Origin of the sequence: Corynebacterium sp. MSK074, assembly GCF_030229735.1 — a bacterium.
GTDB lineage: Bacteria > Actinomycetota > Actinomycetes > Mycobacteriales > Mycobacteriaceae > Corynebacterium.
The window spans coordinates 1-56,822 of record NZ_JASPIX010000006.1; the positions used below are offsets into that span (position 1 = coordinate 1).

Genomic DNA, 56,822 nt, shown 5'->3' on the forward strand with positions numbered 1-56,822 from the left:
GGAAACCAAAAAGTTGAACACAATCACATGCCAACCAATCCATCTCAATGCAGCCGAAACACCAAACAGCATTCAAAAGAGTACGTGTTCCACATACCCAACCGGCACACACCAACCAACAAACCACCTAGGCCTGCTGGCAGACAAACCAATCAACACACAACCATGCACACAAAAAATAAAAAGTACATTGGCACACTATTGAGTTCTCAAACATCATCACCACACAACAACCACATACCTTCGCATGTAGCTCGTTGTGAGCAAAAAATTTATTTCGTCAGGGCCTGTTTTCCTATCGCCGCTTCAGCCAGGAACTTTCTTGTTCCTGTGGGGCGCTGTCGGTCGCGCTGACTCGTATTAAGTTACACAGCCACTCAAACAAACACAAATCCCCAGGCCAATTACTATTTTGAGGGCTTTAAGTTATGCCCAACCAGCCGCTGATTCCGCCACCGTGGACATTTGCTCTGCGAATGTAGCTGGGGAGGGTCAATGCCCATACTGCATAGAAGGCCACCGCCAAGAAGAACTTGGCAATTACGGAGATGGGGGTTTGGGCGTAAATGACGACTATTCCGGCTATGAGGACCGCATACAGGATGAATAGGTGCCAGTTCTTCTTTCCCAGAAATTCCAGAGTGACCAAAACCGGGGCGCAGGTGGCGCTAAGCAATGCGATGGCCGTAACGAGTTCACTGTCATTCGTCAGTGCGGCGCTGATACTGATGGCCGCGAAGACCGGTATCAGCCCGAGCACTGCAGTATGCCGGGCCCAATTTCTACGACTTCCTCCCATAACCGTGTATTCGCGGAGGGATTTTCTTAAGCTGCCTGAAACCGCCGCGAGTAGCAGAAAAGTCAGTACCCAGATGAAGGTGCCGAGGAATTCGAGCACTGAAGCCGCGTCCCTATACTGGTGGAGAACTAAGCCGATCATCTGCGCCAAGCACGCCCCACACCATGCTTTGGCTTGTGGGTGGTATATCGCTTGCCCGGCCAGGGTGCGCGGGAACCAGCCAAATCCGCTTGAGGGTTGGGTGCCGGTGGTGGTGTACCCGGAGCGTTTCGGAGTAGCGCTGCGATACATGACCCATACCGCCGCGACTGCATAGACAGGCAATGCCCACCACAGCTGCACGGTGAGGGCGCCAATAGCTGCCGCTAGTGCGAATAGCGCGACGAGAATGCGACGATGTTCGTTCCAGATTCTCGAACCCAGGCCCACTAGTTGATATTTCTGAAAATCAGGCTTTAGGGAGAGCACGAGCCCCAAGGAAGCGATTACGGGGAGCGCGCTCCACGTTCCCTCTGCCATGACTGGCATGACCAATAATGCGAACAGGAAAAAGGTCCAGAGCCACCAATCTCCTAGGTACCACAGTAGTTTCATGACCTCTCCTCCAATGCCAGTACCGCACGCTCCAAAGAGACCTCATTGACACGCAGGCCGTGGGCCTGGGCAATGCGGAAAATGGGATCAGTGGAAGCGGAACGGGCGTCGATAAGCACGCGTTCCCCTAAGGGTGTGGTTTGCCTACTCAGTGCAGGAAGGCCAAGCTCTTCGACCGCTGCGGTGAGGGACTCGGATGGTCCGGTGAGCTCCAGAATTCCCTCGATGAAGTCATCGATGGGACCGGAAATGGGGTTATCGCCCATCAGCGAGACGGTATCGAGGAGGCCCGCCACCTCATTGAGGTGATGGGTGGAGATGACGATGGTACGGCCGTGTTCCTCACGAAGGACCTGATAGAAAAGCTCGCGGCGCTGTGTGTCGAGGCCGAGATAGGGCTCATCAAGAAGCATGACTTCACAGCCAGAAGCAACGGCGAAGATGAAGCCCACCGCAGACTTTTGCCCGCGGGAAAGGGCAGAGTAGGCCTTGGCCGGCACGTCAAAGCGAACCAGCAGCTCATTGAACCGCTCCTCATCCCAGCGCGGCCAGCGCGCCTTACCAATAACGCCCAGCTTTCCGATGCCCCAGGAATCCGGCAGCGGGTTATCAATCCCCATCAAAATGACTCGGTTAAGGACCGATTGCTTGTCAAAGGGTTCCTCGCCGAAAACCGTAATACCGCCAGCTTGGATTTGTCCGGCAATCTTGCGCAGGAGCGTGGTTTTGCCAATGCCGTTGGGGCCAACTAAGCCGTGCGTGAGGCCATCAGCAAAAGTGAATTCTCGTGTTTTAATCATGAGTACATTCCTCGGCTTTCTGCAACGCGATCAAATAGGTCATGGAGCTGGGCGCGGTCGTAACCTAGACGAACGGCTTCGTCGACAAGCGGTGCCATATACTCCGCCGCGAAATCAGCGCGGCGGCGCTCGCGGATCGTGTTCAGGGCCCCTTCTGCCACAAACATGCCAATGCCGCGGCGCTTATCCAGCACCCCGATATCCACAAGGAGGTTTATCCCCTTCCGGGCAGTGGCCGGGTTGATGTTGTGAAAATCAGCAAGCTCGTTAGTGGAAGGAGCCCTATCCCCCTCGCCCAAGGTGCCATCCACGATGGCGTCCTCCACCAGAGAAGCAATCTGGCGGAAGAGTGGTTGCGTGGAATTATCCATTGACTCTCAGTTCGTTGGTTAGTTACTTGTGTAACCAACCATATCGGCAACACCCCACCCCTGCAATACTTCCAAAGAGAAAACTTTTTTGCTGCCACTGCGCTGGGATTTTGTCCAAGGTTATCGACGTTTTGTGACTAATGGGGCACACTGGAAACCACAAAGAATTTTATTTATAACAATTAGAACGGAACTTAGGAGCCATGCTTGAACGCACACTCGTCTTTGTCGATACCTCATACTTGCTCGCAAGCTTCTACAACTCGTGGGAAACGGGTGCCCGCGCACAGCTAGAAATCGATCTGCCCGAGGTGGTCAGCACCATGGGCGGGATGATCGAGAACCAACTGGGAACCCCAATCCAGCGCCAATATTGGTATGACGGCATTCCCGATACCGGCCCACACCGCTACCAGCGCGCCCTGCGCACCTGCGAAGGTGTGCAACTGCGCACCGGTCAGCTCATCGAATGGGGCGAGCGCCGCACCCAAAAGGCCGTAGATACCCGCCTCGTAGCGGACATGGTCATCGCCGCCATGAAGGGACAATTCACCGACTTCGTCCTCGTCAGCGGCGATGCCGACATGATTCCCGGCGCTCAAGCCGCCGTGGATAATGGCATCCGCGTACATCTTTATGGGTTTGGCTGGGACTCCATGTCCTCCGCACTGCGCCATGCCTGCGATTCCACCACCATCTTGGACCCTCGCGAGGACTTCGCAGACGCTATGGAATTGCAGGTCCTAGAAGGCCCGCTTCCTCCAGTGGTGCGCGAAAATGCGCATAAAGAGGGCGAGGAAATGCCCGAACCGGATGAATGCGGCGAGCCCTCAGAGGTGGAGGCAGCCTTCGGCGCCACAGAAAAGCCCACCCCGGCCCCGACACCCAAGCCGGCTCCGCCCAAGGTGGAACCAGCAGAGGATTCCTCCGCCGAGGAGGGCTCCCCGGCGGAGAAGCCGGCGCCCAAGCCATCCATGATGGCACCGCGCCGCAAGCTGCGGTCCAAATATGTACCGCTACCGGAAGAAGTATGGAGCTCGGCCGGCTTCCAATCCCCATTCGACGTGGGCCAGCAATACGCCTCGTGGTGGTTCGATAACGCTGCTAGCACCGAGCAGCGAGATCAGGCACATCTACTTTCAGGCGGCGGGCTCCCCCCGGAGATCGACCGTCCGCTGTTGCAGTTTGCCTGCGAGACCCTGCACGAATACACCCTGACCGAAACCCAACGCGTGAACCTGCGCGATGGATTCCACTCAGGGATTCGTGGGGTTCTGATTAATGTTCGCCGGCAGAATTAATCGCCAGACTCGAGCTCTTTCTTCTTTTTAAGATCCGCCCGGATGGCATCGAGGCGAGCAGTCGCCTTCATGTCATTGCCGGCGGCTTGGATCTCATTAATGCGATCGCCGCCGGTGGCGTGCTGCAATTCTTGCGCGCCAAGGGCATCGGCGTAGCGCTTTTCAATCTTGGCACGCACAGAATCAAGAGTAGGTACAGAATCGTCCGGGTTGAGCTGATTCATGGAATCAATAGCCTGGGCGTTCTTTTCCTGCATAGCCGCCTGGTCCGCCTGAGCCTCCAGCTGGCTAACCTGGGCCAGCTGTTCCTTCAAGCGCACCTCAGACTGCTGCTGCTGGCTCTTGGCCTGAGCGGCAGCCTGCTCCGCGGCGGCGTACTGCTGCTTAACGTCTTCCAGCTCCTGCTCCACTGCTACCAGCTGGGAGGCAACCACTTCCGCAGCCTGGTTATATTCGGAAGCTTTTTGCGGATCCTCCGCAGAATCCGCCAGCTCCAACGCACGCTGGGTTTGAGACTGGTAATCCTGCTGGGACTTGACCAGGCGGTTCATCTGCATCTCCAGCTGGGACTTATGGCCGATGATTTCTGCGGCGTGATCAGAAATCTGCTGGTGCTGCTCCTTAGCGGCCTGGACGGCCTGCTGGATCTGCACCTTCGGATCAGCGTTCTCATCAATCTTCTGATCGAAGGAACTCATCATGTACTTCCAGCCCTTGCTGAAGGGGTTAGCCATTATCTTCTCCTTTTGGACATAAAAAGACGCTTTCTAGCGAGTTTAGCGATACTCACCAGAAAGCGCCTAGGAAGCTAGCGGGGATTAACCCTGCGCGTTCTGCTCTTCTACCTGGCGGCGAACCTCCGCCATATCGAGCTCCTTGACCTGCTTCAGCAGGTCTTCCAATGCTGCAGGTGGCAGCGCGCCAGCCTCGCGGAAGACCAAGATGCCATCGCGGAAGATCATCAGCGTAGGAATAGACTGAATCTCCAGCGCGGATGCGAGGCCTTGGTTAGCCTCGGTATCGAGCTTGGCAAAGGTAGCATCCGTGTGCTCTTCGGAGGCCTTTTCAAAAACCGGCGCAAAGCGCTTGCAGGGGCCGCACCAATCAGCCCAAGCGTCTACGAGCGTAATGCCCTCGCCGGTAACGGTTTCTTCAAAGTTTTCTTCGGTGACATCGATAGTAGCCATGGTTGTTCTAACTCCTTTGCGGATTGCTTTATTCCCCAACGTACATGAAATATCCTTGTCATATACCCCTGGGGGGCATAAAATGGGCCAGGAAATCAACCCCAAGAAAGGATCATCATGAGCACCAAGAACTACACCGTAGAGGGCATGACCTGCGGACATTGCGAAATGTCGGTAAAAGAAGAGGTCGGCGAAATTTCCGGCGTTAGCGAGGTCACTGCTGACCACACCACCGGCGCCGTCACGGTTACTGGCACCGATTTCACCGATGAACAGGTAGCGGCCGCCGTGGCAGAGGCCGGCTACACGCTGAAGTAGGAACCACCATGTCCCACTTGGACCTTGGCGTAACGGGGATGACGTGCACCTCCTGCTCCTCCCGCGTCGAGCGCAAGCTAAACAAGCTCGAGGGAGTAAGCGCCAGCGTCAATTTCGCTACCGAGGCGGCGGCCATCGAGTATGACTCCCAGACGGTAAGTCCACAGGAGCTCATTTCGGTGGTGGAGGGCGCAGGTTACGGCGCCTTCGATATGGCGGGGGCGAAAGCGGAGGAGCCCCAAGCCGAGAAGAGCAGTGACGGGGGCCTGCTGCGCCGCACCATTATCTCGGGCGCCCTATCGCTGCCGCTCATGGTGGTCTCGATGTGGCCGGCACTGCAATTTCCCAATTGGCAGTGGGCCTGCGCCATCGTGGCCACCATCGTTTATATCTTTGGTGGCGCGCCTTTCCACACCGCTACGTGGACAAACCTCAAGCACGGTTCTTTCACCATGGACACGCTTATCACCATGGGAACCTCGGCGGCTTATTTTTGGTCGCTGTGGGCGCTGTTTTTTGGCAACGCGGGCGAACCGGGCATGAAGATGCACATGACGTTGGATGCGAACGCGGCGCAGATGGATCACATCTATTTCGAGTCCGTGGGCATGGTCATTACCTTCCTCCTACTCGGCCGGTGGTTCGAGGCACGGGCCAAAGGCCAGTCCTCCGAGGCGCTGCGGGAGCTGCTCTCCTTAGGTGCTAAGGAAGCTTCGGTGCTGAGGGAGGGAGGCGAGCAACGCATTCCCATTGCTCAGTTGCAGGTAGGCGATGTCTTCGTAGTACGCCCGGGCGAAAAGATCGCCACCGATGGCATCGTTGTTGCCGGTAGCTCGGCGGTCGACGCCTCCATGATTACCGGCGAGCCCGTGCCCGTTGAGGTCGGCTCCGGCGATGCGGTGACCGGCGCGACCATTAATACGTCTGGCAAGCTCGAGGTTCGAGCGACCAAGGTGGGCGAGGATACGGTACTGGCCCAAATGGCCCAGTTGGTCACGGATGCACAAACGTCCAAGGCGCCGGTACAGCGCCTCGTGGACCGCATTGCGCAAGTCTTCGTCCCCGCGGTCATTGCCATAGCAGTGCTGACACTCCTTGCCCATCTCTTCTTCGGCGGGGTGGCCCCGGCCTTTATCGCCGCGGTCTCCGTCCTCATTGTGGCCTGCCCCTGCGCTATGGGCTTGGCGACGCCCACAGCGATCCTCGTCGGCACCGGCCGCGGCGCGCAGCTAGGGCTTGTCATTAAAGGCCCGGAGATCCTGGAATCTACGCGGCAAATCGATACCATCGTCATGGATAAGACCGGCACGGTCACGGCCGGAGAGATGTCCGTCACCGCCGTACACGGCGACGTCCTCGACTTGGCCGCGGCCGTGGAACACAACTCCGAACACCCCATCGCTCGCGCCATCGCAAGAGAGCGCAGCGTTCAGCCGGCTACCGACTTCGCAGTGGTTCCGGGTGGCGTGGAAGGAACTGTGGAGAGGGTCCGGGTGGGCGTCGGCAAGCGCCAAGGCCCGTTGGGCGACCTGGAAGCGCCGTTCCGCGCCGCACAGGACGCTGGTGCCACGCCGGTGGTCGTCACCGTCAACGGACAGCCCGCAGGCGTCATTGAGGTGCGCGATACCATCAAACCCAGCTCGGCCGCCGCTGTGGCACAGATGAAGGAGCTTGGGCTCACCCCTTACCTGCTGACCGGTGATAATGCCGGGGCCGCGCAAGCCGTGGCCGCCGAGGTAGGGATCGACCGCATCAGCGCCGAGGTCCTACCAGAGGACAAGGTGAACCACATCAAGGAGTTGCAGGCCGCTGGGCACACCGTGGCGATGGTGGGCGATGGCATTAATGACGCCGCCGCACTGGCCCAAGCCGACCTCGGTCTTGCCATGGGCGCGGGTACCGACGTGGCAATCGAAGCCTCTGATATCACCCTCATGAATGGCGATCTGCGTTGCGCCGCTGATGCTATTCGGCTCTCGCGCCGCACCCTTGCGATCATTAAGGGCAATCTCTTTTGGGCCTTCGCCTATAACGTCGTACTCATTCCTGTCGCAGCGATTGGCCTGCTTAACCCATTATTTTCCGGCCTCGCGATGGCACTGAGCTCGGTTTTTGTAGTTACCAACTCACTACGCCTGAAAGGTTTTTCTGTTCAGCGATAGTATTATCGCATGCTCAGCCGCACCGAACGTCTCGATCGCCTTCCCGTCACCTCTAAGCACAAGCGCCTACTCCTAGGTTCCGGCCTTGGATGGGCGCTTGATGCCATGGATGTAGGGCTAATCTCCTTCATCATGGCCGCCCTTGCTGTTCACTGGGATCTTGGTCCTAGCCAGACCTCTTGGTTAGCCTCGGCGGGCTTCCTTGGCATGGCGCTCGGTGCAACCTTTGGCGGATTGCTGGCAGATAAATTCGGCCGCCGCAATGTCTTTTCTCTCACCTTGCTTATCTACGGCTTGGCAACAGGGGCTTCCGCGCTAGCTGGGGGACTTACGGTTCTCATCATCTTCCGATTCATAGTCGGGCTGGGCCTCGGAGCCGAGCTACCAGTTGCCTCCACGCTCATATCCGAATTTGCTCCTCGACGGGTCCGCGGAAGGATGGTAGTCATTCTCGAGGCATTCTGGGCATTGGGATGGATCCTTGCGGCCATCATCGGCACTTTCGTAGTGAGCACGGGTGAATCCGGATGGCGCTGGGCCCTGGCCCTTGGCATGCTGCCAGCCGCGTATTCAATCTATGTTCGCCGCGGTCTACCAGAATCTGTGCGCTTTCTTGAATCCAAGGGCCGCCATGATGAGGCCGAAGCTATCGTTGCCAGCTTCGAAACCGCGGCGGAAGATCGGCCGCTGGACGATGCCCTCCCAGACCCCACGCCTTCCCCCGCAGCATCTATTTGGAGTCCGCAGCTACGAAGGCGGACCGCAGCGTTGTGGACCATTTGGTTCTGTGTAAACCTCTCCTACTATGGTGCCTTCATCTGGATTCCCTCTCTGCTAGTAGCCGACGGGTTCTCCCTAGTGAAGTCCTTTAGTTTTACCCTCATCATCACCCTTGCCCAGCTGCCTGGCTACGCGGTGGCAGCTTGGCTTATCGAGCTCTGGGGCAGGCGGGTAACCCTCGCGGTATTCCTGCTTGGCTCCGCAGCAGCGGCCGGCTTATATGGAGCAGCAGCTACGGAAGCGTTGATCATCCTGGCTGGTTGTCTGCTCTCCTTCTTCAACCTCGGCGCTTGGGGAGCCCTCTATGCCATCGGCCCAGAGCTATATCCCACTTCATTGCGAGGACGTGGTACCGGAGCGGCGGCAGGCTTCGGTAGGCTAGCCTCTATTGTGGCGCCACTCATCGTTCCACCACTGCTTGCTGCGGGTGGGACTGCCTGGCTATTCGTCGTATTCGCCGCAGCGTTTGCCATTGCAGCTGCCGCCGCCTTTAGCCTGCCCGAGCAGAAAGGAATAGCGCTTGCTCAATAGGCTCTCCCTCGCCGCGTGGACGGCCGTTATGGTCGCATTGACCACGCTCAAGCCTTTCTACCAGATTGGCTACTTATGGAAACCGGAAAATCAGCGCGCCCGGGATTTGCGCTGGGTTCCTTTCGATGAATTTTCCGGCGACAGCTGGTTTGGCCCGCTATTTGAGTACGCGGGCAATACCGCATTCTTCATCCCTTTTGGCATGCTGGTATTCGGCCTCTGCCGCTCTGTTAAGAAGACAGCTGCGTGGGGATTTGGCCTCAGCCTTGTACTAGAGGTGTGCCAGTATGTTTTCGCCCTAGGGCGCACCGATATTGATGATCTTCTCTTCAATACCCTGGGCGCTCTCGTTGGCGCGGCATTCGCCCGCCTCTGCGGCGAACGCCTTTTCCCCGTATGGCGGTGGCTGGCGCTTGCCGCAGCTGCGGTTTTCTTGGTATTGGTCATCCTTGGCCCACGATTGGGAGACCCCAACGCGGTGGTAGACCTGTAATTTAACCGTGCGCCATATTGACGAACTTGGAGTAGTGCAGCTGGTGGGCCACCTGCACGGTATCAATCGGGCCACCACGGTGCTTGGCTAGGATAATATCCGCCTCGCCAGCGCGCTCATTATCGCGGTCCTGGGAGTCGGGGCGGTAGAGCAGCATGACCATATCGGCGTCCTGCTCCAGCGAGCCGGACTCACGAAGGTCCGCAAGCTGCGGCTTTTTATCCGTACGCGCCTCGGGTCCACGGTTCAGCTGCGAGATCGCGATAAGAGGAACCTCCAGCTCCTTGGCCAGAAGCTTCAGCTGACGGGAAAACTCAGAGACCTCTTGCTGGCGGGACTCTACCTTTTTACCCGAAGACATCAGCTGCAGGTAGTCCAAGACGATGAGATCCAGACCGTGCTGCTGCTTGAGGCGGCGGGCCTTGGACCGAATTTCCATCATCGTGAGGTTTGGTGAGTCATCAATGAAGAGTGGGGCGTCTTGCACTCGGTTGAGGGTCTCATCGATCTTTGCCCAGTCCTCGGTGGAAACTCGGCCACCACGCATATCGGCCAGCTTGACCTCTGACTCCGCCGAAAGCAGGCGCATGACGATTTCAGAAGCTGACATCTCGAGGGAGAAAATCACAGAAGACTTACCGTGCTGCAAGGAGCAGGAGCGCATAAAGTCCATGGCCAGGGTCGACTTACCCACACCAGGACGAGCAGCAACGATGACCATCTGGCCCGCGTGAAGGCCATTGGTCAACTTATCGAGGTCGATGAAGCCAGTAGGCACGCCTAGCTCCACACCGCCGGCTTGCTGCAGGGCGGCGAGCTCATCAATGGTGGGGTCAATAAGGTCCCCCAGGACTCGGTAATCTTCTGCTGTCTTGCGCTGGGCGACGGCGAAAACTTCCTGCTGCGCACGGTCCAGCACGGACTCGATCTCTGCATCTTCGGTGCCGGAAAATCCGAGCTGTACTACGCGAGTACCGGCATCAACAAGCTTGCGCAGCACTGCCTTTTCCGCGACGATTTCGGCGTAGTAGCGTGCGTTCGCAGCCGTGGGCACCGTGGCGAGCAGCGTGTGGAGATAGGGGGCGCCGCCAACGCGCTCGAGGTTATTAAAGCGGTCGAGCTGGGAGGCCAAAATGACGGCGTCGACGTCCTTGCCCTCGGAGTATAGATCCAGCATGGCGCGGTAAATCAACGTATGCGCCGGATAGTAGAAATCCTCCGGCTCCAGCTCCTCAATGACTTCCATCACCGTATGGGGACTGAGCAACATTGCGCCCAGAACACCCTGCTCCGCTTCGCGGTCCGCGGGGGGTTGGCGGAATTCGCCATAGCGCTTTGGCTCTTCCTGCTGATAGCGGCGGCGTGGGGCCGGTTCCTCCTCCGGCGGCGGCTCCGGCGGCAGGTGTTCATCATCAAAGCTGGCGTTGGTCATAACTTCTCCCCCTTGTGGCTATTTGAGCATCCGAGCGTATCGGAATCTCAGTGTAGTCTAGTGCCCGGACACCACCCCCTGGGCATAACTTCCACAGTTATCCACAGGGTGCTGGGAAAATCGCAGGTCGCGGTAGCCTTCGCCCATATTTGCCCTGCATAAGCCTGTGGATAACTCCAAAAGCCCATGACCTGCATAAATCAAACTCCCAGCTCAGAGCATGTTTTTATCGGTGTGAAAATAGGCACACCCTTCGTGGATAAGCGGCCTGACCTGCGGGTTAATAAAGAGGCCTCCGCGTAAACATAGAGTTAAATCGCCAAAGAGTTATCCACAGAATTCCACAGTTATCCACAGCCCGATGAAAACGCGCTAAAGGCCCCAAGTTTCTGCCACCTCACATAGCAGGAACTTGAGGCCTAAAGCGTTGCTGTTGTCTTTGGGTCTTATTTGGACCGTCGTGCGCCTAGTTAGGCAGCAACGACCGAGAAGTTCACCTTGCCGATAACATCAGCGTGCAGCTTCAGCTCGACCTGGTAGTTGCCGGTCTTCTTGACCAGGCCCTTAGGAAGCACAACGATGCGCTTATCCAGCTTAGGGCCACCAGCCTTGGAGACGGCGTTGACAATGTCTTCTGCTTGAACGGAACCGAAGAGCTTACCGGATTCGGAGGTCTTAACCTCTACCTTGACATCCGTCAGCTGCTCGAGCTGGTTGCGGACCTCACGTGCGTGATCCAGGTCGCGAATCTCGCGAGCTTCCTGGGCGCGCTTGATGCCCTCAATCTGCTTCTCTGCGCCGCGGGTAGCCACGATGGCCAGGCCGCGAGGAAGCAGGTAGTTACGTCCGTAGCCGTCCTTAACCTCAACAATTTCGCCAGCGGCGCCGAGGTTCTCAACGGCAGCGGTGAGGATCAGCTTCATGATCCCTGCCTTTCAATTGAGTTAGTTGAATAGTTGCGGGTGACAGACTTAGAACGGAGGTTCAGAATCAGCGCCTCCGAAACCACCTGCAGGTGGTGCGGAGTTCCACGGATCCTCAGAAGGAGCCTGGTTCTGCTGCGGCTGCTGTTGCTGGCCGCCTCCAAAACCGCCCTGATTATTGTTATTCGAGCGCTGCTGGCCGCCGCCAAAGTTATTGCCGCCCTCACGCGGATTGCGGTTTACCTGAGCGGTGGCGTAGCGCAGAGACGGACCGACTTCGTCGACGTCAATCTCGAATACGGTGCGGTTATCGCCCTCACGGGTCTGGAAGGAACGCTGCTTCAAGCGGCCGGTAACGATGACGCGCATGCCCTTGGACATGGTCTCGGCAACGTTTTCCGCTGCCTGACGCCATACGTTGCAGGTCAGGAACATAGCTTCGCCGTCTTCCCACTGGTTCGTCTGCGAGTTATAGCGACGAGGGGTGGAGGCGACGCGGAAGTTAGCTACTGCCGCACCCGCCGGGGTGAAGCGCAGCTCGGGGTCAGCAACGATGTTGCCTACCACCGTGATATTGGTATCTCCCTGTGCCATGTCTTTACTCCTTATCGGTTACGTGGATTGTGCTTGATCCCAGTATCCGTTACTTGCTGTCGGTGCGCAGAACCTTGGTACGCAGGATGGTGTCGTTCAGGTTCAGACGGCGGTCGAGCTCGGCAACCGAAGTGTGCTCGCACTCCAGGTTGACGACGGCATAAATGCCCTCTTCCTTCTTGTTGATGGGGTATGCAAGACGACGCTTGCCCCATACATCAAGGTTCTCAACCTTGCCGCCTTCCTGGCGGACGATTTCGAGGAACTTATCCAGGGACGGGGTTACGGTGCGCTCATCCTGATTAGGATCCAGAATGATCATGACTTCGTAGTGACGCACGGACCTCATCACCTCCTATGGTCTAGTAGTTTTCGGCTGCATCACCTTTGCGGATGCAGCAGGAGGGTACGTTGCGTCAAGCAACCCCACTACAGTACCGCAAATGACCGGCGAAAAGAAATCTAACCAGTGGTCGTTGCGGCGAAAAACACAGCTGCCGTCGCCGGAATGATGGTGAGGAAAAGAATGGCCAAAAGCCCCAGCACGATGGGTCCGCGGCGATCCTCACGATTGTGGAAGAGCCAGAAGGCTCCCATCACGCAGAGGAATCCCAAGAAGATGGATGCCATTCCGATATAGGTAACGATCATGCGAATGCTCCTGCCAAAGGATCGCGGCCGGCGTGCGCATCGCGCACCTTATCCGGGGTCTTTCCGCACATCTGGCGAATAACGAGGACAGCCATGGCGATAATGAGGGCGTCGCGGGAGACAATCGCAACGTCAAGCAGCTCGTGCGGAATGCCCTTATTGTCTGTGCCCAGCATGTGCCACATGAGTAGGGGCCACACGAGGGCGTCGACAAGCGCCCAGCTAAAGACCAAGCGCCAGCGTGGCAGGGCTAGGGCCGCGGGCACTACCAGCCACAGCGAATACTGGGGTGACCATACCTTGTTGAACAATAAGAAGGCTGCCACGATGAGGTAAACCAGCTCGGCCATGCGCGGCGTCCGCGCGCTGCGCAGGCCCAGCACCGCAATCGCCGCACAGAGAGCCAAAAACGCCACCAGGCTGAAGGTATTGAGGAACTCAGGGCTAAAGCTAATCACAGTATTGCGGCTAAGCACCGAGTAAATGGTGGTCCACTCCGCACCGCGCTCTTGGTTGAGGCGGAAGAATTCGCGCCATGCCTCCGGGTACTTCAGGGCCACCGGAGCGTTGACCACGATCCAGGTCACGGCCGCGGCGAGCAAGGCGTAGAAAAATTGCGGCCAGCGACGATTGCGCACCGCCAAGACCAGGAATGCCCCCAAGAGAAAGAGCGGCCACAGCTTAAAGGAAGTGCCAAGGCCGATGAGGACACCCGCTACGGCAGGGTGCTTGCGCGCGGCGGCCAGGAGCGCACCTACGGCAAAGGCGATGGAGGGAATATCCCAGTTGCTGAAGGCGTGGATGATGACAAGGGGGCTGGCGGCGACAAGGATGGTATCCCAAGTGCGGTTGCCCACCAGCAGGTAGACCATGTAGAGCACGCCTACCCAGATGCACGCCATGACCAAGGCGGTCAGGCCGAAGTACCATCCGGCCTCCGGGATGCCGGCCCACTCAACCAGAGAGTACGTATTGCGGGCAATCCAGCCCATCAACCCCTGGAAAAGGCCCGCGAGGACTGGGTACTCCATATAGCGGGTCAGGTCACCCTCTTGCCAAGAATAGGCATAGGGGAAGCCGCCTTCATCGAGGCCGCGGCCACCGTAAAGCGGGATGATGTCGTTATAGCAAAAAGAGGTGTACTGGCGGTTGCCCGCCCAATTCAGGCTAATGACCCCGTCATCACCGCGGGTGCCGCCGGCGCAATTAGCCTTCGAGAGGAATCCGCACGCCAGGAAAACCCAGCCGACGGCGATTATGGCGCGCAGAGGGGTCCACCACTGGGTGCGGCGTACACCGGCAAAACGGCCCCTTGGCCCGCCGAGGAATTCAATTACCCCGCGGGCCAAGGGTTCTGAGGAGGCGGGAATGCGCTGGTGCGGATTCGCTGTCACTGCCGCCTACCCTAGAAGGTCTGCCAAGTCGCTATCGGGGCCGATGAGGTCATCCAAAGACGGCGCCTCTGGCTGGGCCGGTGCCTGGTTGTTATCACCACTATTGCCGCTATTGCCATTGCCGCGTTGCGGTTTCGGGGCAGGCTTCGGGCTCTCCGGCTTGTTCTCCGGCTGAGCCGGCTTGGTTTCCTCTTCCGGAGCTGCTTGCTCGGCAGGGGCCTCGTAGTCCTGGGTATCGCCAGCGCCGCTATCCCAGCTCGGGTCATAGGCCGGAGCGGCCGTTCCGGCGCCCATGTTGCCGAATCCCAGCGGATAGGCAGCCGGGAAGTTTTGGAATTCGGAGTTGGCCAGGGAGTTATCCAGCACGGCCTTCCAAATCTTGGTTGGCGCGCCGGCGCCGTACATGATGCCGCCGTACTGATCGAAGATAGCGGAGGTGTTATCCGCGGTACCTACCCACACGGCGGTAGCCAGCTGCGGGGTGGCACCGACCATCCAGGCATCCTTGTTATTGCCGGTATCGCCCATCTGAGTGGTACCGGTCTTGGAGGCGGAAACACGGCCACCGGCAAGAGCGCCATTAGACCATGCGGCCACCGGCTCCATGGCTTCGATGACGTTATTAGCCACGTTGGACGATACGCGGCGCTCGCCCTCGTCTTCGGGGTGCTCGTACAGCACTTCGCCGGCAGCGTTTTCTACGCGCTGCACAAAGTGCGGGTTATGCCACACGCCCTGGTTAGCCAGGGTGGACATTGCGGTGGCCATATCGAGCGGGCGGGACTGGTACTGGCCCAGAACAATGCCTTCGAATGGCTGCTTGCCGTTTTCCGTCAGCGTCTTTTCAATGCCCGGCAGGGATTTAGCCACGCCAAGGGCGTGCGCCATATCTGCGGTGTCCTGCGTGCCGTTCTTGAGGTCCTCCTGCAGGCGAAGGAAGGAGGTATTCAGGGATTGCTTGGTAGCCTCGCGCAGGTTGCATACGCCGCAGCCGCCGCCCACGTTGGTGACAACATCCGAGCCAGGCAGCTGGTACGGAGCGGACGAGTAATTGGTATCTAGGCTGATGCCCTGCTGCAGGGCGGCCGCAAGGGTCATGATCTTGAAAGTAGAACCGGTCTGCAGCGGGGAGTTGGCGTAGTCCCAACCATTGGAATCGTGGCCGCCAAAGTATCCACGGACCGCACCGGTCTTCGGATCGATGGTCACGGAAGCCGCACGCGCATCCTCTTGCAGCGGAGCCATCTGGTCATCGACTGCCTGGATGGTGTTGTTCTGCACATTCATATCGATGGTGGTGGTGATGCGCAGGCCGCCGGTGGACACCTCGTTTTCGGTGATGCCTACCTCTTCCAGTTCGCGGATGACCTGATCCTTGATGTGGCCATTAGCGCCTGGGGCTTCGGTGTAGGCGGAGTACTCAGCTGGGTCGCGGGTCTCTGGGAAGACCATGCCATCACGCTGTTCCTGGGTGAGGTCACCCATGTCTACCAAGCCATCAAGGACGTAGTTCCAGCGGTCCTCGGAGCCCTCCTGGTTCACGCGCGGGTCGAGGCCGGACGGGGACTGAATGAGGCCAGCGAGCATGGCGCCTTCCTCCGGAGTGAGGTCCTTGGCGTCCTTATCAAAGTAGGCGTTGGATGCCGCCTGGATGCCGTAGGCATTGCGGCCGAAGTACACGGTGTTGAGGTAGGCGTTGAGAATATCCTCCTTATCCCACTCATTGGTCATCTTCACCGAGTAGATGAGCTCGCGAATCTTGCGCACGTAGGAGTATTCGTTGCCCACCAGCGTGTTTTTCACATACTGCTGGGTAATGGTGGAACCGCCGCCAGCATCTTCATTGCCGGTTAGCTTACCCACCACGGCGCGGCCGAGGCCGGTGAAGGAGAAGCCGGAGTTATCCCAGAAGTCACGGTCCTCCGCGGCCAGCACGGAGTCCTGCACGTATTCCGGGATTTCATCCAGCTTCACGTGGGTGCGGTTGCCTTCCGGCGGCACCAGGCGGGCGAGCTGGGTCTGATTATCACCCGCGTAGATGGTAGAGACCTGGTTATTGGCCAGGTCCTTGGGCTCCGGAACGGAGTATTGCGAGTATGCGTAGGCAAAAAGTCCTGCGGGCAGTGCTACAAAGACCAGTAGGAACGCCAAAACGACCCACGGCCAGATGCGGCGCTTCTTTGTCGCCTGCTTTTTGCTGGGGCGAGCCACCTTAGTGGACTTGCCGGTAGATTCCTTCTCGGTCACTGATTCGTGTCCTCATTCATCCCTGATCACAAAACTAAATAATTGCAGCTTACTGCCTAAGGCGGTGCGCTGGAAACTAACACGCGTTAAATGCAGTAGCAGAACGCAACAAGTGGTTCCACCGGCACTGGCGGCATACCTCCACCTCGTGCACCGTAAACTCCAAGCCCTCGGCTACAAACTCCGCTATTTCTTTCTCACTGCGGGCACTCCCGGCGCGGCGGCCGAGGTTCTCGCCATAGACCCAGCGCGTGAGCCGCAGAGGTTCGCCACACACGGGGCATTCCTTATCCATGGCGCGCCCGTGGTGCTCTGCTGCGGCGCGCAGCAAAAAATCAGCATCGCACACGTCCTCCCGCGTGAGCTGCCCGGCGCGAAATTCGCGCAGGTGGTGGGCGCGCTCCCATTCATGGGAGAGCACGTGCTTATAGGCAACGGAATTCACCCGGATCATCCTAATTACCTCTTCTTGATCGATCCACATGGCGTTATGCCACCATAGGGCATAATTTTCGGCTTACTCTTGCGCAGTCACTGACAGCCACAACTCATGGAGTAAAAGGAGTAGACCGTGTCCGAAAAAGTAAAGGTCGCCATCGTGGGCGTCGGCAACTGCGCCACGTCCCTCATTGAAGGCGTGGAGTTTTATCGCAACGCCGCGGCAGATGCAGATATTCCCGGCTTGATGCACGCCCAGTTTGGCCCGTACCACGTAGGCGATGTGGAATTTGTTGCCGCCTTCGACGTGGATGCGGACAAGGTGGGCAAGGATCTGGCGGAGGCTACGCGCAGCTCCCGCAATTGCACCATTTCCATAACTGACGTCCCTGAGCTGGGCGTTACCGTGCAGCGCGGTCCTACCCTGGACGGCCTCGGCCGGTACTACCAAGAATCCATCGCGGAATCGGAAGCCCCGCTTGCCGACGTCCCCGCCACACTCCGCCAATCCGGCGCCGACGTCGTAGTCTCCTACCTGCCGGTGGGCTCTGAGGAAGCGGATAAGTTCTACGCCCAGGCGGCGATCGATGCCGGCTGCGCCTTTGTCAATGCCTTGCCGGTCTTTATTGCCTCTGATCCGGAGTGGGCGAAGAAGTTCGAAGATGCCGGGCTGCCCATCGTAGGCGATGATATTAAGTCCCAGGTGGGCGCCACCATTACTCACCGCGTCATGGCGAAGCTCTTTGAAGACCGCGGCGTGCGCTTGGAGCGCACCATGCAGCTCAATGTGGGCGGCAATATGGATTTTAAGAATATGCTCGAGCGCGAGCGCCTCGAATCCAAAAAGATCTCCAAGACGCAGGCCGTAACCTCTAACCTGCACAACTCGCCCATCGCCGGTAAGCGGGAGGACCGCAACGTCCACATCGGGCCTTCCGATTACGTGGAATGGCTCGATGATCGCAAATGGGCCTATGTCCGCTTAGAGGGCTCCGCCTTTGGCGAAGTACCGCTGAGCTTGGAGTACAAGCTGGAAGTCTGGGACTCGCCTAACTCCGCCGGCATCATCATCGATGCCGTACGCGCCGCCAAGATTGCCCTCGACCGCGGGGTGGCGGGCCCGGTACTGGCTGCCTCGTCCTACCTGATGAAATCCCCGCCGGTACAAAAGGCCGATGACGTGGCGCGCGCCGAGCTAGAAGACTTTATTGCCGGAAACTAATTTTTTAACTTCCGAACTACCGCGCAGGGAAAACGGGCTATACAATCGTTTTCTATGACGCAGCAACATGAGGAGAAGGGCCCCGCTCAATCCCCGTCTACGTACGAGGATGCCGTCGAGGTCGCGCGTTCCATCCAGCCGTCGCTCAATAAGCTCATTCTTATTTTCCAGCGCACGGCGGAGGGCTCTTCATTGACCACCTCCCAGGTGTCCATCATGAACCAGCTGCGTATGCGCGGACCGTCCCGCGTTTCCACCATCGCGCAGGCAGAACTTATCCGCATGCCCACCGCCTCCAACGCGCTCTATCAGCTAGAGCGCCGCGGCTACGTGGAACGCCACCGCGATGAAGAGGACCGCCGCGGCGTCTTGGTAGCGCTGACGCAACTAGGCGAATCCGAACTAGCCATAGTCTCGCAGCAGCGCGCCTCCGCCCTAGCAGAGATCATGCGGTGGCTCGAGCCGAAGGATTTGGAGACCGCCAACGAAGTAGCCACCGTTATCTCCAAGCTGGCTGATGTCTATCGCCCCACAATGAACGGCGAACAGCGCTAGTTTTGCCCGCGGTGATTTCATTTTTCTTCGGCTTAACGTGATAATTGAGAAAACGAAAACCGTAAGCTCTCACTAGTTCACTCCGTATGGCAACTGATTCTTCCGATGGGCATCTGCCGGCCTTGAGCAAGGGCTCGGCCGATAAACCCCTTCGCATTCTTATTTCTTGGAGCCCTTCTTCCTCCGGTACCGAGGCTCTAGATTGTGCCGCGTGGCTCTCCCGCACCGCAGAAATACAAGTACGCGTCATCTCTACCGTGTTCCAGCCGTGGACTACGACTTCCCTCAACAAACTCGGCGGAAAATATAAAAAATGGTTTAAATCACAAAAGGAGGCCTGCGCGGCCGCTACCCATGCCGCCCTCGATGAAGCCGGCGTGCCGCGTAGCTGCTGGGATGAGAAACCCTCCCTATTGGTCGACGGCCCTTCGCGCCCCCATCTGCTGACGGAAATGGCCAAGAAGTTCGAGGCAGACCTCATCATTTTGGGGCCCAACCAGGCCGCACCGAAGGGCCGTTTCTTTGCTGGTTCTACGGCCGATACCTTGCTGCATTATTCTCCTCAGCCGTTGGGTTTGGTGCCCCGCAAGGTAAAACTGTCCAAGCACGGCGTCACCCGCTTTAACTTTGCCATTACTGAACGCAGCCCGCGCGAAGATCATGAGATGCTCGCCGCAGCGGAGCTCGCGAACCGCTGGAACCTGCCGCTGCGCCTGCTGGCCTTTTCGGCAAAGGGACTGCTCAATACGCCGTCCAAGGATAAGCACGATATGGCGCTCGAGCTGGTGGCGGAGTGGCTCGAGGATTCCCTCGCCATGCTGGACCGCGCCCGCGATTGCATTCAAGAAAAATTCCCCGAGCTGGATGTCACTTCTGAAATTGGTTCCGGTGCGGGCTGGGGCGGCGCAGTGGATTCGCTCAAGTGGAAGAAGGGCGATCTCATGCTCATGGCCTCCACCCCGCAGGGCCCCATCGCCCGCGTGTTCTTGGGATCTACCGCCACGGAGCTGCTGCCGCATATTCGGGTGCCTATCTTGGTCCACCCATCCTGCGGTTAGGATTGGGGCATGAGCCTGCGACCAGAGCATCCCGAAAACGATCTAACTTCCGATGCGGACTATGCCAATCTGCGCCGCCCGGAACCGCGGAGCTTTGATGAGCTGGCCGATGAGCCGGACCCTTTAGAGATTGCCGCTGCTAACCGCCGCTCCACCCGCCAGGCCGTCTGGTACATGATCGGCGTTCTTGTGCTCTCCGCGCTTTATGGTTTCGCAGTCGCGCTCGTCACTCGGCTCTCCGGTGGTCCCTTGTGTGAGGATGACGCCGCCACGTGGCTCTGCACCGACGGGCAGCGCACCTTCTTTAGCCTGACCACCCCGATCATTCCCTTCTTCGGCATGATCGGCTGCGCCATCATCATGGTGCGCAAGCTGCACCGCTATCTGCGGTGGCGCAGTTGGATGGCCATTTTCTGGGTAATGGCCTGCAATTTCATGCTGTGGACCATTACCGATATCCAGCTGTTCCTCATGGACTCGGCCGCCGCATAGAAACTTTCCGCCTCCCTATGATCCTCCTGCTTGATAATTACGATTCTTATACCTTCAACCTTGCCCACCTCATCGCGGAGGTAGCCGGACGCGAACCACTCGTCGTCGCCGCCGGTGAAGCGGAAGGGCTGGCCGATCGCGTCCGTGCCGGCGAATTTTCGCATGTGGTGATTTCTCCTGGGCCGGGCACGCCGGAGCGCGAGGAGGATTTCGGTGCTGCCCGGGGCATTATCGCCGCCGCAGCCGCGGCCGAGATTCCGGTACTGGGTGTATGCCTTGGCCACCAGGGGCTAGGTCTGCTGGCCGGCGCCCAGGTGTCGCGCGCGCCGCAGCCGCGCCACGGTTTTGTCTCTACCATCAGTCACTCGGGCGAAGGAATCTTTGCCGGAATCCCGCAAGACTTCGAGGTGGTGCGCTACCACTCCCTGCATATAGAGGAGGCCCCCGGCATTACCGTGCATGCCCGCAGCGAGGATGGCGTCATCCAAGCGCTTAAGGTCGATGGCTTGCCGCACTGGGGCGTGCAATTTCACCCGGAGTCGGTGCTTACCCAGCACGGCCGGGAGATTATGCGCAACTTTCTAGGCGGGTTCCGCTTGCTCCACCGCGAAGTCCCCGGCGCGGTGGATTGCCCACGGGTCTTTGCCGCCCTGCGCGCCGAGGGCAACGATGCCTTCTTCCTCGACTCCGCGGATCCCCGCGGGCGCTATTCCATCCTCGGCGATACCGCCGGCGCATTGAGTCGCTCTTTCCGCTACCGGCTTGGCGACGCCCCCGATATCCTCACCCTCCTCGACCGCGAGCTTGCCACCCGCATCATCGACGCACCGGACCTCCCGTTTACCGGCGGGGTAATCGGGTACCTGGGTTACGAATGCGCCCAGCTCACCCTGCCCATTGAGCTACGCCACCGCTCTCCTTACCCAGATGCCTACTTTGTGCGGCCGCAGTCCTTTATCGTCTACGACCACCACGCAGAAACCGCGCACCTGTGCTGCCTTGCCGATGACGGCGCCGAGGAACTGCTAAAACGCCTGGAAGCCGCCTTGGACACGGAGGAACCACGGCCCACGGGGGAGGACGGTGGGGCGTCGCTAAGCGCGGGCTCCTGGCGCAGCCCCGGCTACCTGGAGCGGATTAAACGCGCCCAAGAATTCCTGCACGCCGGCGAGAGTTACGAGGTCTGCCTGACCGATACCTACACGGCCGCGACCGAAGGCGAGCTCTATCCCCAACTGCGCTCGCACAATCCCGCACCCTATGCCGCACACCTCGTCTTCGACGGCGTAGAGGTCTGCAGCGCCTCGCCCGAACGCTTCCTCACCGTGCGCGGCCGTGAGGTAGAGGCCAAGCCGATTAAGGGCACCATCTCGGCCGACCAGGATCCCGCACTGCTGACCACGGACCCGAAGACACGGGCCGAAAACCTCATGATCGTTGACCTACTGCGCAACGATCTCTCCCGGGTATGCGAGCCCGGTACCGTGCGCGTGCCGAAGTTGATGCAGGTAGAAAGCTATGCCACCGTCCATCAGTTGGTCTCCACCATTACCGGGCAGCTGCGCGCCAGTGCCACCGCGGTCGATGCCCTCCGCGCCACCTTTCCTCCCGGATCGATGACGGGCGCGCCGAAGCTGCGCACCTGCGAGATCATTGACCAACTCGAAACGGGACCGCGCGGCGTGTACTCCGGCGTGGTGGGCTACCTGGGGTTTGACGGACAATCCGATCTCAGCGTGGTCATCCGCACAGCCGTGCGGGCGGCCGGTGAGATCACCATCGGCGCCGGCGGGGCCATCGTCCTGGATTCGGATCCGGCCGCCGAGCTGGAGGAGCGCAACCTCAAGGCCCAATCCGTGCTGGGGGCGTGGCAATGAGCAGCTACCTCTGGCACCAGGGCAGCTTTATTCCAAGCCAACCTCACCCCGGCCCCTTTGACGTTGCGGATTCTTGGCGGATGCTTGCCGACGCCCACTCCAACGCCCTCCCCCTGCACCTCCAGCGCTTCGAGTCGGTGGCCGGCCCACTTCCCGCCGGCTTCGTCCCCGCGATGCTGCAGCTTATAGGCCCCGGCGATCTCTTCCCCCGCATCTCGCTAGCCGGCGAACACCTGCGCCTCGATATTCGCCCCGCACCCCCTGCGCGCCGAACCACCCGGGTGACCTATGTGCAAGCCCCCGACCCGCGCACGCAACCTTTAGTCAAGGGTCCCGACTTCCCAGCGCTAGCACGCTACCGCGACGAGTATCAGGCAGACGGCACCGATGACACCGCCATCGTGGATTCCTCCGGTGCCATGGTGGAGACCACCACCGGCGCGCTCGTCGCCTGGGACGAGGAAACGCTTATCCTCCCCACAGGTCAGGCGCTGCCCAGCATCACGCTGCGCCAAGTTGCCCGGCGCGCTGCGGACCTAGGCATGCGAACCGAAACGCGCCCGCTCACCCCGGAGCTTGCCGCCGAACGCCCCCTGTGGTTCCTCAACTCGCTCCACGGTATTAGCCCGGTCAGTAAGCTACACGCCCCCACCGGCGTCATCCATCCGCCGCACAGCCCATATACCGTAGCGTGGCAGCACTGGTGGTGGGGCTGCTTCCGCAAGGAAACGGCGCGCGACTAGCTCTCCTGCTTGGCTAGCTGCGCTGCCACTTCGGCGCAATCCGGCCGGCCGCAGTGCTGGGTTTCTACGTGCTGGATGCAGTCATCACAGATGAGTACCTGCTGGCGGCAGGTATCTTCATTGATGCAATTGTGGAAGGTATTCGTGCCCTTACCGCAGTGCACGCAGTGGCCGAGCTGGATGAAACCGGGGTCTTGCAGTCCTTGGCCAAACTCGTGGTGCATGCGCTTGTCAAAGACATACATGGAGCCTTCCCACAGGCCATCATTGCCGTACTTTTCGCCGTAGCGCACGATGCCACCATCGATCTGGTAGACCTCTTTGAAGCCGCGGTTCTTCATCAACGAGGACAGGATCTCGCAGCGGATGCCACCGGTGCAGTAAGACACCACCGGCTTATCCTTCATCCAGTCATACTTGCCGGATTCGATTTCCTCGATGAAGTCATGCGTGGTTTTCACATCGGGCACGACCGCATTTTTAAACTTGCCAATCTCTGCCTCCATGGCGTTGCGGCCGTCAAAGAAAACGACCTCCTCGCCACGTTCTTCTACCAGCTTATTTACCTCTTCCGGCTTGAGGTGCACGCCGCCGCCAACTACGCCGTTTTCATCCACCTTCAGCTCGCCCGGCGCGCCAAAGGCCACGATTTCATCGCGCACCTTGACCGAAAGCCGCGGGAAGTCATCCGCACCACCCTCGGACCACTTGAACTGCATGCGCTTAAAGCCAGGGTATTCCTTGGTCTGGCGGACGTAGCGCTTGCAGGCTTCCATATCGCCGCCAACGGTGCCGTTGATACCGTGCTCGGAAATGAGGATGCGCCCCTTGAGGCCCAGGGACTCGCACAGGGTGCGCTGCCACAGCATGATAGCGGTGGGATCTTCGATGGGGGTAAAGCAGTAATACAGGAGAACTTTGCCAATAGTCACGCCCCAATCTTAGGCCTGCAGCTGCACAGATCCCCAATCTTGTAGCTCTCCCTTATAAGACTGCGGCCCCTCCAGCACAAGCTGAAAGGGCCGAATCTTGAGCATGCGGAAGTTAGCGCTTTTGGTACAGCGCCTTCTTGCGGGCGAAGACGGGATCAGAGGTCACGAGCACGCCCAGGTTGCGGAAGATTCCCTCATCCACAGAACCCAGGATAGTGGTGGTGTGGACGTCGCAACCAGCAAGTTCCTTGATCTGCTCCAGCGCCTTGCGAGCATTGTCATCCTTCGCCGCAGACACGGACAAAGCGATCAGAACCTCGTCGGTATGCAGGCGTGGATTCTTGGAACCCAGGTGCTTGGTCTTGAGCGTTTGAATCGGCTCGATGGACTCGGGCGACAGCAGGTGGATATCGTCATCGATACCTGCCAGGTGCTTCAGTGCATTGAGCAGCATCGCCGCCGAGCATCCCAACAGGGGCGAGGTGCGGCCGGTGATCATGGTGCCGTCGTGCAGCTGCATAGCAGAGGCAGGCTCGCCGGTTTCTTCCGCGCGCTGGCGCGCAGGTGCTACCACGGGCCGATCTTCTACCTTGATGCCGGCCTTAGCCATGATGACGGCGGCGCGCTCGGATTGCTCGGTGCCCAAGCCCGCACGCGCCTCTTCCACCTGGGCCTTGAAGTAACGGCGGATGATTTCTTGTTGGGCGGCGGCGCGGCACACGGCGTCGTCAGTAATGCAGAAGCCGGCCATGTTCACGCCCATGTCCGTCGGGGACTGGTACGGGGTGGTGCCGGTGAGCTTTTCCAAAAGCGTGCGCAGCAGCGGGAATGCTTCCACATCGCGGTTGTAGTTCACGGTGGATTCGCCGTGGGCGGACAGGTGGAAGTGGTCAATAATATTGGAATCGTTCAGGTCCACCGTGGCTGCCTCATAGGCCAGGTTCACGGGGTGTTCCAGGGGGAGATTCCAGATAGGGAAGGTTTCAAATTTGGCGTAGCCGGCATTATTGCCGCGCTGGTGCTCGTGGTAGACCTGCGAGAGCGCGGTGGCCAGCTTTCCGGAGCCAGGGCCCGGCGCGGTGACCACGACAAGGTCGCGGGAGGTTTCCGCAAACTCATTGCGCCCAAAGCCCTCTTCGGACACGATAAGGTCCGTATTGGTGGGGTAGCCGGGGATAACGCGGTGGCGCGCCACCTTGAGGCCGAGGCGCTCGACCTTTTCGATGAAGGCCTCCGCCTGGGAGTTGCCTTCCTCCAGCTGGGTCATGACGATGTTTTCTACCAAGAATCCGCGGCTGCGGAATACGTCCACCAGGCGCAGCAGGTCATCTTCATAAAGGATGCCCAGGTCCGCGCGCACCTTCTGGCGGGAGATATCCTTCGCGTTGATGCAGATGAGGATCTCAACGTCCTCTTTGATGCGCTCCAGCATCGCGATTTTATTGTCCGGGGTGAAGCCGGGCAATACGCGGGAGGCGTGCATATCGTCAAAAAGCTTGCCGCCCATCTCTAGGTAGAGTTTGCCGCCGATTTCCTCGCGGCGGGCGTGGATGTGCTTCGACTGCAGCTCAATGTATTTCTCGCGGTCAAAGCCGATTTTTTGCGTCATGATTTGAAAGCCTTCCCCTGAGTTAAATCATTCCGCATTTCGAGTTTACGCTATTGTCACCCCGCAAATAAGTGAGCTGGTTAGCGCCCGGTTTGGCCGAAAATTCTTCCCGATTAGACTGGATTCCATGCCTGAAGGTCACGTCATCCACCGCCTAGCTAATAAATTCAACGCCGATTTTCGCGGCATGCCGCTGCGCGTGACCAGTCCGCAGGGCCGCTTCGCGGCGGAGGCGGAGCTTCTCGATGGCGAGCGCATCGAGCTGGCAGAGACCTACGGCAAGCACCTTTTTGTACACTTCAGCGCCCAGGATCCGCGCCATATCCTCTATATTCACTTAGGCCTGATTGGCAAGCTGCGCTTCGAGCCCCGCGCGGAAGTAGGCGGACAGATCCGGGTGCGCATTGATAATGGCGCCGAGGCCGCTAACCTGCGCGGGCCGCAGTTTTGCCGCCTGCTCACTGAAGAGGAATTCCGCGCCCAGCTAGCCAAGGTAGGCCAAGACCCGCTGCGCACGGACGCTGACGTGGAGGCGCTCTGGTCCACAGTGCATAAATCGCGCCGCAGCATTGGCTCGCTCATGATGGATCAGCACCTTTATGCCGGCGTGGGCAATATCTACCGGGCCGAGACCCTCTTTCGCCACGGCCTCTCCCCTTTCCTGCCGGGCCGGGACGTTTCCCGTGAAACCTTTGACGCCACGTGGGCGGACTTGGTGGATCTCATGGAATACGGAGTGGAGCACGGCCGCATCGATACCGTGCGTCCCGAGCACTCCCCCGAGGCCATGGGCCGCGAACCGCGCAAGGACGACCACGGCGGCGAGGTCTACGTCTATCGCCGCGCCGGCCTACCTTGCTATATCTGCGGCACCCCGGTGGCAGAAAAAGTCATGGAGGGACGCAACCTATTTTGGTGCCCGACCTGCCAACCGGCACCTTAAAGGCCTATCCTGGCGGGCATGCGACATGCCTATAGCGTTGCCGCCGTCCGCGCGGCAGAGCGTTCCCTTCTAGCCCAGCAGAACTTTGACGATGAGCTCATACGCTTAGCCGCACGAGGCGTGGCGGCCACTGCCGCGAGCATGCTCGACTCTGGACGGCGCGTAACTATCCTGGCCGGGCCAGGCGGCAACGGCGGCGATGGCCTCTATGCTGGTGCTTTCCTGACAGAAGAGGGCTACTCAGTGGAGGCCATTCTCGCAGCGGATAGCGCCCACGAACCCGCGCTAGAGGCATTTGCCGCGGCCGGCGGAACCATTGCGCACGGTCTAGGAAACGCCGATCTGCTTATCGACGCCGTCGCCGGCCTCGCCTCCACACGCGGCCTTTCCGGTGCCCCACTGAGGGCCTATACCGAGGCCAAGGAGCGTGGGGTGCCGGTATTAGCGGTGGACATTCCTTCGGGCATTAACGCCGATACCGGCATGGCCGCAGCCGATGCCGTAGACGCAGACGTGACTATTAGCTTTGGCTGGGCCCGTGCCGGACATATCTTTGCCCCGGAATGCGGTGCGGTGGTGCTCTGCGATCTGCTCCTACCCGGCGCCCCTCGCTCCTTTGCAGAAGAGCTTTCCGCTACCGCGGAGCCGGTGGGCTATATCGCCAACGAACCCACTATTCCCCTGCCCTACCAGTGGCCGACTGAGCCGGTGCTTTCGGGAGAACAAGGCCTGGTCACCGCCCCGAAGCCGGTGGGCTGCACGGGACCAATCCTGGATCCGACTCCGGGAGCGAAAAGCACCAAGTACACCGGCGGAGTGACCGCAGTATGTGCTGGCAGCAGTGCTTTTCCCGGCGCGGGCATCCTCGCCGCCACGGGCGCGGTGCGCGCCACGCCGTCCATGGTTCGCGTCGTAGGCAATGACTCCGTGGTCACGAGCCTGCCGGAGGTAGTGCCCCATGCCAGTGCCCAAGAAAAGGTCCACGCCCAAGCCTGGGTCGTAGGTCCAGGGCGCGGCACCGGACCGGAGGCGGCCGCGGAATTGCGCGCCGTGCTAGAACGCGGGCTGCCCACCATTATCGACGCCGATGCGCTGACCGTGCTCTCGACCGACGGCGATCTACGCGAACTCGTGCGCGATCATCCCTGCGCCGTCCTGACCCCGCATGCCGGGGAGTTTGAGCGGCTCTACGCGGCAACTCTCGGCCGCGAACTTGATCTTTCGGAAGGCCTCGGGGTGCGCCTGCGGAAGCTTTCCGATGCGCTCGACTGCTTCATCCTGCACAAGGGCCGGATCACCACGGTCACGGCCCCAGGCCAGAAAATTTATGGCATGAACGCTGGGCACTCCTACGCGGCCACCGCCGGTTCTGGTGACGTACTCTCTGGCATCCTCGGAGCCACGCTCGCGCAACTGGATGCCGCCGAGGCGGATGCGGAGGCGATCATTATGGAAATCCTGCACGCCGCGGCCATCCACCAACACGCGGCGGCCATTGCCGCCCACACCCCGGACGGCTTTGGCCTTTGCTCCGCCTCCCAGATTGCCGCATCCGTGCCACAGGCAATCGCACGGCTACTCCTCATGCAGCGCTAGCTGAGGCTAGCTGAGCGCAGAGACCTTCTCCTGCTCGGAGACGTGGCCGTCCTTGACCTCAACCACGCGGTCAGCGAAGTTCAGCAGGGAGCGGTCGTGGGTCACCAGCACGGTGGCGGTGTTCATCTCCTGGGTGACATCGCGCAAGAGGCGGATGATCTCCTGCGAAAGGTGGGAATCAAGCGCAGAGGTAGGCTCATCAGCCAACAGCAGATCCGGCTGCTCCATGAGCGCTCGGGCGATATTGACGCGCTGGCGCTGGCCACCGGACAACTGGCCCATGCGGCGATTGCCCATTCCGGCTAGGCCTACAAACTCCAATAACTCATCGGCGCGCTGTGGGCGCAACTTGCGGCCAGCAATATGGTCCATGATCACCAATTGGTCGCGCACATTGAGCGAGGACAGCAGGTTGGCCTGCTGAAAAATGATGGAGCGGGTACCGTCCACGTACACGGACCCGGAGTCTGGGGTGATGAGGCCAGCGGCTACAGACAGCAGCGTGGACTTGCCGGACCCTGACTCACCCACGATGGCGGTAAGGGTAGTGGATTCGGCGATGAGGGAGGCGTCGGCAAGCGCGGTGGTAGTAGTCTCACCGTCCTGGTAGGTCACGGTGGCGTTGCGGATATCAAGAATGGTGGACATGTTAAGCATTTCCTCCAAGGGCATCGAGTGGGTTGGCTTTAGCTACGCGGCGGGTAGCAATAAGGGCGCCGGCCATGCCGAGGGCCCAGATGCCAACCGCGGGAACGGCGATGGTGCGCAGGGAAACATCGAAGGGCACGGTGCCGGAGGCAAGCGCGCCGAGCACCCAACCAACGACGGCGCCCGCAATGGTGCCGGCAGCCAAGATGATGGCGGCCTGTGCCAGGGCATCGCGCAAGAGGTAGCGCACGGTGGCACCGAGCGCGCGCAGGATGGACAGGTCGCGGGTGCGCTGGATGGTCCACACGGTCAAGAAAGCGACGGTGACCAGCGCGGAGATGCCGTACAAGAAGCCCTGCATAGTAAGCAGCGAGCCGCGCTCAGACTGATAGGCCGCCAAGCCGGAGAAGGACGTGGACACTTTCACGGAGCCTGGAACCTCGTCCTTATACAGCGCTGCCGTACCTATCACGCCCTGTGGAGCGTGGCTGATGCGCTGCCAAGTTTCGGTAGACGCCCATACCACCTCGGAGTGGGAGTACATGGTCTCTGGGACGGTGCCCTCCACCGAAAAGTCGGCGCCACCTAGGGTGACGGTATCGGCCGCATCGATGGACTCTGGCAGGAGCACTCCCTGCTCCGGGATGGTCTTATCGCTACCCGGAACCTGGGTTCCGGCGGGCAAGCTAAGGACGGCAACGCCGCCGTGGCCCTCCAGCTTGGTCTGGGCAGCGCCTAGAGGAATGCCATCGCTGGCGATATCGCCAGCGTGCATCTCGGACTCGCTGAAGGAGGGATCCTCGGTGGAGAAGGAAATATATGGGTACTCCTCTTCCAGGGACTCCAACGCGGAAGTATTCTGCTTGGACAGGCCCTCCGTGAGGCCGGAGAGCATCACGAGCAGAAGGGTAATGAGCGCAACCGTGCCGCCGATGAGCGCGAAGCGGCCGCGCGCTGTGGTGATTTCTCTGATTGCTAGGAACATAGTTCTATATTCGCTTTATGCAGGTCAGAAGTAATCGGCCAGCTCGCTGAACCTCGAGTCAACCAAGTGGTTGATTCACGGTCCACCCGTGCGCGGATATCCTGGGTGGTTGTGTTTAAAGGACAAAAACTATGGGTCTATGGCCTCCACGCCATGTTCGCGTTTCTGCTGGTATTCGGCGTGGCGCGCGCCTATGTGGACGGCCGGCTCGATGCCCGGGTGATCGGCTTAGCCATCGCCCTCGCCGTGGTCTACTCCGCACAACGTTGGCTGCCCACATGGCTATGGCTAGGTGGGCTATGCGTGCTGTGGCTGGGCCTGATGGTCCATGCGCAAGATTTCATGTGGCTGGAATTCCCGCTCATTTTTGTCTTTCTGCGTGCTTTGCCCACCGTGCCTGGGTTGGTTTCCATCGCCGTGCTGTGGGCGGCAGCCGCCTTCATTCCCGCCTGGCTACACCCCGAGGGCTGGTCCATCGCTGCGGCAGTGGGCCCGCTTATCGGCACCGCCTTTGCGGCAACGGTCTTTTTCATCCAACGGCGCCTGCAGGCAGAAGCGGCGCACCACAGGGACATCGCCAAGCAGCTGCGCGAAACCCAAGCCGAGCTGGCCGCCAGCGAGCACCAAGCCGGCCGGCTAGAGGAGCGTGAGCGCCTCTCCCGGGAGATCCATGACACCGTCGCGCAAGGCCTTAGCTCCATCTTGCTGCTCTCCCGCGCGGCCCGTGGCACCGATGATCCCCGCACCAAAGAAGAGCAGCTGGCGGTCATCGAGGACGTCGCGAGCGAGAATCTGGCCGAGGCCCGCCGCTTCGTCCGCGAGCTTGCCGGCCCCGATGAACGGCTGGAAACCCAACTCACCTCCCTGCTGTCCCAGATGCGCAGCCGCGTGAAAGCCTTGGGGGAAGAGACCACCTTTGAGCTGGTGGTTTCCGGCAGCGGCAAGGTGCCCGAACGCATCAAAGAGGTCATCGTGCGCGCCGCGCAAGAGGGCCTGAATAACGTCATCAAACACGCCCACGCCTCGCGCGCGGTGGTTACGCTCGGCCTTTTCGAGGATGCGGTGACCTTGGACGTCGTTGATAATGGACGCGGACTATCCGCCTCCCCTCGCCCCAGTGGCAGGGATCATGGTTTCGGGCTTACCGGCCTCCGCGGCCGCGTGGAAGCTGTGGGCGGCACCATGAACCTGGAATCCGGCGAGGGCACCGCCCTGGCCGTCCGTATCCCGCTGAAGGAGAAAAGCAATGGTTAATGTCATGCTGATTGATGATCACCCAGTGGTCCGCGCCGGCCTGCGTGCCATCCTCAATACCTTCTCCGATGTCGAGGTAGTCATGGAAGGCTCTACCGGCGCGGATGTGGATAAGCTCTTTACTGACAACGCCCCGCAGGTAGACGCCGTGGTCTGCGATATCCAGATGCCCGGCATGGATGGCATCGCGGCCACCAAGCGCGTGGTGGAGGCCGGCGGCCCACCGGTGCTCATCCTGACCACCTATGACACGCAGGCCGATATCCTTGCCGCCGTGGAGGCCGGCGCGATGGGCTATCTACTCAAGGATTCCCCGGAGCAGGCGCTGCACGAGGCCGTGCTCAATACCGCCGCGCACCGCCGCACCTTGGCGCCGGAGGTGGTAGATCTCCTGGCCCAGCGAGTGGGCCGGCCGCAAGAATCGCTCTCCACCCGCGAGCTAGAAATTCTTCGGGCGCTTTCCAGCGGTTCCTCCAATAAGGAGCTGGCCAAGCAGCTCTTCATCTCCGAGGCCACGGTCAAGACCCACCTCATCCATATCTTCCAGAAGTTGGGCGTGGAAACTCGCACCGCCGCGGTGACCGTGGCGCGGGAAAGGAAGCTCATTTAATGCTGGACTGCATAGTCATTGGCGCCGGTCAGGCGGGTCTTGCGGTGGGCTATTACCTGCGTAAGAAGGGGCTGGATTTTGTGATTCTAGACGCTGAACCCGGCCCCGGCGCGGCTTGGCGCCACACTTGGCCTTCGCTGACGCTCTTTAGCAATTCCGCCTCCTCTAACCTGCCGGGATGGCCCATGCCCCACCACGAGGGCTTTCCGCCGGCCAGCCACGTCATCGACTATTTTGCGCGATACGAGCAGCGCTATGAACTGCCCATTCGCCGGCCAGTCAAAGTGGATAAGGTCGACCATGACGGCGCGTGCTTCCACGTCTTTGTCGGTACAGAGCAGCTGACCGCGCGCACGGTCGTGGCGGCCACGGGCACGTGGTCCGCGCCCTTTATCCCCTACTACCCCGGCGATTTTAGCGGACAGCAATGGCATTCAGCCTTCTACCCGGGCCCGGAGGACTTTGTCGGGTCCACCGTGGCGGTCGTGGGCGCGGCCAATTCCGGTGCCCAGATCGCGGCCGAGCTCCTGCTGTCCGGCGTGGAGACCACCTGGTATACCCGCCGCTCCCCGCGGTGGATGCCCGATGATGTTGACGGCCGCGTACTCTTCCAGCGCAATCGCGCCCGCCTCAACGCCATGCTGCGCGGCGAGCCAGACCCCGGCGCGGATTCCAACCTGGGCGATATTGTGATGGTCCCACCGGTCCTACGCGCGCGGGATTCCGGACTTTTGCAGGCCACCCCCATGTTTTCTTCGCTTGAAGAAGTCGCCGCAGACCACCTCATCTGGTGCACCGGTTTCCGGCCTGCCCTCCGGCCTATCCGCGGGCTTCTTGATGGCACCTCCCCCACCGTCGATGGCCTCTTCCTCGTGGGTTACGGCACGTGGACCGGACCCGGCTCCGCAACCATTACCGGGGTAAGCCCGTTTGCCAGGCAGACCGCGCACGATGTAGCGAATATATGTGACTAAAGCGATAGGTTAGTCCCAGCTAATTCGACTAAACTGCCTTCACGCAGAGAGTGCGAAACGATTAGGGAAAGCTGGTCTATACATGTCTGCCTGGGATCTCTACGATGACCTCATCGATGCCATTCCCCGTGACATAGTGGTCTCCCGCGCCGCCCAAGGCCCGCGGTGGACCCGGGTATACACCGAAAGTCCTAGCTGCGGCATGGCCATGACCATGTCTGCCACCTCTCGCCCGGCCCAGATGCGCACCGAGTACACCGGCGTTCCTCTACGCGCCATCGCCCAGCTGGCCAAGAGCTGGAATTTTTCGGAGGCGTCCTTCGGCATGGCCGCGCTAAATTCCTACTACGCCACACCTTCCGTGGCCGGCGAGCATGGCTTTGCGCTTGCCGACGCCCCCTGGCCCCACATCTTCGATCCCTTCCGCAACGCCGTTGCTGGGAAGAAGGTCGCAGTCATTGGCCACTTCCCTTTTGCACCTAAAGCACTCAACCAGGCTGCGGATTTTTATATGCTGGAGCGCTCGCTCAATGAGGGCGACTATCCCGATTCCGCCGCCGAATACATCCTGCCCGAGTGCGATTATGTTTTTATTACCGGCTCTGCCTTTGTCAATAAAACTGCTCCCCGCCTGCTCGAGCTCTCCCGCGAGTCCTTCAATGTCGTGTTGGGCCCATCAACTCCCTTAGCCCCGGTACTGCTGGAAGACTACGGCGTATCGCAAGTCACCGGCATGGTTCCGTCCAATCCCGCAGGGATGTTTGAGGGCCTAGAGAAGGGTGATTCCCTCGATATGTTCAACTTCGGACACCGAGTCACCCTAGGGCGCTAAACAATCACTCCGGCCAAGATTACGGCAGCGAGAGCACCCAGGCCCGCCGCCGCAGTCCAGCCGATGAAGCGCACAGCTCGCAGCTGCGCCTTAAAACTGCTCCGGCTTAGCAGGAACGCACCCAAGGATGCGCCGAGGGTATTGAAGACCAAGTCGTCTACGTCGCTAAATCCCAACGAGAATACGTATTGGGTAATTTCGATACCCAGGCTGAGCGCCATCGCCAGAAGGATGGTTCCACCGCGGCCAAATCGGATGCGCCGCGAATTCTGTCCCAGCACCACCAGGCACGCCCCGAGTGGCATAAACAGCGCGATATTACCAAAGGTATTGGTCCACGGACCCCACCACGGATGAGGGTTATTAAACCCATTAAACATCTGCAAATCTAGGCTGCGGCGTGCGTGCGCAGACGCATCAACCACACCGGGGATATCTATAAAGGGCTTCCCCACCGTAGCCACCGCAATAGCCACGATGACAACCACGCAGGCTACGGCTGCACTGCGCCACAGCGTGCGCTTAGCAGGCATTCCACGCGCACCAATCTGGCGCGAGGTGCGGGTGGACATCGTGGTCATCGTCATGTTGTTCAAGCTAACAAGCGAGCCTGAAAAATCCCCGTGAGATTCGCTGTTAAATCTCTGCATCACATTTAACGTACGATGGTGATCATGAGCACGCTACTAGTTACTCGCAACGAAGATAAGTCCGTTACGACCTCCTTTGAAGAGGGAGAGTTTTTCGGCGAGGGCGACCTTACCGTTGATGTTTCTTATTCTTCCCTGAACTACAAAGACGCCATGGCTATCGCAGGTGACCGCGGCGTCATGCGCACCAGCCCGCTGGTTCCGGGCATCGACGTGGTCGGCACGGTTTCTGAATCTAGCGTCGAGCGCCTCCCAGTTGGCACCTTGGTAGCATCCTTCGGCGATGGCCTCGGTGAATTCCGCCACGGCGGCTACACCCCGAAGCAGCGCGTCAACTCCCAAGCAACCGTCGCCCTGCCCGCGGACTTCACCGCAGAGCAGGCCGCCGCTGTTGGCACCGCGGGCTACACTGCCGCACTGTGTGTTAATTCTCTGCGCGGGCTGCCCGATGGTCCGGTCTTGGTCACCGGCGCCACCGGTGGCGTAGGCTCCATCGCCGTGAACCTCCTTTCCAATGCTGGTTACGAGGTCCACGCGATGACCGGCCGCCCGGATGACTACTCCCAGTACCTCCACGAGCTTGGCGCCCATACCATTGTGGACCGCGCCGAGTTCGCCGAAGCCGGAAAGCCCCTGCAAAAGGCTAGCTACGCCGGTGCTGTTGATACCTCCGGCTCCCACGTCCTGGCCAATGTATTGGCCCGCACTGTGTGGGGCGGCACCGTCGCCTCCACCGGCATGGCCGCCGGCCCAGACCTGCCCACCACCGTCTTGCCGTTCATTCTGCGCAATGTGCACCTCGCCGGCGTTAACTCTGTCGACGCCCCGCTGCACTACCGCCAGAACGCATGGCAGCTGCTCGCACGCAAGCTGGACCGGTCCATCCTTGAGTCCCTGACCAATACGATTCCGCTGTCGGATGTTGTCGAGGAATCCAAGTCCCTCCTCGAGGGAACCCACCACGGACGCACCGTCCTCAAAATTTCCTAGGCTACTCCTAGACACTCTTTCGCGGCACCCGCCTTCCTGGCGGGTGCTTTTTGTATGCACGGCTACCCCGCGACGCGCTAGCTTTCCGACGTCCCCTCTTTCGCTATCCCTTGCAGCAACGTGCGGGAAATCCTGCCCAAGGTTTGTAGGTCTTCATCACTAAGGGTACCCACCACGATTTCCTCGACTGCGGCGGTATGTCGCGCGATCGCCGCGTTGAAAGCGGCACTTCCCTTTTCCGTCACAGTGACTTTAACTGCACGGGTTCCTAACTCCGGCGCCTCGCGCCTGGAAACCAATTTTCGGGACTCCATGCGCACTAACTGCCGATGCAGCCGCGACTTCTCCCACCGGAGCTCGTCTGCCAATTCATGCGGGCGTGTAGAAGTTTGGCGCCGACGATTCAGCACGGCCAAAACCGCGTAGTCTGCCTCGCTCAATCTAGAGCCACTCTGCAGCTCCCCAGAAAGCCGCGCGTGGAGCGCTTCCTGCATGGCAACAAAGTCACCCCACGCCGCGCTCTGCTCCACACGCATCGCATTCCTCCTTTGGTTTTCCTTCTTTCACCAGTCTATACTGCAGAGTTGATCTAGCAACTCATTGGCCTGCGTTGAGTTGATACACCAACTCCCACTACTGCACGGCGATGTGCGTATAGGAAAACCACAGTTTCCCAAACCAATGCCTTTGGTCTCGAAAGCACTTATGTTTTGCTTTTGAATACCTATCTGCTGCTAATCACCATTGTTTGAGTAGGTATGTTCTTGACATGAAAATTAAATAGTGAAGCAACTACTCGCGGCAAAGATGCGGCTGCGAACGAAATCACCGCTCCAGCAGAGAAGACTGCAGCGTTTAGAATGGCAAACATGGATAAGCTATTTAGCACGTGCGGTTTCGACTTCGCGGATATGGAAGAACTCATTGCGGAGCTGCCTACCGAGCACGACATGTGGGACGCGCCCGGATTTGATCGAGTGCTATTCCACGCCGACCCGTCCGGCATGGCGGTCACAGCTATGGAATACGAAGGGGAGTGGGCCGCGGTGCCTTCGTACCGGGGTGGGGAAGAGGCACCGGGCACGATATATCGCGCAACGCCCTATATCGGCATTGTGGAAACAGGGGATTTACGGTTCGCGGCACTGGCGGATGCGCCTTTTGCCCTGCCAGCAGGCAACCCGGTCGGCGGAGAGAAGCTCCAGGGACAGGTGCGGCCGGCGGTTGTGGCATTGAAATACGAGGTAGGGGAGCCGGAAGAGTTTTCCTTGACTTCGCCTGCAACCGAGCGCTTCTACCGGAACTTCAAGCCCAGCATGCTCAACCCGCAGGTGGAAGTGGCGGGGATTATCGGGGGCGTCGCCAAGCACAGCAATGAGCTGGGCATGGGGGAGTTTTGGATATGCGACCTCGACGGCCTCCCGCTCATTGTGAACGAGAAGCTGGAGGTCGGCCAGGGAATCCGGGCGCACGGCATTGCGCTGTGCGCCACGGAATTCTGGGAAGGGTAACTACTTGACCACGAGGTTGACCATGCGGCCCGGAACGTAAATCTTCTTCACTACGTTCTTGCCGTTGGTCAGATCGGCGATCTTTGCGTCGGCGAGAGCAACGTCAAAGACCGCGTCCTGGTCCGCATCCGCGGCCACATTGATGCGAGCCTTGACCTTGCCATTGATCTGCACCGGCACCTCGATCTCATCATCGACCAGGTACTTTTCTTCAAAAGTGGGGAAGGGCTGGTAGGTGATGGTCTCGTCATGGCCGAAGCGCTGCCACAGTTCCTCCGCGATATGCGGGGCAATGGGGGAGACCAACTGTGCGATCGGCTCCACGGCGGCGCGTGGGGCCTCGGTGCGGTAGGTCTTGGTCAGGTAGTTGACGTACTCGATGAGCTTCGCCACCACGGTATTAAGCCGCAGGTTCTCGTAATCATCGCGCACGCCTGCGATGGTGCGGTGGAGCTGCTTGAGGTCATCCTCGCTCAAGGCGGCGTCGGTAGTGGCCAGCTCGCCGGTGTCCTCGTTGACGGCCAGGCGCCACAGGCGCTGCAAGAATCGCTGGGAGCCTACGACATCCTTGGTAGCCCACGGGCGAGACGTATCCAGCGGACCCATGGACATCTCATAAACGCGCAGGGTATCGGCACCGAAGTCGCGGCAAATATCGTCCGGAGCAACGGCATTCTTCAGGGACTTACCCATCTTGCCGTACTCCTGATTGACCTCTTCGCCGTTGTAGTAGAACTTGCCGTCCTTTTCCTCTACTTCAGCGGCCGGCACGTACACGCCGCGGGAATCCGTGTAGGCATAGGCCTGGATATAGCCCTGGTTGTACAGGCGGCGGTAAGGCTCTTGGGAGCTAACAAAGCCCAGGTCAAAGAGCACCTTGTGCCAGAAGCGGGAGTAGAGCAGATGCAGCACCGCGTGCTCGACGCCGCCAACGTAGAGGTCCACGCCGCCCGGGTCCTGCGGGCCATGCTGCTCCGGACGCGGGCCGGTCCAGTAGCGCTCGTTCTCGATATCGCAGAATGCCTCATCATTGCGGGGATCGATATAGCGCAGCTGGTACCAGGAAGAACCCGCCCACTGCGGCATAACGTTGGTATCGCGGAAATAGGTCTGTGGACCGTCGCCCAGATCCAGCTCTACCTCGACCCAATCGCGCACCTTTGCCAGCGGTGGTTGTGGCTCGGAATCCTTGTCCTCGGGATCAAAGGAAACGGGTTTATAATCTTCTACCTCTGGCAGCTCTACCGGCAGCATGGATTCCGGCAGGGCGTGGGCAAAGCCGTCCTTGTCGTAGACGATGGGGAAGGGCTCGCCCCAGTAACGCTGGCGGGCGAAGAGCCAATCGCGCAGCTTGTACTGCACCTTTTCGCGGCCAGAGCCGTCCTTTTCCAGCCATTCAATGGCCGCGGCAATGGCCTCGGCCTTATTCAGGCCGTTAAGATCCAGGCCTTTGTCGTTGGAGGAATTAACCAGCGCGCCGTCCTCGGTCCAGGCTTCTTCCTCCACGTTTCCGCCAGAGACAACCTCCGTAATAGGTAGGCCGAAGGCCTGGGCAAACTCGTAGTCACGGGTGTCGTGCGCCGGAACTGCCATGATGGCGCCGGTGCCGTAGCCGGTCAGGACATAGTCCGCGATGAAGATCGGGACCTTCTTGCCAGAAACCGGGTTGGTGGCATAAGTACCCAGGAAGACGCCAGTCTTTTCCTTGTTCTCCTGGCGCTCCAGGTCGGACTTGGCGGCAATATCGGTGCGGTAGGACTCCACGGCCTCCTTCGGATCATCGTGGCCATAGGTCCAACGCTCATCCACGTCATCGTCATAAGGGATGGGGGAGAGGAGGGCGTCGACAAGCTCGTGCTCTGGGGCCAGCACCACGTACTCGGCACCGAAGAGGGTATCCGGGCGGGTGGTAAAGACCTCAATCTCGTAGCCCTCGGCAGGGAAGGAGACCTCTGCGCCGCGGGAACGGCCGATCCAATTGCGCTGCATGGACTTGACCTTGTCCGGCCAATCCAAAAGCTCCAGATCATCCAGCAAGCGATCGGAGTAGGCGGTAATGCGCATCATCCACTGCGAAAGGTTCTTGCGGAAGACCGGGAAATTGCCGCGCTCGGACTTGCCCTCAGCGGTGACCTCCTCATTTGCCAGCACGGTACCCAAGCCCGGGCACCAATTCACCGTGGAATTAGACAGGTAGACCAGGCGGAATTCATCGATGGCCGCGGCCTTTTCCTCTTCGGTGAGGTCCTCGTAGTAGCGGCCATCCTTAGTGGTGCGCTTATTGGCCTCCAGCTCCTTGATGAGCTCTGCAATCGGGCGCGCCTTCTGCTGCTCCTCATCGAACCAAGAGTTATAAATTTGCAGGAAGATCCACTGCGTCCACTTGAAGAACTCCGGATCGGTTGATTCCACGGAGCGGCGCGGATCGTGGCCCAGGCCCAACATGCCCAGCTGGCGGCGCATGTTTTCAATATTCGCCTCGGTGGTGGTGCGCGGGTGGGTACCGGTCTGGATGGCGTACTGCTCGGCCGGCAGGCCGAAGGCATCGTAGCCCAAGGTGTGCAACACGTTCTTGCCCAGCATGCGGTTATAGCGGGCGTACGTATCGGTGGCGATATATCCCAGTGGGTGTCCCACGTGCAGGCCCGCACCGGAAGGGTAGGGGAACATATCCTGCACATTGAGCTTTTCCTTAGGCAACTCGCCCGCATCGGTGGCGAGCTCGCCTACCGGGTTCGGGGCATTAAAGGTGCCATTGTCTTTCCAGTACTGCTGCCAGGTCTTCTCGATCTGGTTCGCCAGCTCCGGGGTATAGCGGTACGAAGTGGAATCGCTCTGGGTAGTCATAATCACACAGTGTAATAGCCGCATCCCGGCGCGGGGTAGTTCGCTACGCTTTCCGCGTTCCGCATGGCACGCACACCCAAAATCCCCGCCGTAATCGCCCCCGGTTTTCGCATCATTTCCGCCGCTCGCAGCCAAAATGCAGATCTGCATGAAAATGATCTAGGCTGGGGTAAATGAGCCAGGAGAAGTTTCGCAGCCAGCTATCATCTTTTGCAGACGCAGCGGTATTTCAGGGGATCCCGCACCTGCGCCTCTCCCCAGCTACCGACACATTGGAGCTGTACCTACCGGCCGTAACCGCAGGTTATGAGCCAGAAGATCCCCAGTGGACCGTGACCGCACAGCTGCTCAATGGCAGCGAGGACACCCGCAAGTTCTACTACGTGGAGGGCGAGGAGCCCGGCTTGTGGATCAGCATGCCGCGGGCCTTTAGCCACCTCAGCGTCTCCTTTGAGGAGCACACAGTGGAATTCGCCGGCGTGGCCAATGGCGGCCTGTTGTTGGATTCCACCCATCGGCCAGTCGATACCACCACAGCGGTAGCCAAGGGTTCTTATACCTTCATCACCCCCACCGGCACGGAGCTTGCTAAGGCCAAGGTCGGCGAGGCCCGTCCCCACGGCGCATGGGAGGGCTGGACCATCGCCCCGGTAGAGGTCAGCCAGTCTTTCACCGTGGAGGTTCCGCGCCAGGAACCCGCGACCATCAAGGTGTCCGGCAGCCCTGATTTTGCCTGGGACATGGCCGTCAAGACGCTACCCAATGCCCATGGCCTAGATGGTGAACTGGTCTATACCCAGTCCCCGCGGGTCATCGCCAATACGGAACTCAGCATGGAGCTGGCCTATGTCCCCATTGATGGGGAAGAGGAGGCCGTGCTGGAGGATGAACTACCGGAGGGCATTCACGAGGTGCTCCCCGCAGACGCCTTCGAGGATCCCTGGGTAGGCCGCTACCGCTTCACCCTGTACAAGGACGAGGAACTGGTGGATATCCAGTACCTCAATTTTGCGGAGTCGCTGCACATGCGTGCCAAGAACGAGGGCCCGCGCGGCACCAACTTTCGCTTTATCGATGCCCTGGGCAACCTTTCGCCGTTTAGCTATGCCCTGGCTTCTGCGCCGGGCAAGGCTATCCAAATGGAAAAGGGCCAGCGCGTCTTTGGTGAGGACGAAAGCGTGCGCGAGGAGACCGTCGGCAGTGAGGCTGGCTATGAGCTGACCTTCCAGGTGGAACCGGCGACGATTCGCACTCGCGTGAAGCGCACCGCGGCCGAGCCCGTGGATTACCTGGATAAACAGGTCATCCTGGCGGACCAACTCGATGCGGATGCACTTTTTACCATTCATTCTCCGGAGCCACTACCGCTGGCAAAATTCGTGGTTATTGATAAGAACCAGAAGATTAGGGACCTTGTCACCGCCAATGGCTCTACGGAGGCAGCCACCAGCCTGTCCGTACCAAACCGCGCGCTGAAGTCGGCGCTGACGAAGAAGACCTCGCTGGAGCTCTACCTCCTGTGGTCCACGTTGTCCTATGAGGAATACCTCGAAGGCCTGCCGGAAAAGGAGCGCGCAGCGCACCAAAAGCGCAGCTTTGAGCGTCGCGTCATGGAATATGAGGCCACTGCGGCCAGCGACCTCATTTATGCCGCCATCGCCACCGTGCGCAAGGCACCGTTGGTCGCCCGCGCAACCATTGAGGACGGCATCCTCATCCCCGAGCAGGCGCATGAGGAGGAGGTAGAGCTATTGGCTTGGGCGTGGCCGCTGGGCAATCCCGCGGGCGAGCCGCTACCGCTGGAGCCCACTGAGGAAGGCTTTGAGCTGCCCGAGGAGCTGCTGGACGCCGGCCACCTCATCGTGGACTTCCGCGAGGATGAGCCGGCCAGCGACTTGGCCGCACCGCAGTACCCGCCGGCTAGCGCTCTTATCATCTTCCACGACGGTGAAACCGAAAACACCGAGGGTATGTGGCCTACCTACGCGGCCATGCGCCGCCTCGCACCCAAGGCGAAGGAAACCTTCGAGGGAATCATCAAGGAGATTGAGGCCGATCCGCGCGCCAGCATGGATGCACTTATGGCCGCGGACTTTGAGCCGGGGCAGCGCATGCGCGCCTTTGTCCGCACCGGCCTGGTCTCCCGCGCCTTCCGCCGCGAGGAGCCGGCCGGCGAGCCTTCCTCGCTCTTGGCCGCGCTTGCCGACGCCGCCCATGACTACGTCGAAGCCCACGGCTCCGCCTCCCTCGCACGCGTGCCGTCCACCGGCGTCGACGATGTCACCCGCCCCATGCTGCTGATGAGCGCAACAGGCGAGGCACCTACACCAGCAACGGACAGCGACCAGCTCTGCGATGATGCCCACCGCATCGCCGCACTGCGCGAGTGCTTTGCCAATGACCTTGCGCTCACCCGCCTCGGCACCATTTCCAAGCTGCGTAGCACCGCAATGCAGCTGCGGGTGACGCTGCAACAGCTGGGCGTCGATAAGTCCGTGCTGCATACCCTGCTCGCGCTGGACGCCTTTGGCGATGGCAATTCGGAGCTCGGCGATTCCGCCTGGATGCCGTTTATTTCCTACGTCTTTGCCATCACGGCGCGCGGCGTGGCCAATGGCAAGCTGGCGGACCCTGCTTTCGCCGCCACGCTTGACGACGCCCTCCCACAGCTCGCCGAGGCCGTCTCCCTCGCCCCGCAGCTGTTCTACCGCGATATTCTCACCGCGGAGGCGCTCACACTCAGCTAGGGTGACAGGCATGCAGGTCATCTCCACCAATGTCGCCGTCCGCCGGCCGGACCCGAGCGGGCGGCATGAGTTCTCGGGCATCGACAAAAAGCCGCAGGATTTCATCGAGCTGGCAGCACCCGGACCCCATTATGGCGATGGTTCCGGGGTGCGCGGCGATATAATTGGTGACACCAAACATCACGGCGGCAACGATAAAGCCGTCTACGCCTACTCCCGCGAGGAACTGGATTACTGGCAATCCGAGCTTTCCCGCCCGCTGGCCTCCGGCGGCTTTGGCGAAAATCTCACCACGCGGGGCATCGATCTCTCTGCTCTGCTCATCAATCAGCGCCTGCGTATCGGCACCGCCGTGCTTGAGGTCTCCGTGCCCCGCCAACCGTGTGCCACCTTCGCTGGCTGGCTAGGGGAGCGCGGCTGGCTCAAGCGCTGGACCGCGCGTGGCGACTGCGGCACCTACCTGCGCATCATTTCCCCCGGCCGCATTCGCCCCGGCGATGTCATTGAGCTGGATACCCCGCCCAGCCACGGCATCACCATGCGCATGGCCTTTGCCGCCAAGATGGGCGACCGCGCCCTGGCCCGGCGCGTTATTGATGCTGGCTGCCTGCCCACTCGCCAACAGAACTCGCTTCGCACCTAGTTACACAAGCACTTATAGTCCGCCATCAAGGTGCGCATAAGCTTCGCTGCCCACCGCCCCAACCTCTTAAGCGTTCCCATCAATTTCGGCAGTGCTCGAAAGATATCCGCCCGTCCCGCGTCCTCATATCGGGCTCGTCATTGCCCCGCCCTAGGCCTGCAGGCCAGGCACCCGTGGCTTGTACTCGGCGCTATGGGAAGCCGCAGAGGCCCACAGTAGGGACCGGGACCGTTAGTCGGCACATCCCTGCACAGCGAGTCTAGACGCATACTCTACTTCCGGAACCGCAGGCCACGTCACGACGTTTAGCTTGCCAAGAGTCCAGCACAGTCTTCTCGCCCGGAGTGCGCGCATAACAAAAACACGCCAGCACTGAGTGCTGGCGTGCTTTACATGCTAAGTGCGAAGTAGGGGAGTGTAACTGTGCTACTCGCCCTTTTCAAAGCTCAGATGGTGCCCCTTCGCCTTAGGGAAGCGGCCGTGCACAAAGAAGTAGTAGATAGCGGCGATAACCACGAGGCCCGCGAGAATAAGATACATCGTGTCGAAGCCCGTTGCCGCAACGATGGGGCCCAGGCCGAATGGAGCCAGGCCAATGCCGAGGTCCATGAGCAGGAACATGGTGGAGATGCCCGCGCCCATTTGCGCGGCAGGCACCGAGCGCACGGAGATGGCTTGGCAGGCGGGGCTGAGGGTGCCGAAGCCCAAACCGGTGCAGGCGCCCGCGACCACCAGCATGACGTCATTGGTGGGGAAGCCCATGATCAGCAGGGCCACGACAAAGGCGGCCAGGCCGAGGTACATCACGGCATTATCACCCTTCTGGTCCTGGATGCGCCCCAAGACGAAGCGCATGATGAGCATCGTGACCGCATAGCCAATGAAGAACAGCCCTGCGCCGGTGGCCAGGTCTTCCTTGCGTGCGTAGGCGTTGAGATAGGTAACCACGCCGGAGTAGGCGATGCCGACTAGGAGCATGAATAGACCGATGGGAACCACGTTGGGGTGTACGGCATTGCGCAGCCTAAAGGCCGGCTTTTCGGAGGAAACCTCGGCCGGATAGCGCAGCACCAAGGCCAGGATCAGGGAAACGATATTTGCGCCAAGGGCGACTGCAAATAGCGTAGTGTAGCCGATGTTATTGGCCAAGAACAGGCCGATAGCTGGACCGAACGCGGTTGCCAGGGTAGTGCCCAAGGCGAAGTATCCGGTGCCTTCCGCACGGCGCTCGTGCGGGATAACGGACTGCGCTACCGCCATGAGTGCGGTAGAGGTCAAGGCATAGCCCGCGCCGTGCACCATTCGCACGATAATCAAGACCGCAACATTATGCGCAAAAAAGTACGCCACAGCTACAACTGTGACGAAGACCAGTGAAGTCAAGGCCGCCTTCTTGTGGCCCACGCGGTCCACGATCCAGCCGGAGAACACGCGCATGCACGTCGCGCCCAGAACAAAGGCACTGGAGGCGAAACCACCCACGGTATCCGATGCCCCGAAACTCTCTACCGCGTAGAGGGCCATGGTGGTTACGGACAGGTAGAAGACCAAGAACTGACAAAAATTAGCCACCCACGCGAGGACAAACGTAGGCGTAATCAGCGGCGGCTTAGCCGCTGCAGATTCTGTAGACGTCATATACTCACTCCAAATAACAAAAAGAAAATTCCCTCTCCACGCGCTGGCCATAAGGCCACGCATCGCAGATGAAGGAAATAGAAATTAAATTTTACGGAGAGGAACTATACGCCCCGCAGACTGCAAAGGTTAATTGAAAAGCTTTCCAGGCCCTTACCGACGCCGCCCGTACACGGGCGGCTACCGACAATCGCTACACTTTGAACTGGAAAATGCTACGCACTGGGTAGGTAGCGTTGACTTATTCGCGCTTAAGAAAAGTTCTTGAATCCTAGGCGCCGGCATAAGGATCACGGATACCCAAGTACTGCACCGAGGTATATTCTTCAATACCTTCGGCGCCGCCTTCGCGTCCTAAACCAGAGTGCTTGACGCCGCCGAATGGGGCAGCGGCATTGGAGATGACACCGGCATTGAATCCCATCAGCCCAAACTCGAGGCCGTCGGCAACGCGCCAGAGGCGATCGGAATCCTCCGTATATACATAGGAGGCAAGTCCGTAATCCGTATCGTTCGCAATCTCTAGCGCTTCCGATTCATCCTTGAAGGTTAGGATGGGCGCGACCGGTCCAAAAATTTCTTCCTGAGCGACGCGAGTTTCACGTGAAACATTGCTCAGGATAGTGGGCGCATAGAAGTGACCCGCGCCCTCGCCGCGGGTGCCGCCGGTGACAACGGTCGCACCCTTGTCCACCGCATCCTCAACCAAGGATGCAACATTGTCGAGTGCCTTAGCCTCAATCAGCGGACCACACGTCACACCTTCGTCCATGCCATTACCGACGACGAGTTTCTCAAACTCTGCTGCCAGCTTTTGCGTAAACTCCTCCGCCACGGACTCGTGCACCAAGAAGCGGTTGGCCGCAGTGCAGGCCTCGCCAATATTGCGCATCTTCGCGCCCATGGCTCCCGCAACCGCTTGGTCAATATCCGCATCCTCGAAAACAATGAACGGTGCATTACCGCCAAGCTCCATAGAGGTGCGCAAGACATTATCCGCGGCACCCTTAAGGAGGGTTTTGCCCACTGGGGTAGAACCGGTGAAGGAGAGCTTGCGCAAGCGGGCGTCGGCAAGCAAGGGCTCCGAAATGGCCGAAGCGGAGCTGCCGGAGACCACATTGAGCACGCCCTGTGGCAGGCCGGCATCGAGCATGGTTTGCGCGAAGTACTGCGCGGTGAGCGGCGTCAGCTTGGCCGGCTTCAGGACCATGGTGCAGCCCGCTGCAACGGCTGGGGCAACCTTTCGGGTGGCCATGGCGAGGGGGAAGTTCCATGGAGTAATCAATAGGCACGGGCCCACGGGCTTGCGGCGGGTAATCATGCGCAAGGTGCCTTCCGGGACAGGGGAGTAGCGGCCGTAAGCGCGCGTGGTTTCCTCACTAAACCACCGCAAGTATTCCGCACCATAGGTGACCTCACCTTGCGACTCAGCAAAGGGCTTTCCCATTTCAAGGGTCATCAGGGTGGCGAACTCATCGGCGCGCTCGTGTACCAATTCAAAGGCGCGGCGGAGTATATCGGCGCGCTCGCGCGGGGTGGTGCGCGCCCACTCATCTTGGACCGCACAGGCAGCATCGAGGGCAGCCACCGCATCATCAGAATCCGCTGACGACAGCGTGGCGATGGTCGCGCCCGTCGCCGGATTTTCTACGTCAAAGGTCTCGCCGGAAGACGCGTCGCGCCACTGTCCGCCAATCAAAAGCTGAGTGGGGACCTTCGCTAGTAGTTCCTTCTGGTCGATGCTCATATTCATCACCTTTCTCCATTGCGTGAATGCACCCCACAGTACCGCGATTCGTTAGCTGGCTTTATTGGTTCTGCGCCAAGCACAAGCGCTTAGGGGGAGAGGGTGAATATTTTTATCGATTACCTGACAGGCTATAGAAATGTAGGTTAGTATGACCGTTATGAAGAAGATGACTACTGCTTGGTGGTGGCGCGCGTAACCCGCGGGCCTTATTCCACATCCCATTTTTAGGCTCGCATTCTGCGGGCCTTTTGGCGTTTTAGTGCCTCTGCTCGCGGAAGCTTCCTATCCGTTTCCCCGTTCCCCACACCCATCGAAAGGGCACTGCAATGCCATACACCGCCACTCGCGACATCTCCTACGGCAGCGATGCGGCCGCAATCTTTGACGCCCTCGCACAACCGCACGACTCCCTACTTCTCGAAAGCGCGGACATTGAGACAAAGAAGAATCTCAATTGCCTCGCGGTCCTCAGGGCCGCCCTGAAAGTAACATGCCACGGCCAGAGGGTAGAGGTACGCGCGCTCACGGAGGCAGGGGAGACGCTCCTTCCTTCCCTCGAGGACCGGTTCCACCATCGCCTAGTTTCACGTGAAACTACCGCCGCGGTTTTCGAATTCTCGCTGTCCACACAGCCCGACGAGCGGGAGCGGCTTCTTGCCGAATCTACCGCCGATATTCTGCGGTTCCTGCAATTAGAAGCCAACTATTCCTCTCCAATATTGCCGTTCCTTGGGGGCGGATTCGCTTATGACTACCTCGCTACTTTTGAGGAACTCCCCGAGGTTAACCCCGGGGCCAACACCTACCCGGACTACGAATTCTTGGTAGCCCAAACGGTCCTCGCAGTGGACCACCTGCAAGGGACTGCGCACCTAGAAGGCTGGGACATCGACGACAAGCGCCTGCGGGAAGAGTTGGATTATCTTGCCTCACTGCCGGTGGCTGCTCGTTTCACGGCGCCGCAAAAGGAAAGGATCCGGGCGGTGGCCGATGTGGATGATGCAGGGTTTAGGGCGGACGTCGACAAGCTTAAAGGCAATATTCACGCCGGTGATATCTACCAAGTAGTGCCCGCGCGCGCCTTCACCGTGGAATGCCCCAACGCCCTGGCTGCCTACCGGGCACTGCGCGAGACCAACCCCTCGCCCTATATGTTCTACGTCCGCGGTGCCTCCTATGAGCTCTTCGGCGCCTCGCCGGAATCAAACCTCAAATTCACGCCAGAAGATAGGCAGGTCCAGCTCTATCCCATCGCGGGAACCCGGCCGCGCGGGCTCAACCCGGATGGCAGCATCAACCATGAACTGGATATCCGCAACGAGCTGGACATGCGTACAGACCAAAAAGAGGTTGCGGAACACACGATGCTGGTCGATCTAGCACGCAATGACCTCGCTCGCGTGGCCGTGCCCCGCAGCCGGCAGGTAGCAGAACTCCTGCACGTTGACCGCTACTCGCGGGTCATGCACTTGGTCTCCCGTGTCACGGCGACGCTCCACCCGGACTTCGATGCGCTCGATGCCTACCGTGCGTGCATGAATATGGGGACGCTTACGGGAGCACCCAAACTTCGCGCCACCGAACTGGTGCGCCGCACGGAGGGGAAGCGCCGCGGATCCTATGGCGGGGCGGTGGGGTACCTGCGCGGCGATGGAGCCATGGATAACTGCATCGTCATCCGCTCGGCCTACGTCCAGGACGGAACCGCAGTGGTGCAAGCCGGCGCCGGAGTGGTCAAGGATTCCGTGCCGCAAGCCGAGGCCGATGAAACGGTGCATAAGGCCTACGCCGTACTCCATGCCATCGCCATTGCACACGGAGCCGAGTTGGAGGTACAGCGATGAGCTCGCCGCATATTGTCCTGCTAGATAACCACGATTCTTTTGTCTACAACCTCGTCGATGCCCTTGCTGGGTTCGATACCACCGTGTTTCGCAATACCGTAGCGGTTCACGACGTGCTGCGCGCACAACCCGACATTATTGTGCTTTCCCCGGGCCCCGGTCATCCACGGGACGCCGGCTGCATGATGGAACTTATCGACGCCACCCTAGGCACCACCCCGATCCTTGGCGTATGCCTCGGCTTCCAAGCACTACTCGAGCACCACGGCGGTTCGGTCGAACCGTGCGGCCCCGTGCACGGGAAGTCCATCCCGATGACCCTGACCGAGGCCGGCGTTATGCACCCCGTCTTTCAGGGCCTTGCCACCGATACTGAGCCGGACCAACCGGGTCACCTTGGTACGCAAGTTCCGGTGGCGCGCTATCACTCGCTTGGATGTACGGACCTCCCTCGGGGGATGCGTTGTCTCGCGCGTACGTCCACGGACATCGGAGAGGTAGCCATGGCGGCCGAAACGGACGACGGTAGGGCCTTCGGCGTGCAGTTCCACCCTGAGTCCATCCTCACTCCCCGCGGCCCCCTCATGCTTGAGCGTTGCGTTAATCAACTATTTATGCACACCACTATGGATATGGAGCACTAAAAATGAATCACGCACCCCTGCGTACCTTGCAAGCCTTCCTGAATAACTCTCAGCCCACCATGGAAGAAGCCATGGAGGTATTTACCCCCTTGGCTGTGGGCGACTACGACGATATTCATATCGCGGCGCTGCTTACCCATATTCGCACCCGCGGCGAGACCTTCGCAGACATTGCCGGCGCGGCCAAAGCTTTCTTGAAAGTGGGCTATCCATTCCCCATCACTGGAAAAGGACTCATGGATTCGGCCGGCACTGGTGGCGATGGCGCGAATACTATCAATATCACTACGGGCGCCTCCCTCATTGCCGCCGCCGGGGGAGTGAGGATGATCAAGCATGGCAACCGCTCGGTCTCTTCTAAGTCCGGATCGGCCGATGTCCTCGAAGCCCTGAATATTCCACTGGACCTAGACGCTGCCCGAGCAGTGCGCCAATTTAAAGCTTCCAACTTCACGTTCCTATTCGCCCCAGCCTACAACCCAGCGGTCGCCCACGTACAACCGGTGCGCAAGGCGCTAGGTATCCCCACCATCTTCAATACACTAGGACCCCTCCTGTCCCCAGGACGCCCGTCACTGCAAATTATGGGCATCGCAAACCCAGCCCAAGGCCAACTCATCGCGGAAGTCTTTCGAGAGCTCGGCCGAGAGCGCGCCTTGGTCGTCCATGGTGCTGGAACGGATGAGATCGCTACCCACGGCACGACACAGGTCTGGGAGCTCAAGGACGGCGAGATTGCCTCTTACGAGCTCACTCCGGAAGACCTCGGCATCAAGCGCCACGAGCTGACGGACCTTGCAGGCGGCGACGGCGCCGCGAATGCCCAAGCCCTCCGTGCGGTTTTTGCCGGCCGTGGCGAGCCCGCCCATTGTGACGCCATTGCCGCCACCGCCGGCGCGATATTTTACCTCAACGGGACCACGGAGACTATCGCAGCGGGAGTCACTCACGCCAAGGAACTGATCAGCAGCGGCACTGTTGAAGAATGGCTCACCCTTCACGAGAGCGCCAACTATGCAATAGGGGAGGAGAGCTAATGTCAGAGAATACTTTACCCACGGTGCTCGAGGAGATCGTCACCCAGCGCCGCACTCACCTGCCTGCACTCCGGGAGCGCCTGTCCCACGTGGACCTGGCTAGCGTGCCACGCTCGGAGCGTTCGCTTGCCGACGCCCTCCGTGGCACCAACCGCTTCATCATGGAGTGCAAGTCTGCCTCGCCGTCCCTTGGCAAAATTCGCGAGGACTATCGCCCGGGCGATATTGCCCGGATCTACTCTCGCTATGCCTCCGCCATCTCGGTGTTGTGCGAGCCCGATCGTTTTGGCGGCGACTACGACCACTTGCAGACCGTCGCGCTATCCACCCATGTGCCGGTGCTGTGCAAGGACTTTATTGTCGATCCCATCCAGGTATATGCCGCGCGCTATTACGGCGCCGATGCCATCTTGCTCATGATGTCTATCGTGGACGATGACACCTACGGTGAGCTCAAAGCACTGGCGGACGAACTCTGCCTAGACGTCTTGACTGAAGCCATCACCGAGGACGAAGTGGATCGCGCAGTGAAATTTGGCGTCGATATCATCGGCATTAACAACCGCAACCTCCACGATCTCAGCATCGACCTGGGCCGCACCGAACGCCTAGCCCGCCATGTTCCAGACGGAAAGGTGATCGTTTCCGAATCTGGAATCCGCGATAATGCCACCGTCCGCCGGTTAGGAGCCCACGCTCATGCTTTCCTTGTAGGCTCCCAGCTCACCTCCCAGGAGGACATCGATCGGGCGGCGCGCGACCTCGTCTATGGTGCCAATAAAGTATGCGGCCTTACTACCGCCTCTTCCGCACAAGCAGCCCGCGCTGCTGGCGCCCGCTACGGGGGACTCATCTTCGCACCAGGTTCGCCCCGCAGTGTTTCACGTGAAACCGCACAAAGCATCATTTCCGCAGAACCAGAGCTGGAGTACGTAGCCGTGACGCGGTCTACGGATTTGGAGACACTAGGAAGCGTAGCCAGGATTCCCGGCCTCAAAGTTCTCCAGCTTCACGCCCCATTCCAAGGTAGTAGGGAAGCAGAGCTGGAATTCCTTCACAATGTTCGCGGCATCGCTGACGGTCTTAAGCTTTGGCGGGCCATCGACATGAATAACCCTGACTTCGCGGCCTTGACACCGAACCTAGTACCAGAGGTAGAGGCTCTTGTCCTCGACTCCGGCAGTGGCGGGACCGGAACCGCTTTTGAATGGCAGACGATTCCCCCTGAAGGGAAGGAAAAATCCCTCCTCGCCGGAGGACTCCGGCTAGACAACCTAGAAGAGGCACTGTCAATCGGCACGATGGGACTCGACCTCAATTCGGGTCTGGAATATACACCTGGAGGCAAGGACTCCTCGTTAATCGCCGAAGCTTTTAACACCATCCGGAACTACACACACCCATAGAAGGAAAAATACGATGACAGTTTCACGTGAAACGCTACTACCGGCATACTTTGGCGAATTCGGCGGACAGTTCGTCCCCGAATCCCTCATCCCAGCACTCGTCCAACTTGAGAAGGCTTTTGTCGACGCACAAAAGGACCCCACTTTTCACACAGAGCTAAGCGCGCTATTGCGTGACTATCTCGGCCGTCCCACACCAGTTACAGAGGCGAGAAACCTCGGGGGCAAAGCGCGCATCTTCCTCAAGCGGGAAGACCTCGTCCACGGTGGAGCACACAAGACGAACCAGGTACTTGGCCAAGCACTGCTAGCTAAGCGGATGGGGAAGACACGCATTATTGCCGAGACCGGAGCTGGCCAGCACGGTACCGCTACCGCACTTGCTTGCGCATTACTGGATCTCGAGTGCGTGGTCTATATGGGCGCGAAAGATGTGGCCCGACAGCAGCCAAACGTATTCCGTATGGAGCTGATGGGTGCAAAGGTCGTCGCCGTCGACACCGGATCCGGAACTCTCAAGGACGCGGTGAATGAAGCCCTCCGTGATTGGACCGCCACCTTCCATGAATCCCACTATCTCCTCGGTACCGCGGCCGGACCGCATCCGTTCCCAACCATCGTCCGAGAGTTTCACAAGGTCATCTCTGAAGAGGCTAAGGCCCAGATGCTTGAGCGCACCGGTGGACTACCAGATGTAGTCGTGGCTTGCGTCGGAGGCGGCTCTAATGCAATCGGTATGTTCGCAGACTTTATTGAGGAAGAGGAAGTGGAACTCGTCGGCGCCGAACCTGGCGGCGAAGGTCTAGACTCCGGCAAGCACGGTGCCACCATCAACAACGGTACGGTTGGCATCCTCCACGGCGCACGCAGCTACCTGATGCGCAACGCAGACGGCCAAGTGGAGGAATCCTATTCGATTTCCGCCGGACTCGACTACCCAGGTGTAGGACCACAGCACGCACACTTACACGCCAGTGGCCGTGCACAGTATGTCGGCATTACTGACGCCGAAGCACTCGAAGCATTCCAGCTTCTATCCACAAAAGAAGGAATCATTCCTGCCCTCGAATCCTCCCATGCGTTGGCCTACGCGTTAAAGCGTAAGGACGAGGACATCACCATCTTGGTTTCCCTTTCCGGTCGCGGCGATAAAGATATCGACCACGTTCGCCACACCCTTGAGACCCACCCAAAATTTGAACTCCAGGAGAAGAACTAATGAGCACCCGATACGAAGACCTATTCCGCTCACTGCGCAACAGAGGGGAGGGCGCATTCGTCCCATTCCTCATGTTGGGCGATCCCACCCCAGAGCACACGCTAGCCATCGTGCGAACCGTCGTCACGGCCGGAGCCGATGCATTGGAGTTAGGTATTCCATTTTCTGACCCAGTGGCCGACGGCCCCACCATTCAGGCCTCCCACCTTCGCGCGCTCGACGGAGGTGCCACCGTAGATTCCGCCTTGAAACAGGTAAGAACAATTCGCGCGGAATTTCCCGAGCTCCCCATCGGCATGCTCATCTACGGCAATGTGGCGTTCACTCGCGGTTTCGACCGGTTCTACGCCGAGTTTGCAGAAGCGGGTGCGGATAGCATTTTGCTTCCCGACGTCCCCGTTCGCGAAGGTGCTCCATTCATCACCGCAGCAGAAAAGGCCGGTATTGATCCAATTTTTATTGCCCCGGCCCGCGCGACTGCACACACCCTCGAGGGCGTCGCTCAAAGCTCGCGGGGATATATCTACGCGGTTTCACGCGATGGAGTTACCGGTGCCGAAAAGCAATCAGAAACAATTGGCCTCGAAGAAGTCGTCGCTAACATCAAAAGATTCGACGGACCTCCGGTACTGCTCGGGTTCGGCATTTCCGAGCCTGAACACGTGCGCGATGCCGTAGCCGCTGGGGCAGCGGGGGCCATTACAGGATCCGCAATTACCAAGATTATTGATCGCCACGTTTCACGTGAAACAGACGCGGAAGGAAAAATTGTGGAAGGAACCTCAGGACACATATCCGATGCGAAAGCCTTGCACAAAGAACTCGCCGAGTACGTAACTCGCATGAAGGCGGCAACTAAGAAGTAGTCCTGAAGACACGAAGAACCCTCCTCAGCTCTCGGCAGCTGAGGAGGGTTCGCTATAAAAAGCCTCTACGCGGTTGCTTCTGCAGATTCCTCTTCGGTGTGGTCCTTCTTGGAGCCCGCGAACTTGTCCACGATCATCGCAATTGCGCCGTCGCCAGTAACGTTGGCAGCAGTGCCGACGGAGTCAATTGCGATGTAGGCCGCAATCATCAGCGCCACCATGCCATCGTCAAAGCCCATCATGTCCGCCAGTAGTCCAGCTGCGACCATGACGGCGCCGCCTGGCACACCTGGTGCTGCAATCATCATGATTCCCAGCAAGAAGATGAAGCCAAGTCCGGTGCTCAAACTAATATCCAGGTCCGCCATGTACACAATGGCAAAAGCATAAAGCGTCAGCTTAATCATGGAGCCGGAGAGGTGAATGGTGGCACACAGAGGAATAACAAAATTTGCCACCGGCTTCGAGATGCCATTCTTCAGCGTCGACTCCAAAGACACCGGAATAGTCGCGGCCGAAGAGGAGGTTCCCAGTGCGGTGAAATAAGCCGGCAGCATATTGCGTAGTGCTTTGAAAGGATTCTTGCCGGTAATTGCACCAGCGATAATGTACTGAAGCACCAGGTAAACCAGAGTCATGACAACTGCCAGAATGAGGACCTTGGCGAAGGCCGAAAGCACTGAACCCAAATTGCCATTCATGCCCAGGCCCAAGAACATACCGAAGATATAGAACGGCAGAATTGGCACTACAAAGCCCCAAATGACCTTGACTACTACGCTCTCCAATTCCTTTGTCACCGCATACAAGGTATCGGACTTCACTGTAGTCATCGCTACACCGATGCAGAATGACAACAAGAGAGCCGTCATAACCTCAAAAGGCGGCGCCATTTCCACCTCGAAGTACGGAGTAAGTGCGCCCTCATCAATATCGGAGACATTTGTAATCAGATCCTGACCGCTGAGCATGGTGGGGTAGAGCCAGTGCGCAAGTACGTAGGCAAGAAGACCCGCAACAATCGTTGAGCCGTAGGCAATGCCTGCAGTAACACCCAGCCATTTTCCGGCTCCCCGCCCCAGAGCAGCAATCGACGGGGCGATAAGCGCGAAGATGAGGACCGGAATAAAGAAATTGAGGAAGTTACTAAAGAGTCCATTGAAGGTGGCGAATACGCGGCCAAACCATTCGGGCGCGAATTGGCTCACCACCACGCCAAGGATGATGGCGACGATGATGCGGAATAATAGGGATTCCGAGAGTTTCTTGAGATTCATGTACTTACATTCAAATTGGGTGTTTCGCCCCTTGGTAAAGGTTCCAGGGTGAAACAGCGCGGTATAGAGGCAATAGTCGATTCAATATCTATCGATCGACCTTAAAGGCATACTACCCGACAGAAGACTTAGCCAGAACACTCACCCCAGCCACGATTTTTATCCTGGCGCTACAAGGTTAAACTGAATACATGATCGCTGTGGGAATCATCTTTTTAATCCTCGCCGTCTTCCTCATCATCGTGGGAGCCTTGGCCTCGACCAAGCGCCTGCCTGGAAATAGTTATATCGGTTTACGCCTGCAGGAAATCCGCAAATCCCGCGAAGCATGGGACAATGCCCATCGCGTCGCCGGGCCATTCTGGATCCTTAGCGGTGTCTGTCTAGTTTTTGGCGGCATCGTCGCGCTCCGCTCTCAAGGCTGGATGTGGCTCATCCCGGTTCTTACCTTTGTGGCCGCTGTTCTAGCCCTCTCCATCGGTTCTAATCTCGGCTCACGTGCCGCGTTCCTCTACGAACAAGCACACGCGGATGAGGAGGGTTGTGGAGAATCCTGTAATTGTGGTTCCGACGGTTGCGGTGGGGAAGAGGCCTCCGCAGCATCCGCCCCCCAGGTTGATGTCGACGCACTCCGTCACGCCGCTCGCGAATCCGACAGGTAACCACGCACCGCTGCGCAATCTACCCCTTCTGGAGAAAGATTCATCTTCCGTCCAGAAGGGGAATTTTTGTAGCTATACCTTTCGTAGTGAGTTATCGCTACACACTTCCGGTTAGTCACAGTGACTTTATTAATTAGGACAGCTGTTTGCCCGTTTTTAGTAACTGTCAATATTTTAATCCAAACCACGGTCTGGAATTAACCCATACTTGAATAACTCTATAGTTGATTCACTGCACCATTGCGATTCCTGCGAGAGAGGGTAGAGGTTACGTAAAGCTGCCATGAAACCCTGACAGGCAAGAGCACAACCAGCCCCCTGAAGGGCAGAATATAGTGCATGAAGAAAAGTACCGCCCTGGCGGCCATCGCCGCTTCAACTTTTGTCATCGGCACGTACGCCGAGCAAGACCACAAGGCAACGACGTCCGTAGCAGAAGCGCAAGAACAGCAATCTGCTCAGAGCATCGTAGATGATTTAGGAATTGACTCCGGCACCTATGAGCTAGTCGCTACCTCCAATGGCTCTCCGGAAACGTGGGAGGGGCTCCTAGCTGACTAACTTCAGAGTTTCACGTGAAACTTTAATTCCAACCGGACAAACGGGAACGGCACAATACGCAAGACCAACGGGCTAGAGTAGAAGCATGATCAAGTGCTCCCGTCGAATGTTCTTACTTGGAACCGCCACCACATTTGCAGGCGCCTACGCCGCGGCCTGTGGCTCCTCTCCGTCCGCAGAAATTGCGGCTACCGAGATTCCGATTGGCTCTGCGAAGATTGTTGATGGCGTAATCTTCACCCAGCCCAAGGAAGGCGAGTTTAAGGCCTACTCCCAAACTTGCCCCCACCAACACAATCCAATCACCGAGATTGATGGCATGACGGCCACTTGCACGGCACACAACACTTCCTACAATCTCAGCGATGGAAGCGCAATCTCCGGCCCGGGGCGCGATCCATTGGAAGAATACGAAGTTAAACAAGACGGCTCTAACGTCACCACGGCCTAAAGTGCATTTCCCGTGTGGTTTCACGTGAAACTACACGGGTTGTGTTTTCTTGGCCCGAGCATCTGCAGCATGTGATGACGAATAGGGTTTAAACTCTTAGCATGCTGCAGCGTTTGAAAAAGCCCGACCCGCTTATCGTCCTCATTATCCTGGCGGTCATCATTGCGATCATTGCACCAGCCCGCGGGAGCTTTGCCGACATATTCGGCCAATTAACAAACGTGGCCATCGCGCTACTCTTCTTCTTGTATGGCGCGAGGCTTTCCACTCAAGAAGCCCTCAACGGACTAAAACACTGGCGGCTACACCTCACAATTCTCGCTTTCACCTTTGTGGTTTACCCGCTTATAGGCATAGCTCTGCGCCCACTCACCGCTGTCATATCGCACGACATGTACCTGGGCATCTTATTCCTCACGCTGGTCCCATCCACGGTGCAATCTTCGGTTGCCTTCACCTCAATCGCGAAAGGAAACGTGGCGGGCGCAATCGTATCGGCTTCTGCCTCAAACTTGGTGGGAGTAATCATCACCCCATTGCTCGTCATGCTCTTGATGGGAACTGGGGGAGGAGTTCACATCGATACGTCAGTATTCGGCGAAATCGCCCTTCTATTGTTGGCGCCATTTGTTTTAGGTCAGCTAACTCGACGCTGGGTGGGGAAGACTGCGCAAAGCAAGGCCACTAAGGTCGTGGACCGCGGATCAATCGCGATGGTGGTATATTCCGCTTTT

The 56,822-nt window shown here is 59.3% G+C and carries 54 protein-coding genes (1 of these 54 running past the window's edge); 31 read left to right on the forward strand and 23 right to left on the reverse strand.

Features of this window, described 5'->3' with window-relative positions; translation table 11 throughout:
• Positions 1 to 421: 421 nt before the first annotated feature.
• From QP965_RS06865 to QP965_RS06875, 3 genes are read right to left on the reverse strand one after another with little or no spacing between them, the layout of a single operon-like run.
• Positions 422 to 1,393 (reverse strand): beta-carotene 15,15'-monooxygenase, encoded by a 972-nt coding sequence (locus QP965_RS06865; protein ID WP_284844545.1) that lies wholly within the window; start codon positions 1,391 to 1,393, stop codon positions 422 to 424.
• Positions 1,390 to 2,193 (reverse strand): AAA family ATPase, encoded by an 804-nt coding sequence (locus tag QP965_RS06870; protein WP_284844544.1) that lies wholly within the window; start codon positions 2,191 to 2,193, stop codon positions 1,390 to 1,392. The genes QP965_RS06865 and QP965_RS06870 overlap by 4 nt, the downstream gene beginning before the upstream one ends.
• Positions 2,190 to 2,564 (reverse strand): GntR family transcriptional regulator, encoded by a 375-nt coding sequence (locus tag QP965_RS06875; RefSeq protein ID WP_284844543.1) that lies wholly within the window; start codon positions 2,562 to 2,564, stop codon positions 2,190 to 2,192. The genes QP965_RS06870 and QP965_RS06875 overlap by 4 nt, the downstream gene beginning before the upstream one ends.
• A gap of 203 nt (positions 2,565 to 2,767) precedes the next feature.
• On the opposite strand from QP965_RS06875, the gene QP965_RS06880 reads away from it, so the two are divergent.
• Positions 2,768 to 3,865, forward strand: a complete 1,098-nt coding sequence (locus tag QP965_RS06880; protein ID WP_284788002.1) for an NYN domain-containing protein — start codon at positions 2,768 to 2,770, stop codon at positions 3,863 to 3,865.
• On the opposite strand, the gene QP965_RS06885 is transcribed toward QP965_RS06880, so the two are convergent.
• Positions 3,862 to 4,599, reverse strand: coding sequence for a PspA/IM30 family protein (locus QP965_RS06885; protein WP_284788000.1), 738 nt, complete (start codon positions 4,597 to 4,599; stop codon positions 3,862 to 3,864). The genes QP965_RS06880 and QP965_RS06885 overlap by 4 nt on opposite strands.
• An 84-nt stretch (positions 4,600 to 4,683) precedes the next feature.
• Positions 4,684 to 5,052 carry a thioredoxin gene (gene trxA, locus QP965_RS06890; RefSeq protein ID WP_005325956.1) on the reverse strand — a complete coding sequence of 123 codons (369 nt, stop codon included), beginning with the start codon at positions 5,050 to 5,052 and terminating at the stop codon, positions 4,684 to 4,686.
• 117 nt (positions 5,053 to 5,169) lie between these two features.
• On the opposite strand from trxA, the gene QP965_RS06895 reads away from it, so the two are divergent.
• Genes QP965_RS06895 through QP965_RS06910 form a run of 4 tightly spaced genes read left to right on the forward strand, consistent with a single transcriptional unit; the run spans position 5,170 to position 9,336 of the window.
• Positions 5,170 to 5,370 (forward strand): heavy-metal-associated domain-containing protein, encoded by a 201-nt coding sequence (locus QP965_RS06895; RefSeq protein WP_005325954.1) that lies wholly within the window; start codon positions 5,170 to 5,172, stop codon positions 5,368 to 5,370.
• An 8-nt stretch (positions 5,371 to 5,378) separates the two neighbouring features.
• A complete protein-coding gene (locus tag QP965_RS06900) occupies positions 5,379 to 7,532 on the forward strand; it encodes a heavy metal translocating P-type ATPase (protein WP_284844542.1) in 2,154 nt (717 codons plus the stop codon).
• 9 nt (positions 7,533 to 7,541) lie between these two features.
• Positions 7,542 to 8,843: an MFS transporter gene (locus QP965_RS06905; protein WP_284844541.1), complete on the forward strand. Its 1,302-nt coding sequence runs from the start codon at positions 7,542 to 7,544 to the stop codon at positions 8,841 to 8,843.
• A 28-nt stretch (positions 8,844 to 8,871) separates the two neighbouring features.
• Positions 8,872 to 9,336, forward strand: a complete 465-nt coding sequence (locus QP965_RS06910; protein ID WP_284844547.1) for a VanZ family protein — start codon at positions 8,872 to 8,874, stop codon at positions 9,334 to 9,336.
• Position 9,337: 1 nt separating this feature from the next.
• Here QP965_RS06910 and dnaB read toward each other — a convergent pair whose 3' ends face one another.
• The 8 genes from dnaB to QP965_RS06950 all read right to left on the reverse strand — a co-directional run bounded on the left by dnaB (position 9,338) and on the right by QP965_RS06950 (position 17,031).
• Positions 9,338 to 10,768, reverse strand: a complete 1,431-nt coding sequence (gene dnaB / locus QP965_RS06915; protein ID WP_005325950.1) for a replicative DNA helicase — start codon at positions 10,766 to 10,768, stop codon at positions 9,338 to 9,340.
• A gap of 470 nt (positions 10,769 to 11,238) precedes the next feature.
• Complete coding sequence (gene rplI / locus QP965_RS06920; protein WP_005325949.1) at positions 11,239 to 11,691, reverse strand: 50S ribosomal protein L9; 453 nt, start codon at positions 11,689 to 11,691, stop codon at positions 11,239 to 11,241.
• A 48-nt stretch (positions 11,692 to 11,739) separates the two neighbouring features.
• Positions 11,740 to 12,285 (reverse strand): single-stranded DNA-binding protein, encoded by a 546-nt coding sequence (locus QP965_RS06925; RefSeq protein ID WP_005325943.1) that lies wholly within the window; start codon positions 12,283 to 12,285, stop codon positions 11,740 to 11,742.
• 49 nt (positions 12,286 to 12,334) lie between these two features.
• Positions 12,335 to 12,625: a 30S ribosomal protein S6 gene (rpsF, locus tag QP965_RS06930; protein WP_005326996.1), complete on the reverse strand. Its 291-nt coding sequence runs from the start codon at positions 12,623 to 12,625 to the stop codon at positions 12,335 to 12,337.
• Between the two features lie 122 nt (positions 12,626 to 12,747).
• Positions 12,748 to 12,936 (reverse strand): hypothetical protein, encoded by a 189-nt coding sequence (locus tag QP965_RS06935; RefSeq protein ID WP_005325940.1) that lies wholly within the window; start codon positions 12,934 to 12,936, stop codon positions 12,748 to 12,750.
• Positions 12,933 to 14,330: a glycosyltransferase family 87 protein gene (locus QP965_RS06940; protein ID WP_284844540.1), complete on the reverse strand. Its 1,398-nt coding sequence runs from the start codon at positions 14,328 to 14,330 to the stop codon at positions 12,933 to 12,935. The genes QP965_RS06935 and QP965_RS06940 overlap by 4 nt, the downstream gene beginning before the upstream one ends.
• 6 nt (positions 14,331 to 14,336) lie before the next feature.
• Positions 14,337 to 16,577 carry a transglycosylase domain-containing protein gene (locus QP965_RS06945; RefSeq protein WP_284844539.1) on the reverse strand — a complete coding sequence of 747 codons (2,241 nt, stop codon included), beginning with the start codon at positions 16,575 to 16,577 and terminating at the stop codon, positions 14,337 to 14,339.
• Positions 16,578 to 16,653: 76 nt separating this feature from the next.
• On the reverse strand, positions 16,654 to 17,031 hold the full coding sequence (locus QP965_RS06950) for a DUF5318 family protein (RefSeq protein ID WP_239279031.1): 378 nt from the start codon (positions 17,029 to 17,031) through the stop codon (positions 16,654 to 16,656).
• A gap of 117 nt (positions 17,032 to 17,148) precedes the next feature.
• Here QP965_RS06950 and QP965_RS06955 point away from each other — a divergent pair, with 117 nt between their 5' ends.
• The 6 genes from QP965_RS06955 (at position 17,149) to QP965_RS06980 (ending at position 22,962) form a co-directional block, all read left to right on the forward strand.
• Entirely contained in the window at positions 17,149 to 18,237 is a 1,089-nt protein-coding gene (locus QP965_RS06955) for an inositol-3-phosphate synthase (protein ID WP_284844538.1), read from the forward strand.
• Between the two features lie 54 nt (positions 18,238 to 18,291).
• On the forward strand, positions 18,292 to 18,792 hold the full coding sequence (locus tag QP965_RS06960; RefSeq protein WP_239279020.1) for a MarR family winged helix-turn-helix transcriptional regulator: 501 nt from the start codon (positions 18,292 to 18,294) through the stop codon (positions 18,790 to 18,792).
• Between the two features lie 86 nt (positions 18,793 to 18,878).
• Positions 18,879 to 19,850, forward strand: coding sequence for a universal stress protein (locus QP965_RS06965; protein WP_284844537.1), 972 nt, complete (start codon positions 18,879 to 18,881; stop codon positions 19,848 to 19,850).
• A gap of 9 nt (positions 19,851 to 19,859) precedes the next feature.
• Positions 19,860 to 20,342 (forward strand): hypothetical protein, encoded by a 483-nt coding sequence (locus QP965_RS06970; RefSeq protein WP_239279018.1) that lies wholly within the window; start codon positions 19,860 to 19,862, stop codon positions 20,340 to 20,342.
• Between the two features lie 17 nt (positions 20,343 to 20,359).
• Positions 20,360 to 22,219, forward strand: coding sequence for a chorismate-binding protein (locus QP965_RS06975; protein ID WP_239279017.1), 1,860 nt, complete (start codon positions 20,360 to 20,362; stop codon positions 22,217 to 22,219).
• Positions 22,216 to 22,962, forward strand: coding sequence for an aminotransferase class IV (locus tag QP965_RS06980; protein ID WP_239279016.1), 747 nt, complete (start codon positions 22,216 to 22,218; stop codon positions 22,960 to 22,962). The genes QP965_RS06975 and QP965_RS06980 overlap by 4 nt, the downstream gene beginning before the upstream one ends.
• Here QP965_RS06980 and trhO read toward each other — a convergent pair.
• Together trhO and QP965_RS06990 are read right to left on the reverse strand one after the other, a co-directional pair.
• Complete coding sequence (gene trhO, locus QP965_RS06985; protein ID WP_005326978.1) at positions 22,959 to 23,894, reverse strand: oxygen-dependent tRNA uridine(34) hydroxylase TrhO; 936 nt, start codon at positions 23,892 to 23,894, stop codon at positions 22,959 to 22,961. The genes QP965_RS06980 and trhO overlap by 4 nt on opposite strands.
• A 112-nt stretch (positions 23,895 to 24,006) precedes the next feature.
• Positions 24,007 to 25,503: a DUF1846 domain-containing protein gene (locus QP965_RS06990; RefSeq protein WP_239282620.1), complete on the reverse strand. Its 1,497-nt coding sequence runs from the start codon at positions 25,501 to 25,503 to the stop codon at positions 24,007 to 24,009.
• Between the two features lie 127 nt (positions 25,504 to 25,630).
• On the opposite strand from QP965_RS06990, the gene QP965_RS06995 reads away from it, so the two are divergent.
• Both QP965_RS06995 and QP965_RS07000 read left to right on the forward strand, forming a co-directional pair.
• The gene (locus tag QP965_RS06995) at positions 25,631 to 26,446 is read left to right on the forward strand and encodes an Fpg/Nei family DNA glycosylase (RefSeq protein ID WP_284844536.1); all 816 of its coding nucleotides are present in this window, start codon (positions 25,631 to 25,633) and stop codon (positions 26,444 to 26,446) included.
• Between the two features lie 18 nt (positions 26,447 to 26,464).
• Positions 26,465 to 28,042 carry a bifunctional ADP-dependent NAD(P)H-hydrate dehydratase/NAD(P)H-hydrate epimerase gene (locus QP965_RS07000; protein WP_284844535.1) on the forward strand — a complete coding sequence of 526 codons (1,578 nt, stop codon included), beginning with the start codon at positions 26,465 to 26,467 and terminating at the stop codon, positions 28,040 to 28,042.
• 6 nt (positions 28,043 to 28,048) lie between these two features.
• Here the strand turns inward: QP965_RS07000 and QP965_RS07005 are convergent, their stop codons facing one another.
• Together QP965_RS07005 and QP965_RS07010 are read right to left on the reverse strand one after the other, a co-directional pair.
• Positions 28,049 to 28,690, reverse strand: a complete 642-nt coding sequence (locus QP965_RS07005) for an ABC transporter ATP-binding protein (RefSeq protein WP_284844534.1) — start codon at positions 28,688 to 28,690, stop codon at positions 28,049 to 28,051.
• Between the two features lies 1 nt (position 28,691).
• Positions 28,692 to 29,675 carry an ABC transporter permease gene (locus QP965_RS07010; protein ID WP_284844533.1) on the reverse strand — a complete coding sequence of 328 codons (984 nt, stop codon included), beginning with the start codon at positions 29,673 to 29,675 and terminating at the stop codon, positions 28,692 to 28,694.
• A 153-nt stretch (positions 29,676 to 29,828) separates the two neighbouring features.
• Here QP965_RS07010 and QP965_RS07015 point away from each other — a divergent pair, with 153 nt between their 5' ends.
• From QP965_RS07015 to QP965_RS07030, 4 genes are all read left to right on the forward strand, one after another.
• Complete coding sequence (locus QP965_RS07015) at positions 29,829 to 30,929, forward strand: sensor histidine kinase (protein ID WP_284844546.1); 1,101 nt, start codon at positions 29,829 to 29,831, stop codon at positions 30,927 to 30,929.
• Positions 30,922 to 31,539, forward strand: a complete 618-nt coding sequence (locus QP965_RS07020; RefSeq protein ID WP_239279010.1) for a response regulator — start codon at positions 30,922 to 30,924, stop codon at positions 31,537 to 31,539. Before QP965_RS07015 ends, QP965_RS07020 begins: the two co-directional genes overlap by 8 nt.
• Positions 31,539 to 32,513, forward strand: coding sequence for an NAD(P)-binding domain-containing protein (locus tag QP965_RS07025; RefSeq protein WP_284844532.1), 975 nt, complete (start codon positions 31,539 to 31,541; stop codon positions 32,511 to 32,513). The genes QP965_RS07020 and QP965_RS07025 overlap by 1 nt, the downstream gene beginning before the upstream one ends.
• 82 nt (positions 32,514 to 32,595) lie before the next feature.
• Positions 32,596 to 33,345, forward strand: coding sequence for a DUF364 domain-containing protein (locus tag QP965_RS07030; RefSeq protein ID WP_239279007.1), 750 nt, complete (start codon positions 32,596 to 32,598; stop codon positions 33,343 to 33,345).
• On the opposite strand, the gene QP965_RS07035 is transcribed toward QP965_RS07030, so the two are convergent.
• On the reverse strand, positions 33,342 to 33,932 hold the full coding sequence (locus tag QP965_RS07035) for a VanZ family protein (protein WP_284844531.1): 591 nt from the start codon (positions 33,930 to 33,932) through the stop codon (positions 33,342 to 33,344). The two genes, QP965_RS07030 and QP965_RS07035, sit on opposite strands and share 4 nt — an antisense overlap.
• A 78-nt stretch (positions 33,933 to 34,010) precedes the next feature.
• On the opposite strand from QP965_RS07035, the gene QP965_RS07040 reads away from it, so the two are divergent.
• The gene (locus QP965_RS07040; RefSeq protein ID WP_284844530.1) at positions 34,011 to 34,985 is read left to right on the forward strand and encodes an MDR family oxidoreductase; all 975 of its coding nucleotides are present in this window, start codon (positions 34,011 to 34,013) and stop codon (positions 34,983 to 34,985) included.
• 77 nt (positions 34,986 to 35,062) lie between these two features.
• On the opposite strand, the gene QP965_RS07045 is transcribed toward QP965_RS07040, so the two are convergent.
• Positions 35,063 to 35,521: a MarR family winged helix-turn-helix transcriptional regulator gene (locus QP965_RS07045; protein ID WP_284844529.1), complete on the reverse strand. Its 459-nt coding sequence runs from the start codon at positions 35,519 to 35,521 to the stop codon at positions 35,063 to 35,065.
• 333 nt (positions 35,522 to 35,854) lie between these two features.
• Here QP965_RS07045 and QP965_RS07050 point away from each other — a divergent pair, with 333 nt between their 5' ends.
• Positions 35,855 to 36,496: a hypothetical protein gene (locus QP965_RS07050; protein WP_284844528.1), complete on the forward strand. Its 642-nt coding sequence runs from the start codon at positions 35,855 to 35,857 to the stop codon at positions 36,494 to 36,496.
• Here QP965_RS07050 and leuS read toward each other — a convergent pair whose 3' ends face one another.
• Complete coding sequence (gene leuS, locus QP965_RS07055) at positions 36,497 to 39,343, reverse strand: leucine--tRNA ligase (protein WP_284844527.1); 2,847 nt, start codon at positions 39,341 to 39,343, stop codon at positions 36,497 to 36,499.
• Positions 39,344 to 39,516: 173 nt separating this feature from the next.
• Between leuS and QP965_RS07060 the strand changes: the two genes are divergently transcribed.
• The gene (locus tag QP965_RS07060) at positions 39,517 to 42,090 is read left to right on the forward strand and encodes a hypothetical protein (RefSeq protein WP_284844526.1); all 2,574 of its coding nucleotides are present in this window, start codon (positions 39,517 to 39,519) and stop codon (positions 42,088 to 42,090) included.
• Positions 42,091 to 42,100: 10 nt separating this feature from the next.
• Entirely contained in the window at positions 42,101 to 42,733 is a 633-nt protein-coding gene (locus QP965_RS07065; protein ID WP_284844525.1) for an MOSC domain-containing protein, read from the forward strand.
• Positions 42,734 to 43,159: 426 nt separating this feature from the next.
• Here the strand turns inward: QP965_RS07065 and QP965_RS07070 are convergent, their stop codons facing one another.
• Both QP965_RS07070 and QP965_RS07075 read right to left on the reverse strand, forming a co-directional pair.
• Positions 43,160 to 44,371, reverse strand: coding sequence for an MFS transporter (locus QP965_RS07070; protein WP_284844524.1), 1,212 nt, complete (start codon positions 44,369 to 44,371; stop codon positions 43,160 to 43,162).
• A 271-nt stretch (positions 44,372 to 44,642) separates the two neighbouring features.
• The gene (locus tag QP965_RS07075; protein WP_502869251.1) at positions 44,643 to 46,124 is read right to left on the reverse strand and encodes an NAD-dependent succinate-semialdehyde dehydrogenase; all 1,482 of its coding nucleotides are present in this window, start codon (positions 46,122 to 46,124) and stop codon (positions 44,643 to 44,645) included.
• A gap of 323 nt (positions 46,125 to 46,447) precedes the next feature.
• Here QP965_RS07075 and QP965_RS07080 point away from each other — a divergent pair, with 323 nt between their 5' ends.
• The 6 genes from QP965_RS07080 to trpA are packed head-to-tail and all read left to right on the forward strand — an operon-like array spanning position 46,448 to position 53,137.
• On the forward strand, positions 46,448 to 47,965 hold the full coding sequence (locus QP965_RS07080) for an anthranilate synthase component 1 (RefSeq protein ID WP_284844522.1): 1,518 nt from the start codon (positions 46,448 to 46,450) through the stop codon (positions 47,963 to 47,965).
• Positions 47,962 to 48,609, forward strand: a complete 648-nt coding sequence (locus QP965_RS07085) for an anthranilate synthase component II (RefSeq protein WP_239278996.1) — start codon at positions 47,962 to 47,964, stop codon at positions 48,607 to 48,609. Before QP965_RS07080 ends, QP965_RS07085 begins: the two co-directional genes overlap by 4 nt.
• Before the next feature lie 2 nt (positions 48,610 to 48,611).
• Positions 48,612 to 49,646, forward strand: a complete 1,035-nt coding sequence (gene trpD / locus QP965_RS07090) for an anthranilate phosphoribosyltransferase (RefSeq protein WP_284844521.1) — start codon at positions 48,612 to 48,614, stop codon at positions 49,644 to 49,646.
• Positions 49,646 to 51,052 carry a bifunctional indole-3-glycerol-phosphate synthase TrpC/phosphoribosylanthranilate isomerase TrpF gene (gene trpCF / locus QP965_RS07095; RefSeq protein ID WP_284844520.1) on the forward strand — a complete coding sequence of 469 codons (1,407 nt, stop codon included), beginning with the start codon at positions 49,646 to 49,648 and terminating at the stop codon, positions 51,050 to 51,052. The genes trpD and trpCF overlap by 1 nt, the downstream gene beginning before the upstream one ends.
• A gap of 13 nt (positions 51,053 to 51,065) precedes the next feature.
• Complete coding sequence (gene trpB / locus QP965_RS07100) at positions 51,066 to 52,271, forward strand: tryptophan synthase subunit beta (RefSeq protein WP_284844519.1); 1,206 nt, start codon at positions 51,066 to 51,068, stop codon at positions 52,269 to 52,271.
• Positions 52,271 to 53,137: a tryptophan synthase subunit alpha gene (gene trpA / locus QP965_RS07105; protein ID WP_284844518.1), complete on the forward strand. Its 867-nt coding sequence runs from the start codon at positions 52,271 to 52,273 to the stop codon at positions 53,135 to 53,137. The genes trpB and trpA overlap by 1 nt, the downstream gene beginning before the upstream one ends.
• 65 nt (positions 53,138 to 53,202) lie before the next feature.
• Here trpA and QP965_RS07110 read toward each other — a convergent pair whose 3' ends face one another.
• Positions 53,203 to 54,414, reverse strand: a complete 1,212-nt coding sequence (locus QP965_RS07110; protein ID WP_284844517.1) for a dicarboxylate/amino acid:cation symporter — start codon at positions 54,412 to 54,414, stop codon at positions 53,203 to 53,205.
• A 191-nt stretch (positions 54,415 to 54,605) separates the two neighbouring features.
• Between QP965_RS07110 and QP965_RS07115 the strand changes: the two genes are divergently transcribed.
• The 4 genes from QP965_RS07115 to QP965_RS07130 form a co-directional block, all read left to right on the forward strand.
• Complete coding sequence (locus QP965_RS07115; protein WP_284844516.1) at positions 54,606 to 55,076, forward strand: SdpI family protein; 471 nt, start codon at positions 54,606 to 54,608, stop codon at positions 55,074 to 55,076.
• Between the two features lie 339 nt (positions 55,077 to 55,415).
• Positions 55,416 to 55,637 (forward strand): hypothetical protein, encoded by a 222-nt coding sequence (locus QP965_RS07120; RefSeq protein ID WP_284844515.1) that lies wholly within the window; start codon positions 55,416 to 55,418, stop codon positions 55,635 to 55,637.
• Between the two features lie 85 nt (positions 55,638 to 55,722).
• Complete coding sequence (locus tag QP965_RS07125) at positions 55,723 to 56,088, forward strand: Rieske (2Fe-2S) protein (protein ID WP_284844514.1); 366 nt, start codon at positions 55,723 to 55,725, stop codon at positions 56,086 to 56,088.
• Positions 56,089 to 56,189: 101 nt separating this feature from the next.
• Positions 56,190 to 56,822, forward strand: the 5' portion of a protein-coding gene (locus QP965_RS07130) for a bile acid:sodium symporter family protein (RefSeq protein WP_284844513.1). 333 nt of this gene lie beyond the right edge of the window; the window shows 633 of its 966 coding nt (coding positions 1-633); its start codon is at positions 56,190 to 56,192; its stop codon lies off the right edge, out of view.

Coding starts and splice junctions, on each gene's coding strand:
- QP965_RS06900 (WP_284844542.1), top strand. CDS start 5,379: ATGTCCCACTTGGACCTTGGCGTAACGGGGATGACGTGCACCTCCTGC.
- trpD (WP_284844521.1), top strand. CDS start 48,612: ATGAATCACGCACCCCTGCGTACCTTGCAAGCCTTCCTGAATAACTCT.
- QP965_RS06990 (WP_239282620.1), bottom strand. CDS start 25,503: ATGACGCAAAAAATCGGCTTTGACCGCGAGAAATACATTGAGCTGCAG.
- leuS (WP_284844527.1), bottom strand. CDS start 39,343: ATGACTACCCAGAGCGATTCCACTTCGTACCGCTATACCCCGGAGCTG.
- QP965_RS06980 (WP_239279016.1), top strand. CDS start 22,216: ATGAGCAGCTACCTCTGGCACCAGGGCAGCTTTATTCCAAGCCAACCT.
- QP965_RS07115 (WP_284844516.1), top strand. CDS start 54,606: ATGATCGCTGTGGGAATCATCTTTTTAATCCTCGCCGTCTTCCTCATC.
- QP965_RS07085 (WP_239278996.1), top strand. CDS start 47,962: ATGAGCTCGCCGCATATTGTCCTGCTAGATAACCACGATTCTTTTGTC.
- QP965_RS07040 (WP_284844530.1), top strand. CDS start 34,011: ATGGTGATCATGAGCACGCTACTAGTTACTCGCAACGAAGATAAGTCC.
- QP965_RS06875 (WP_284844543.1), bottom strand. CDS start 2,564: ATGGATAATTCCACGCAACCACTCTTCCGCCAGATTGCTTCTCTGGTG.
- QP965_RS07065 (WP_284844525.1), top strand. CDS start 42,101: ATGCAGGTCATCTCCACCAATGTCGCCGTCCGCCGGCCGGACCCGAGC.
- QP965_RS07015 (WP_284844546.1), top strand. CDS start 29,829: ATGTTCGCGTTTCTGCTGGTATTCGGCGTGGCGCGCGCCTATGTGGAC.
- QP965_RS06865 (WP_284844545.1), bottom strand. CDS start 1,393: ATGAAACTACTGTGGTACCTAGGAGATTGGTGGCTCTGGACCTTTTTC.
- QP965_RS06885 (WP_284788000.1), bottom strand. CDS start 4,599: ATGGCTAACCCCTTCAGCAAGGGCTGGAAGTACATGATGAGTTCCTTC.
- QP965_RS06935 (WP_005325940.1), bottom strand. CDS start 12,936: ATGATCGTTACCTATATCGGAATGGCATCCATCTTCTTGGGATTCCTC.
- QP965_RS07005 (WP_284844534.1), bottom strand. CDS start 28,690: ATGTCCACCATTCTTGATATCCGCAACGCCACCGTGACCTACCAGGAC.
- trpB (WP_284844519.1), top strand. CDS start 51,066: ATGACAGTTTCACGTGAAACGCTACTACCGGCATACTTTGGCGAATTC.
- QP965_RS06880 (WP_284788002.1), top strand. CDS start 2,768: ATGCTTGAACGCACACTCGTCTTTGTCGATACCTCATACTTGCTCGCA.
- rplI (WP_005325949.1), bottom strand. CDS start 11,691: ATGAAGCTGATCCTCACCGCTGCCGTTGAGAACCTCGGCGCCGCTGGC.
- QP965_RS06965 (WP_284844537.1), top strand. CDS start 18,879: ATGGCAACTGATTCTTCCGATGGGCATCTGCCGGCCTTGAGCAAGGGC.
- QP965_RS06950 (WP_239279031.1), bottom strand. CDS start 17,031: ATGATCCGGGTGAATTCCGTTGCCTATAAGCACGTGCTCTCCCATGAA.
- QP965_RS07010 (WP_284844533.1), bottom strand. CDS start 29,675: ATGTTCCTAGCAATCAGAGAAATCACCACAGCGCGCGGCCGCTTCGCG.
- dnaB (WP_005325950.1), bottom strand. CDS start 10,768: ATGACCAACGCCAGCTTTGATGATGAACACCTGCCGCCGGAGCCGCCG.
- QP965_RS06960 (WP_239279020.1), top strand. CDS start 18,292: ATGACGCAGCAACATGAGGAGAAGGGCCCCGCTCAATCCCCGTCTACG.
- trpA (WP_284844518.1), top strand. CDS start 52,271: ATGAGCACCCGATACGAAGACCTATTCCGCTCACTGCGCAACAGAGGG.
- QP965_RS07050 (WP_284844528.1), top strand. CDS start 35,855: ATGGATAAGCTATTTAGCACGTGCGGTTTCGACTTCGCGGATATGGAA.
- QP965_RS07020 (WP_239279010.1), top strand. CDS start 30,922: ATGGTTAATGTCATGCTGATTGATGATCACCCAGTGGTCCGCGCCGGC.
- QP965_RS07000 (WP_284844535.1), top strand. CDS start 26,465: ATGCGACATGCCTATAGCGTTGCCGCCGTCCGCGCGGCAGAGCGTTCC.
- QP965_RS07045 (WP_284844529.1), bottom strand. CDS start 35,521: ATGCGTGTGGAGCAGAGCGCGGCGTGGGGTGACTTTGTTGCCATGCAG.
- QP965_RS06905 (WP_284844541.1), top strand. CDS start 7,542: ATGCTCAGCCGCACCGAACGTCTCGATCGCCTTCCCGTCACCTCTAAG.
- QP965_RS06910 (WP_284844547.1), top strand. CDS start 8,872: ATGGTCGCATTGACCACGCTCAAGCCTTTCTACCAGATTGGCTACTTA.
- QP965_RS07035 (WP_284844531.1), bottom strand. CDS start 33,932: ATGACGATGACCACGATGTCCACCCGCACCTCGCGCCAGATTGGTGCG.
- trxA (WP_005325956.1), bottom strand. CDS start 5,052: ATGGCTACTATCGATGTCACCGAAGAAAACTTTGAAGAAACCGTTACC.
- QP965_RS07060 (WP_284844526.1), top strand. CDS start 39,517: ATGAGCCAGGAGAAGTTTCGCAGCCAGCTATCATCTTTTGCAGACGCA.
- QP965_RS07080 (WP_284844522.1), top strand. CDS start 46,448: ATGCCATACACCGCCACTCGCGACATCTCCTACGGCAGCGATGCGGCC.
- QP965_RS06970 (WP_239279018.1), top strand. CDS start 19,860: ATGAGCCTGCGACCAGAGCATCCCGAAAACGATCTAACTTCCGATGCG.
- trpCF (WP_284844520.1), top strand. CDS start 49,646: ATGTCAGAGAATACTTTACCCACGGTGCTCGAGGAGATCGTCACCCAG.
- QP965_RS07125 (WP_284844514.1), top strand. CDS start 55,723: ATGATCAAGTGCTCCCGTCGAATGTTCTTACTTGGAACCGCCACCACA.
- QP965_RS06895 (WP_005325954.1), top strand. CDS start 5,170: ATGAGCACCAAGAACTACACCGTAGAGGGCATGACCTGCGGACATTGC.
- QP965_RS06925 (WP_005325943.1), bottom strand. CDS start 12,285: ATGGCACAGGGAGATACCAATATCACGGTGGTAGGCAACATCGTTGCT.
- QP965_RS06975 (WP_239279017.1), top strand. CDS start 20,360: ATGATCCTCCTGCTTGATAATTACGATTCTTATACCTTCAACCTTGCC.
- QP965_RS07030 (WP_239279007.1), top strand. CDS start 32,596: ATGTCTGCCTGGGATCTCTACGATGACCTCATCGATGCCATTCCCCGT.
- QP965_RS07070 (WP_284844524.1), bottom strand. CDS start 44,371: ATGACGTCTACAGAATCTGCAGCGGCTAAGCCGCCGCTGATTACGCCT.
- QP965_RS06870 (WP_284844544.1), bottom strand. CDS start 2,193: ATGATTAAAACACGAGAATTCACTTTTGCTGATGGCCTCACGCACGGC.
- QP965_RS07120 (WP_284844515.1), top strand. CDS start 55,416: ATGAAGAAAAGTACCGCCCTGGCGGCCATCGCCGCTTCAACTTTTGTC.
- QP965_RS06995 (WP_284844536.1), top strand. CDS start 25,631: ATGCCTGAAGGTCACGTCATCCACCGCCTAGCTAATAAATTCAACGCC.
- QP965_RS07025 (WP_284844532.1), top strand. CDS start 31,539: ATGCTGGACTGCATAGTCATTGGCGCCGGTCAGGCGGGTCTTGCGGTG.
- QP965_RS07075 (WP_502869251.1), bottom strand. CDS start 46,124: ATGAATATGAGCATCGACCAGAAGGAACTACTAGCGAAGGTCCCCACT.
- QP965_RS07110 (WP_284844517.1), bottom strand. CDS start 54,414: ATGAATCTCAAGAAACTCTCGGAATCCCTATTATTCCGCATCATCGTC.